General features: G+C 59.7%; 60 protein-coding genes and 1 tRNA gene (1 of these 61 cut by a window edge). 28 read left to right on the forward strand and 33 right to left on the reverse strand.

Going from position 1 to position 55054, the window contains the following annotated elements; translation table 11 throughout:
• Positions 1 to 161: 161 nt before the first annotated feature.
• The 5 genes from WH299_RS14560 to WH299_RS14580 are packed head-to-tail and all read right to left on the reverse strand — an operon-like array spanning position 162 to position 6586.
• Positions 162 to 1400 carry an NAD(P)/FAD-dependent oxidoreductase gene (locus WH299_RS14560; RefSeq protein ID WP_339550617.1) on the reverse strand — a complete coding sequence of 413 codons (1239 nt, stop codon included), beginning with the start codon at positions 1398 to 1400 and terminating at the stop codon, positions 162 to 164.
• Positions 1401 to 1403: 3 nt separating this feature from the next.
• The gene (locus tag WH299_RS14565; RefSeq protein WP_339550618.1) at positions 1404 to 2975 is read right to left on the reverse strand and encodes an aldehyde dehydrogenase (NADP(+)); all 1572 of its coding nucleotides are present in this window, start codon (positions 2973 to 2975) and stop codon (positions 1404 to 1406) included.
• 60 nt (positions 2976 to 3035) lie between these two features.
• Positions 3036 to 3983, reverse strand: coding sequence for a dihydrodipicolinate synthase family protein (locus tag WH299_RS14570; RefSeq protein ID WP_123477591.1), 948 nt, complete (start codon positions 3981 to 3983; stop codon positions 3036 to 3038).
• Positions 3984 to 4025: 42 nt separating this feature from the next.
• Positions 4026 to 4952: a 4-hydroxyproline epimerase gene (locus WH299_RS14575; protein WP_126570336.1), complete on the reverse strand. Its 927-nt coding sequence runs from the start codon at positions 4950 to 4952 to the stop codon at positions 4026 to 4028.
• 14 nt (positions 4953 to 4966) lie between these two features.
• Positions 4967 to 6586 carry an APC family permease gene (locus WH299_RS14580; protein WP_122727185.1) on the reverse strand — a complete coding sequence of 540 codons (1620 nt, stop codon included), beginning with the start codon at positions 6584 to 6586 and terminating at the stop codon, positions 4967 to 4969.
• A 187-nt stretch (positions 6587 to 6773) separates the two neighbouring features.
• Between WH299_RS14580 and WH299_RS14585 the strand changes: the two genes are divergently transcribed.
• The 3 genes from WH299_RS14585 (at position 6774) to treS (ending at position 12763) form a co-directional block, all read left to right on the forward strand.
• Positions 6774 to 7547 (forward strand): AraC family transcriptional regulator, encoded by a 774-nt coding sequence (locus WH299_RS14585; protein ID WP_122727183.1) that lies wholly within the window; start codon positions 6774 to 6776, stop codon positions 7545 to 7547.
• A gap of 82 nt (positions 7548 to 7629) precedes the next feature.
• A complete protein-coding gene (locus tag WH299_RS14590) occupies positions 7630 to 10656 on the forward strand; it encodes a YobI family P-loop NTPase (RefSeq protein ID WP_339550619.1) in 3027 nt (1008 codons plus the stop codon).
• Between the two features lie 43 nt (positions 10657 to 10699).
• A complete protein-coding gene (treS, locus tag WH299_RS14595) occupies positions 10700 to 12763 on the forward strand; it encodes a maltose alpha-D-glucosyltransferase (protein WP_339550620.1) in 2064 nt (687 codons plus the stop codon).
• Between the two features lie 13 nt (positions 12764 to 12776).
• Here treS and ppk2 read toward each other — a convergent pair whose 3' ends face one another.
• Positions 12777 to 13694, reverse strand: a complete 918-nt coding sequence (gene ppk2 / locus WH299_RS14600) for a polyphosphate kinase 2 (RefSeq protein ID WP_028616257.1) — start codon at positions 13692 to 13694, stop codon at positions 12777 to 12779.
• A 185-nt stretch (positions 13695 to 13879) separates the two neighbouring features.
• On the opposite strand from ppk2, the gene pstS reads away from it, so the two are divergent.
• The 6 genes from pstS to WH299_RS14630 all read left to right on the forward strand — a co-directional run bounded on the left by pstS (position 13880) and on the right by WH299_RS14630 (position 18994).
• Positions 13880 to 14908, forward strand: a complete 1029-nt coding sequence (gene pstS / locus WH299_RS14605; protein WP_016978033.1) for a phosphate ABC transporter substrate-binding protein PstS — start codon at positions 13880 to 13882, stop codon at positions 14906 to 14908.
• A gap of 73 nt (positions 14909 to 14981) precedes the next feature.
• Entirely contained in the window at positions 14982 to 15947 is a 966-nt protein-coding gene (pstC, locus tag WH299_RS14610) for a phosphate ABC transporter permease subunit PstC (RefSeq protein ID WP_016978032.1), read from the forward strand.
• Positions 15947 to 16840, forward strand: a complete 894-nt coding sequence (gene pstA / locus WH299_RS14615; RefSeq protein WP_028616256.1) for a phosphate ABC transporter permease PstA — start codon at positions 15947 to 15949, stop codon at positions 16838 to 16840. Before pstC ends, pstA begins: the two co-directional genes overlap by 1 nt.
• A 76-nt stretch (positions 16841 to 16916) precedes the next feature.
• Entirely contained in the window at positions 16917 to 17678 is a 762-nt protein-coding gene (gene pstB / locus WH299_RS14620) for a phosphate ABC transporter ATP-binding protein PstB (protein ID WP_010210300.1), read from the forward strand.
• Between the two features lie 27 nt (positions 17679 to 17705).
• Complete coding sequence (locus WH299_RS14625) at positions 17706 to 18404, forward strand: hypothetical protein (protein ID WP_122727174.1); 699 nt, start codon at positions 17706 to 17708, stop codon at positions 18402 to 18404.
• The gene (locus WH299_RS14630; protein WP_122727172.1) at positions 18404 to 18994 is read left to right on the forward strand and encodes a hypothetical protein; all 591 of its coding nucleotides are present in this window, start codon (positions 18404 to 18406) and stop codon (positions 18992 to 18994) included. Before WH299_RS14625 ends, WH299_RS14630 begins: the two co-directional genes overlap by 1 nt.
• Before the next feature lie 39 nt (positions 18995 to 19033).
• On the opposite strand, the gene WH299_RS14635 is transcribed toward WH299_RS14630, so the two are convergent.
• Positions 19034 to 19639 carry a cysteine hydrolase gene (locus WH299_RS14635; RefSeq protein ID WP_123477577.1) on the reverse strand — a complete coding sequence of 202 codons (606 nt, stop codon included), beginning with the start codon at positions 19637 to 19639 and terminating at the stop codon, positions 19034 to 19036.
• 427 nt (positions 19640 to 20066) lie between these two features.
• Between WH299_RS14635 and WH299_RS14640 the strand changes: the two genes are divergently transcribed.
• The 3 genes from WH299_RS14640 (at position 20067) to WH299_RS14650 (ending at position 21653) form a co-directional block, all read left to right on the forward strand.
• A tRNA-Leu gene (locus WH299_RS14640) sits at positions 20067 to 20153 on the forward strand.
• 287 nt (positions 20154 to 20440) lie between these two features.
• Positions 20441 to 20797, forward strand: coding sequence for a hypothetical protein (locus WH299_RS14645; RefSeq protein WP_122727167.1), 357 nt, complete (start codon positions 20441 to 20443; stop codon positions 20795 to 20797).
• A 184-nt stretch (positions 20798 to 20981) separates the two neighbouring features.
• Positions 20982 to 21653, forward strand: a complete 672-nt coding sequence (locus WH299_RS14650; protein WP_339550621.1) for a DsbA family oxidoreductase — start codon at positions 20982 to 20984, stop codon at positions 21651 to 21653.
• On the opposite strand, the gene WH299_RS14655 is transcribed toward WH299_RS14650, so the two are convergent.
• On the reverse strand, positions 21631 to 21912 hold the full coding sequence (locus tag WH299_RS14655) for a hypothetical protein (RefSeq protein WP_028616250.1): 282 nt from the start codon (positions 21910 to 21912) through the stop codon (positions 21631 to 21633). The two genes, WH299_RS14650 and WH299_RS14655, sit on opposite strands and share 23 nt — an antisense overlap.
• A gap of 196 nt (positions 21913 to 22108) precedes the next feature.
• Here WH299_RS14655 and WH299_RS14660 point away from each other — a divergent pair, with 196 nt between their 5' ends.
• A complete protein-coding gene (locus WH299_RS14660; RefSeq protein WP_122727160.1) occupies positions 22109 to 22582 on the forward strand; it encodes a GFA family protein in 474 nt (157 codons plus the stop codon).
• Here the strand turns inward: WH299_RS14660 and WH299_RS14665 are convergent.
• On the reverse strand, positions 22554 to 23081 hold the full coding sequence (locus tag WH299_RS14665; RefSeq protein ID WP_323623705.1) for a DinB family protein: 528 nt from the start codon (positions 23079 to 23081) through the stop codon (positions 22554 to 22556). The two genes, WH299_RS14660 and WH299_RS14665, sit on opposite strands and share 29 nt — an antisense overlap.
• A 125-nt stretch (positions 23082 to 23206) precedes the next feature.
• On the opposite strand from WH299_RS14665, the gene WH299_RS14670 reads away from it, so the two are divergent.
• Positions 23207 to 23896: a tellurite resistance TerB family protein gene (locus WH299_RS14670; protein ID WP_339550622.1), complete on the forward strand. Its 690-nt coding sequence runs from the start codon at positions 23207 to 23209 to the stop codon at positions 23894 to 23896.
• On the opposite strand, the gene WH299_RS14675 is transcribed toward WH299_RS14670, so the two are convergent.
• The 9 genes from WH299_RS14675 to WH299_RS14715 form a co-directional block, all read right to left on the reverse strand.
• The gene (locus WH299_RS14675) at positions 23893 to 24714 is read right to left on the reverse strand and encodes a hypothetical protein (RefSeq protein ID WP_339550623.1); all 822 of its coding nucleotides are present in this window, start codon (positions 24712 to 24714) and stop codon (positions 23893 to 23895) included. The genes WH299_RS14670 and WH299_RS14675 overlap by 4 nt on opposite strands.
• 18 nt (positions 24715 to 24732) lie before the next feature.
• A complete protein-coding gene (locus tag WH299_RS14680) occupies positions 24733 to 25080 on the reverse strand; it encodes a DUF2493 domain-containing protein (protein ID WP_339550625.1) in 348 nt (115 codons plus the stop codon).
• Between the two features lie 65 nt (positions 25081 to 25145).
• Positions 25146 to 27860: a magnesium-translocating P-type ATPase gene (mgtA, locus tag WH299_RS14685; protein ID WP_028616244.1), complete on the reverse strand. Its 2715-nt coding sequence runs from the start codon at positions 27858 to 27860 to the stop codon at positions 25146 to 25148.
• Positions 27861 to 28095: 235 nt separating this feature from the next.
• Complete coding sequence (locus tag WH299_RS14690; RefSeq protein ID WP_339550627.1) at positions 28096 to 28389, reverse strand: hypothetical protein; 294 nt, start codon at positions 28387 to 28389, stop codon at positions 28096 to 28098.
• A 318-nt stretch (positions 28390 to 28707) separates the two neighbouring features.
• Positions 28708 to 29319: a LysE family transporter gene (locus WH299_RS14695; protein ID WP_323623701.1), complete on the reverse strand. Its 612-nt coding sequence runs from the start codon at positions 29317 to 29319 to the stop codon at positions 28708 to 28710.
• A gap of 48 nt (positions 29320 to 29367) precedes the next feature.
• Positions 29368 to 30054 carry an arsenical resistance protein ArsH gene (arsH, locus tag WH299_RS14700; RefSeq protein ID WP_339550628.1) on the reverse strand — a complete coding sequence of 229 codons (687 nt, stop codon included), beginning with the start codon at positions 30052 to 30054 and terminating at the stop codon, positions 29368 to 29370.
• An 11-nt stretch (positions 30055 to 30065) separates the two neighbouring features.
• The gene (locus WH299_RS14705; RefSeq protein ID WP_323623699.1) at positions 30066 to 30536 is read right to left on the reverse strand and encodes an arsenate reductase ArsC; all 471 of its coding nucleotides are present in this window, start codon (positions 30534 to 30536) and stop codon (positions 30066 to 30068) included.
• 14 nt (positions 30537 to 30550) lie between these two features.
• Positions 30551 to 31834 carry an arsenic transporter gene (locus WH299_RS14710; RefSeq protein ID WP_323623698.1) on the reverse strand — a complete coding sequence of 428 codons (1284 nt, stop codon included), beginning with the start codon at positions 31832 to 31834 and terminating at the stop codon, positions 30551 to 30553.
• A 19-nt stretch (positions 31835 to 31853) separates the two neighbouring features.
• Positions 31854 to 32210 carry a metalloregulator ArsR/SmtB family transcription factor gene (locus WH299_RS14715; RefSeq protein ID WP_033902961.1) on the reverse strand — a complete coding sequence of 119 codons (357 nt, stop codon included), beginning with the start codon at positions 32208 to 32210 and terminating at the stop codon, positions 31854 to 31856.
• A gap of 177 nt (positions 32211 to 32387) precedes the next feature.
• Between WH299_RS14715 and WH299_RS14720 the strand changes: the two genes are divergently transcribed.
• The 4 genes from WH299_RS14720 to WH299_RS14735 all read left to right on the forward strand — a co-directional run bounded on the left by WH299_RS14720 (position 32388) and on the right by WH299_RS14735 (position 34204).
• On the forward strand, positions 32388 to 32603 hold the full coding sequence (locus WH299_RS14720) for a hypothetical protein (protein ID WP_005788169.1): 216 nt from the start codon (positions 32388 to 32390) through the stop codon (positions 32601 to 32603).
• 71 nt (positions 32604 to 32674) lie between these two features.
• Complete coding sequence (locus WH299_RS14725; protein WP_028616235.1) at positions 32675 to 33370, forward strand: AzlC family ABC transporter permease; 696 nt, start codon at positions 32675 to 32677, stop codon at positions 33368 to 33370.
• Positions 33367 to 33678, forward strand: a complete 312-nt coding sequence (locus WH299_RS14730; RefSeq protein WP_028616234.1) for an AzlD domain-containing protein — start codon at positions 33367 to 33369, stop codon at positions 33676 to 33678. The genes WH299_RS14725 and WH299_RS14730 overlap by 4 nt, the downstream gene beginning before the upstream one ends.
• A 172-nt stretch (positions 33679 to 33850) precedes the next feature.
• Positions 33851 to 34204, forward strand: coding sequence for a hypothetical protein (locus WH299_RS14735; RefSeq protein ID WP_028616233.1), 354 nt, complete (start codon positions 33851 to 33853; stop codon positions 34202 to 34204).
• A gap of 146 nt (positions 34205 to 34350) precedes the next feature.
• Here WH299_RS14735 and WH299_RS14740 read toward each other — a convergent pair whose 3' ends face one another.
• From WH299_RS14740 to WH299_RS14775, 8 genes are all read right to left on the reverse strand, one after another.
• Positions 34351 to 35055, reverse strand: coding sequence for a YoaK family protein (locus tag WH299_RS14740; RefSeq protein WP_126570317.1), 705 nt, complete (start codon positions 35053 to 35055; stop codon positions 34351 to 34353).
• Between the two features lie 69 nt (positions 35056 to 35124).
• Positions 35125 to 36747 (reverse strand): ATP-binding cassette domain-containing protein, encoded by a 1623-nt coding sequence (locus tag WH299_RS14745; protein ID WP_339550631.1) that lies wholly within the window; start codon positions 36745 to 36747, stop codon positions 35125 to 35127.
• Positions 36748 to 36871: 124 nt separating this feature from the next.
• Positions 36872 to 37909 carry a DNA topoisomerase IB gene (locus WH299_RS14750; protein WP_126570315.1) on the reverse strand — a complete coding sequence of 346 codons (1038 nt, stop codon included), beginning with the start codon at positions 37907 to 37909 and terminating at the stop codon, positions 36872 to 36874.
• Between the two features lie 78 nt (positions 37910 to 37987).
• Positions 37988 to 39067: a molybdenum ABC transporter ATP-binding protein gene (gene modC, locus WH299_RS14755; RefSeq protein ID WP_126570314.1), complete on the reverse strand. Its 1080-nt coding sequence runs from the start codon at positions 39065 to 39067 to the stop codon at positions 37988 to 37990.
• A gap of 5 nt (positions 39068 to 39072) precedes the next feature.
• A complete protein-coding gene (gene modB, locus WH299_RS14760) occupies positions 39073 to 39753 on the reverse strand; it encodes a molybdate ABC transporter permease subunit (RefSeq protein ID WP_123477556.1) in 681 nt (226 codons plus the stop codon).
• Complete coding sequence (modA, locus tag WH299_RS14765; RefSeq protein WP_339497737.1) at positions 39754 to 40512, reverse strand: molybdate ABC transporter substrate-binding protein; 759 nt, start codon at positions 40510 to 40512, stop codon at positions 39754 to 39756. It abuts the gene before it with no gap.
• Between the two features lie 113 nt (positions 40513 to 40625).
• Positions 40626 to 41687 (reverse strand): NAD(P)H-dependent flavin oxidoreductase, encoded by a 1062-nt coding sequence (locus WH299_RS14770; RefSeq protein ID WP_028616227.1) that lies wholly within the window; start codon positions 41685 to 41687, stop codon positions 40626 to 40628.
• A 109-nt stretch (positions 41688 to 41796) separates the two neighbouring features.
• Positions 41797 to 42675 carry an alpha/beta fold hydrolase gene (locus tag WH299_RS14775; protein WP_339550633.1) on the reverse strand — a complete coding sequence of 293 codons (879 nt, stop codon included), beginning with the start codon at positions 42673 to 42675 and terminating at the stop codon, positions 41797 to 41799.
• Positions 42676 to 42848: 173 nt separating this feature from the next.
• Here WH299_RS14775 and WH299_RS14780 point away from each other — a divergent pair, with 173 nt between their 5' ends.
• On the forward strand, positions 42849 to 43427 hold the full coding sequence (locus WH299_RS14780; RefSeq protein WP_123477550.1) for a CGNR zinc finger domain-containing protein: 579 nt from the start codon (positions 42849 to 42851) through the stop codon (positions 43425 to 43427).
• On the opposite strand, the gene ada is transcribed toward WH299_RS14780, so the two are convergent.
• The 4 genes from ada to WH299_RS14800 all read right to left on the reverse strand — a co-directional run bounded on the left by ada (position 43424) and on the right by WH299_RS14800 (position 45711).
• The gene (gene ada / locus WH299_RS14785) at positions 43424 to 44470 is read right to left on the reverse strand and encodes a bifunctional DNA-binding transcriptional regulator/O6-methylguanine-DNA methyltransferase Ada (protein WP_122727136.1); all 1047 of its coding nucleotides are present in this window, start codon (positions 44468 to 44470) and stop codon (positions 43424 to 43426) included. The genes WH299_RS14780 and ada overlap by 4 nt on opposite strands.
• Before the next feature lie 75 nt (positions 44471 to 44545).
• Positions 44546 to 45211, reverse strand: a complete 666-nt coding sequence (gene alkB / locus WH299_RS14790) for a DNA oxidative demethylase AlkB (RefSeq protein ID WP_339550636.1) — start codon at positions 45209 to 45211, stop codon at positions 44546 to 44548.
• Positions 45212 to 45215: 4 nt separating this feature from the next.
• Positions 45216 to 45383 carry a hypothetical protein gene (locus WH299_RS14795; protein ID WP_016974793.1) on the reverse strand — a complete coding sequence of 56 codons (168 nt, stop codon included), beginning with the start codon at positions 45381 to 45383 and terminating at the stop codon, positions 45216 to 45218.
• A 25-nt stretch (positions 45384 to 45408) separates the two neighbouring features.
• Complete coding sequence (locus WH299_RS14800) at positions 45409 to 45711, reverse strand: DUF1883 domain-containing protein (RefSeq protein WP_003191319.1); 303 nt, start codon at positions 45709 to 45711, stop codon at positions 45409 to 45411.
• Between the two features lie 214 nt (positions 45712 to 45925).
• Here WH299_RS14800 and WH299_RS14805 point away from each other — a divergent pair, with 214 nt between their 5' ends.
• The 4 genes from WH299_RS14805 to WH299_RS14820 all read left to right on the forward strand — a co-directional run bounded on the left by WH299_RS14805 (position 45926) and on the right by WH299_RS14820 (position 48321).
• On the forward strand, positions 45926 to 46279 hold the full coding sequence (locus tag WH299_RS14805) for a hypothetical protein (protein ID WP_028616222.1): 354 nt from the start codon (positions 45926 to 45928) through the stop codon (positions 46277 to 46279).
• Between the two features lie 176 nt (positions 46280 to 46455).
• On the forward strand, positions 46456 to 47103 hold the full coding sequence (locus tag WH299_RS14810) for a c-type cytochrome (RefSeq protein WP_126570310.1): 648 nt from the start codon (positions 46456 to 46458) through the stop codon (positions 47101 to 47103).
• Positions 47104 to 47165: 62 nt separating this feature from the next.
• Entirely contained in the window at positions 47166 to 48014 is an 849-nt protein-coding gene (locus tag WH299_RS14815) for a c-type cytochrome (protein ID WP_445262711.1), read from the forward strand.
• A gap of 76 nt (positions 48015 to 48090) precedes the next feature.
• Positions 48091 to 48321: a hypothetical protein gene (locus WH299_RS14820; protein WP_068933096.1), complete on the forward strand. Its 231-nt coding sequence runs from the start codon at positions 48091 to 48093 to the stop codon at positions 48319 to 48321.
• A gap of 9 nt (positions 48322 to 48330) precedes the next feature.
• Here the strand turns inward: WH299_RS14820 and WH299_RS14825 are convergent, their stop codons facing one another.
• Positions 48331 to 48612, reverse strand: a complete 282-nt coding sequence (locus tag WH299_RS14825; RefSeq protein ID WP_016974790.1) for a hypothetical protein — start codon at positions 48610 to 48612, stop codon at positions 48331 to 48333.
• A gap of 142 nt (positions 48613 to 48754) precedes the next feature.
• Positions 48755 to 48940: a hypothetical protein gene (locus WH299_RS14830; protein ID WP_028616218.1), complete on the reverse strand. Its 186-nt coding sequence runs from the start codon at positions 48938 to 48940 to the stop codon at positions 48755 to 48757.
• Positions 48941 to 49250: 310 nt separating this feature from the next.
• Between WH299_RS14830 and galU the strand changes: the two genes are divergently transcribed.
• Together galU and gorA are read left to right on the forward strand one after the other, a co-directional pair.
• Complete coding sequence (gene galU, locus WH299_RS14835) at positions 49251 to 50090, forward strand: UTP--glucose-1-phosphate uridylyltransferase GalU (RefSeq protein WP_003173830.1); 840 nt, start codon at positions 49251 to 49253, stop codon at positions 50088 to 50090.
• A 105-nt stretch (positions 50091 to 50195) separates the two neighbouring features.
• On the forward strand, positions 50196 to 51554 hold the full coding sequence (gene gorA / locus WH299_RS14840) for a glutathione-disulfide reductase (protein ID WP_339550639.1): 1359 nt from the start codon (positions 50196 to 50198) through the stop codon (positions 51552 to 51554).
• On the opposite strand, the gene WH299_RS14845 is transcribed toward gorA, so the two are convergent.
• A complete protein-coding gene (locus WH299_RS14845; RefSeq protein WP_126570309.1) occupies positions 51555 to 52562 on the reverse strand; it encodes a DNA-binding protein in 1008 nt (335 codons plus the stop codon).
• Positions 52563 to 52732: 170 nt separating this feature from the next.
• Here WH299_RS14845 and WH299_RS14850 point away from each other — a divergent pair, with 170 nt between their 5' ends.
• From WH299_RS14850 to ahpF, 3 genes are all read left to right on the forward strand, one after another.
• A complete protein-coding gene (locus tag WH299_RS14850) occupies positions 52733 to 53659 on the forward strand; it encodes a site-specific integrase (protein ID WP_339550640.1) in 927 nt (308 codons plus the stop codon).
• Positions 53660 to 53803: 144 nt separating this feature from the next.
• Positions 53804 to 54367 (forward strand): alkyl hydroperoxide reductase subunit C, encoded by a 564-nt coding sequence (ahpC, locus tag WH299_RS14855; RefSeq protein ID WP_003173835.1) that lies wholly within the window; start codon positions 53804 to 53806, stop codon positions 54365 to 54367.
• A gap of 127 nt (positions 54368 to 54494) precedes the next feature.
• Positions 54495 to 55054, forward strand: the 5' portion of a protein-coding gene (gene ahpF / locus WH299_RS14860; RefSeq protein WP_339550641.1) for an alkyl hydroperoxide reductase subunit F. It continues 1006 nt past the right edge of the window; 560 of the gene's 1566 nt are visible here — the first part of the coding sequence; its start codon is at positions 54495 to 54497; the stop codon falls past the right edge of the window.

Raw genomic sequence — 55054 nt, forward strand, 5'->3', positions numbered from 1 at the left:
GGGGTTTTCATGTGTGGTGTGGGGTTGCGTCGGTCCGCGCGGCGGGGGGCGGGGGCGCGCCCCCACTACAGGCACCGCAGTTCTTCAGTCGGACATCGGCCGTCTGGGTTTAGGGCTGCTTCGCAGCCCAGCGCAGGGCAAGCCTGCTCACTACAGAGAGTTCAGAATCGGTCCAGGCGATAGGGGGCCACTGACGGTGCCTGGCCCACTCTCGCCAACTCCCCAACCCACTCCGCCGTCACCGCCGCCTGCGTCAGCCCTAAATGCTGATGCCCAAACGCAAGCAGCACCTTCCCGTCACACACTCGGTCAATCACTGGCAGTGAGTCTGGCAACGACGGCCGAAACCCCATCCACGGGGTTGCACCTTCTGCACTCAAGTCCTCGCGAAACAACCCCTTGCTCAACCGATGCAGTTGCCAGGCACGCTCCATATTCGCAGGGCGATCCAGGCCGGCGAATTCCACCGTGCCGGCCAGGCGCAAGCCGTCGGTCATGGGCGTCATGATGAATTTGCGCTCCAGGGAGGTGACCGCAAACGGCAGACGGTGGTGTTCATGGGGCAGCATCAGGTGGTAGCCGCGCTCGGTGTCCAGCGGGACTTTTTTGCCGGTCAGGGCGGCGGTCAGTTTGGCCGAATGGGCGCCGCAGGCGATCAGGACCTGACGCGCGCTCAGCAGCCCCTGGTCAGTGGAGAGTGAGATGCCCTGTGCGTCGACGCGGCCATCCAGCACCTGGCGGTTAAGAAACTGCACGCCGCTAGCCCTGGCTGTCCGCACCAGTTCGCAGACCACGTGGTAAGGATTAAGAAAGTGCCCGGTGCCGGGAAAAAACAGCCCGCCCTGAATGTTGTCGCTCAACTGCGGTGCAGCCCCGCGTATGGCATCGCCGGACCAGAACGCCACCGGCACCTGCTGCCGTTGCATGCGCTGCTGCAAGGCATTGAGGGCTTCCCGTGAATCCGCCCGTTCAAACACCAGCAGCGAGCCATCCTCACGCAGCAACTCCGAGCGCCCTATGCTGTGCAGCAGGCGCTGCCAGGCGCCCAGGCTGCCTTCATTGAGCGCGCGGATACCCGCGACCGTGCGTTGATAATTCGCCGGACGCAGGTTCAGCAGCAAACGCACGAACCAGGGCAGGGCGTGCGGCAGGTATTTCCAATCCAGGCGCAGCGGGCCCATGGGGTCCAGCAGCATGCCGGGCAAACGTTTGAGGATCGATAGGTCGGCGATGGGAAACACTTGCTCGGTCGCCAGGTGCCCGGCGTTGCCGTACGACGCGCCCATACCGGGTTCCTGCTGGTCGACCACCAGTACTTGGCGCCCCTGACGCGCCAGTTGCAGGGCACAGGCGACGCCGATGATGCCGGCGCCGACCACGATGATATCCGGATCGGACATGGCCTACGCCTCCCTCTGGCCATCGAGCAAGCGCCGCAGCAGCAAAGGGTTGCCGTGCTGGAGCGCGGCAGGCAACAGTGCATCGGGGAAGTCTTGATAACACACGGGGCGCAAAAACCGTTGGATCGCCGCCGTGCCCACCGACGTGCTGCGCGAATCCGATGTGGCGGGAAAGGGCCCACCATGAACCATGGCATCACAGACTTCCACACCCGTCGGCCAGCCGTTGACCAGCAGGCGACCGGCCTTGCGCTCAAGCACCGGCAGCAGGGCTTTGGCGCTTGGCAGATCGTCGTCATCCATCTGCAGGGTGGCGGTCAGTTGGCCTTCCAGGTGTTCGGAAACCTGGTGCATCTCCTCGCCGTTGGCACATACGACGATCAATGAAGCGGCGCCGAAGACTTCGGCTTGCAGGTGTTCATTCGCTAAAAACGCTTGAGCCTGAGTCACGAACAAGTGGGCCTGGCCTCTGTTGGGGCCTTCTGCTGGCAACCCTTTTGCCGCCACCTTGGCGTGTTCTGTCAGTACGGCCACGCCAGAGTCGAAGGCGCTGAAAATACCGGGGGTCAGCATGGTCTGCGCTGCACAGTTGCGCAGCATGTCACTCGCCGTGCTGATGAAGCGATCCAGCGCAGGCCCCTGGACCGCGATCACCAACCCAGGGTTGGTGCAAAACTGCCCGGCGCCTTGGGTCAGCGACGCCACGAAGCCTTTTGCCAACGCTTCGCCGCGCGCGCCCAATGCGGCTGGGAACAGGTACACCGGGTTGATTGAGCTCATTTCCGCATACACCGGAATTGGCTCTGCCCGTGCCTGCGCCGCCTGGGTCAACGCCACGCCACCGCTGCGCGAGCCGGTAAAGCCAACTGCCTTGATGCGCGGATCGGTGACCAACGCAATCCCCACCTCGCGACCTGAACCGTACAGCAACGAAAACACGCCCTCGGGCAAACCACAGGCCTGAACGGCTTGCGCCACCGCCCGGCCCACCAGTTCACTGGTGCCTGGATGCGCGCCATGGGCCTTGACCACCACCGGGCAACCGGCGGCCAGCGCGGAGGCGGTATCGCCACCCGCCACGGAAAACGCCAGGGGGAAGTTGCTCGCACCAAACACGGCCACCGGGCCCAGCGCGATATGGCGCTGGCGCAGGTCTGGGCGAGGCAGCGGCTGTCGTTTCGGCTGTGCAGGGTCCACTCGTACATCCAACCATTCCCCGGCGCGTACGGTGCGGGCGAAGGTGCGCAGTTGGCCGCAAGTACGCCCGCGTTCGCCTTGAATGCGTGCGTGGGGCAGGCCGGTTTCTGCGACGGCACGTTCGATCAGCTCATCACCCAGGGCTTCGATTTGCGCGGCGATGGTCTCAAGGAGTGTGGCTCGGACCTCCAGCGAGGTTTCGCGGTACCCATCAAACGCTGCCCACGCCAGAGCGCACGCCTGGGCCACTTGTTCGCCGTCGCCGCCCGGATAGGCCGGTTCCAGGGGGGTGTCGGTCGCGGGATTGATCGCCCGGATCGCCTCGCGATTGCCGGTAGTGGCGTGCTGACCGATCAGCATTTTGCCCGTCAGAGTCATGGGATCGTCCTGGTAGAAAAGAGGTTGGCCGCTGCGAGAACCGCAGCGGCGCGCAAGGGGTCAGGCGACGTTCTGTTCCGCCGACCAGTTGGCGTACCACTGGCGGAACAGCGCGTACTGGTTTTCGGCGTAACGACGTTGCGCGTCGCTGAGCGCGTCGGTTTCATTGAAGTGCAGGGCGTAGCCTTTATCACCATTGAGCACCATCAAATGCTTGTAATACAGCACCAGGTCGCAGCCCTCATCGAAGGACGACAGCACCGCCAGCGCGGCTTCCAGTTCTCGGGCCTGGCGACGGGCCTTGGCATCGCCCTTGGCGGCTTTTTTGCTCAAGGCCACCAATTGCAACACTTCCCGAGGCAGCGCGTTGCCGATGCCGGTAATGGCGCCGGTGGCGTTGCAGTTGACGAAGCCGTGCACCACCTGGGTGTCCACGCCGACCATCAAGGTCACGTTATCGTCCTGGGAGGTGATGTGTTCGGCGGCGTAGCGCAGGTCGGCACCGCCGCCAAACTCCTTGAAGCCGATCAGGTTCGGGTGTTCGCGGCGCAGTTCGAAGAACAGGTCGGCGCGGGTGGCGAACCCGTAGTAGGGGCTGTTGTAGATCACCGCCGGCAGATTCGGCGCGGCCTTGAGGATGGCCGAGAAGTGCGCCTTTTGCGCGGTGGCCGACGCTCCACGGGACAGCACGCGCGGAATCACCATCAGGCCGTGGGCGCCGACCTTGGCCGCATGGGCGGCATGGGCCACGGCTTCGCGGCTGTTGACTGCACCGGTGCCAACGATGGTTGGCACACCGGCTGCCACCAGGCGTGCCACGCCTTCCTGGCGTTCGGCCTCGGTGAGCAACGGCCAGTCGCCCATGGAGCCGCAGTACACCACGGCACTCATGCCGATATCGATCAACTCGCGGCCCTTGGCGACCAGGGCGTCGAAGTCCGGCTTGCGCTCGGCGGTGCACGGGGTCATCAGGGCGGGGATGCAGCCGGTGAAGATGTTGTCGCTCATTGTTCTAACTCCTTGGAACGTTCAGTACAAACAGGGAAGGGCTCAGATGCCCCAGGCAAAAGGGTCGCGCTCGTCGATCAGCAAGGTGCTGTCGGCGGTCATGTAGGCGCTGCCCGTGATGAAGGGGCGGATGTGCTCGCCGTCCCATTCATAGCGGCCTTCGAATTGGCTGCCGGTGATGCTGGCTTGGGTCCAGGTTTCACCTGGCTTGAGTTTTTCATCGGCGGCCAGGCAGGCCAGCTTGGCGCTGGTGCCGGTGCCGCAGGGCGAGCGGTCGTAGGCTTTACCGGGGCACATGACAAAGTTGCGGCTGTCGGCAAGGTCGTCATCGGCGAACAACTCGATGTGGTCGATCAGTGCACCGTCTACACCGTGAATGCCTTGCTCTTCCAAGGCCTTGAGCATCGCCCAGGTGTAGTCGGTAAGCGCATCCACGTTGTCCATCTGCAAGCGTTGGCCATGGTCCGACACCAGGAAAAACCAGTTGCCGCCCCAGGCGATATCGCCGTAGGCCACGCCGTGTCCCGGCACTTCCACCGGCACCTGCTGGCGCAGGCGATAGGAGGGCACGTTGCGCAGGGTTACGCTGCCGTCTTCGTGCAGCGTGGCCGCCACCGGGCCAACGGGCGTGTCGATCGTGTGCACGCCGGGCTGGATACGCCCCAGGTGGTGCAGCGACGCAACCAGGCCGATGGTGCCGTGGCCGCACATGCCGAGGTAACCGGCGTTGTTGAAGAAGATCACACCACAGATCGCGCCTGGCGTAACGGGCTCGCAATACAGCGCGCCCACCAGTACGTCATTGCCACGCGGCTCCAGTAGGCAGGCGCGGCGCCATTGATCATGCTCAGTGCGCAGGCTGTGCAGTTGATCGGCAATCGTGGCGCCGTTCAGCGCCGGGAAACCGCTCATGACCAGGCGCGTCGGTTCGCCGCCGGTGTGGGAGTCGATCACATGCAGTCGCTTCATAAAAGGCTCCTGAATCAGTAAGTCGCGGGTGTCAGCGGCGCGTGAGGTTCGTCGACCGCTTCGCTTTCATCGGCTTCGTGTTCCAGCCGCACCAGGTGAGCCGGCACGCCAGTGGCTGCGCCCCAGTAGTAAATGCCGAGTGCGCAAGCGGCGACGACAATCGTGTCGAGCGGGTGGCTGATCACGCCGATGCCGCCAAAACTGCCGAGTTTGGACAGCAGGATGGTCACCGCGTAGAAGCCGATCAGCCAGGCAGACGAGCGCACTTGCTGCTTGAGGTTGATGTGTGCGGTCGGCACCCAGCGTGCGCACAGCAGGTACACCACGAACATCAGGATCTGCAGGCCGAGCAGCCAGGACACCGTGCCCCAGCCAGACCAGTACACAATCAGCGCGGCGATGATGAACGACAGCGGGCCCAGCACCGCCATGCCCTTGACCCGGAACGGCCGCGCCATCTGCGGGGCATTGCGACGCAGCGCGGCGACAGTAACCGGGGCCACGGCGTAGCTGAGGATCAGCGCCGCAGACACCACATTGATCAGTGCTTCCCAGGACGGAAACGGCAGGGTCCAGAACACCGACAAGCCAAAGGTCAGCCACAGCGCGGGCCGTGGAATGCCGGACTTCTCATCGATACGCGTGAAAATCTTGAAGAACGTGCCGGTCTGCGCCCAGCCATACACCACGCGAGGTGTGGCGTTCATGTAGATATTGCCGCAGCCACTGGGTGAGATCACGGCGTCGGCCACCACCAGATAGGCCAACCAGCCCACGCCCAGCGCCAGGGCGATATCCCGATATGGCAGCGCCAGTTCCTTGCTGATCCCGGCCCAGCCATTGGCAAGCATTTCCGTGGGCACGCCACCGAGGAAGGCGGTTTGCAGCAGCACGTAGATCGCGGTCGACAACAACACCGAAAGGATCAAGGCAATTGGAATCGTGCGTTGCGGGTTCTTCACTTCACTGGCCACCGAGATGATCGGCGTCAGCCCCAGGTAGGCAAAAATCACCCCGCCGGCCGACACCGCCATCTCGATGCCCGACAGCCCAAACGGCGCGAAACCCTGCACCTGGAAGTTCGCCGGTTTGAAGAAGGTGAACAGCACGCCAATCACCAACAGCGGCACGATGAACTTGAATACGCTGACCAGGTTATTGGCGATGGCGAAGGTCTTCACGCTGCGGTAATTAAGCACGAAGAACAGGCAGAGCAGGGCGAATTGCACCAGCCAACCCAGGGTGGTCGGGTCGCTGGAACCGGCCTTGGTCAGCTCCGGAAACCACGCCGCCGCGTACTGCCGCGAGGCGACCACTTCGATGGCCACCAGGCTGGAAAACGCGATCAGGGTAATGAAGCCCATCAAGTAGCCCAACAGCGGGCCATGGGAGTAGACCGGGTAGCGCACCACGCCGCCGGCACGCGGCAATGCGGCGCCCAGTTCGCAGTACACGATGCCCAGCAGCAGTACTGCGAAACCACCGATGAGCCAGGAAATAATGCCCGCCGGGCCTGCGATTGCGGATACGTGGCTGGCTGCGAACAACCAGCCCGAACCAAAGATGGCACCCAACCCGATAAAGGTCAGGTCCATCAGGGAAAGCTGTTTCTTGAACTTGCCTTGAGCTGACATAGCGTCGCCTTCTTGTGAGTTATTGGATAGGCATGCAGTGGCCATACAGTGAACTCATGAACGGCGGCGCGATTGATGTTTTTTGCTGGCATCGATGACGAATTCAGCACAGTTTGGGTGGCTCGACAGGGCGCCGGGCATCGGGCAATCTGCTACCCGTCCAGGCCAACAATGGGGATCAATCGTCATGATGCAGAGCGCGTTTGCGACCCTTTGCCAAGGGAGCAACCCCCAAGACATCGAACAGTTATTGGACATTGTCGCGCAGCTATTGCCGATGCTGGACGTGATCCCCAATGCAGCGATTTTCATCAAGGACACCCAGGCCCGCTATGTGCTCGCCAACCGTACCCTGGTGCAGCGCTGCGGCCTCAAGAAGCTGCAACCGCTGCTGGGCAAGACCAGTGCCGAAGTCTTTCCTGCGCAATTGGGGCCGGGCTACACCGAGCAGGACCGGCGCGTGCTGGAGCAGGGCTTTGTGCTGGAAGATCAGCTGGAACTGCACCTGTACGGCACCCGCGAACCCGGCTGGTGTTTGACCCACAAGTGGCCGCTGTACAACCATTCGGGCGCGATCATTGGCCTGGCCGGTATCTCGGTCGACCTGCAAACCGCCAGCGAAAGCCACCCGGCGTACCAGCGCCTGGCCGCCGTGGACGCGCACATCCGCGCGCACTTCAACCGTCGTGTGCCCTTGGGTGAATTGACACGGATCGCAGGGATTTCGGTGGCGCAGTTGGAGCGCTACTGCAAGCGCGTGTTCCACCTCACGCCACGGCAGATGATCCAGAAAGTGCGGCTGGAGCATGCGCACCGGCTGTTGCACACCGACCTACCGATCACCGAAGTGGCGTTGCAGTGCGGGTATACCGACCACAGCGCGTTTACCCGCCAGTTCAAGGCGTCGACGGGGTTTACCCCGAGGCAGTATCGGCAGGCGACGGGGGGCGCGGGCGAGTAATTCATCTAACGGATTGCTGTTTGGGGATAGGTTCTTTGCCTTCAAGGAGCCGGGCGGGACTGCTGGGTGGCGATCAGCTATCATGGCGCGCATTCGCACCGCACCGTTAATTGCAAAACAGGATGACTCAGTGACTCAAGGACTAGTGTGCAGGTTAAAACGCAGTTTCAACGCCTTTCTCAAAACCTGGAACGCCGATAAGGCCATTCCCAAGAATTCCGGGGCTTTTGAACCACTGACGCCTGCGTTGCTTGAGGGCAGTCAAGCGGATCGCTATGAGAGTGTGTTTCTGCACGCGCTGCAAAATGAGCAGGTTCGTAATATTGCGCTAACGGGTGGCTATGGTGCAGGTAAGAGTAGTGTTATCAGGACCTTTTTTGATCGCCACCCCGCGTACAAACATGTTCTGATTTCACTGGCGACCTTTACTAAGGAAAGTCCAGCCGGGTGCGAAACAGATCCCGATCTTATGTCGCGTATTGAAGAGACAATCGTCCAGCAACTGTTGTATGCCGTCCCTGCGAAAAAACTGCCGAAAACGCGATTGAAGCGCATCGTACAAGCCTCCAATTCCAGCATTGCGCTGCACACGGTGTTCTTTGCATTGCTGATTGTCAGCGTTCTGCGAATGTATCTGCCCTCCGTCAACATGCTCCCGAAAATCGACCCCGCTTGGCTTGTTCCAGCACTCATGCGGTTACCCGATTGGATCGCTCTGGCGGTTGCAGGTGCGTCGAGCCTGTACATTCTTCATTCTGTGCTGATGTACCTCTCGCTCTTCAGCATTGATGGCCTGACGCTGAAAGGCGGAAAGCTCGAAGCGACTCATCATGGGTCCGTACTGCATAAGCACGTCGACGAAATCATCTACTGTTTTGAGCGCAGCGATATCGATGTAGTGGTTATTGAGGATCTCGACCGGTTTGGTATTCAGGATGTGTTTTTTCGGTTGCGCGAAATCAACTTCACAATCAGGCAGTCCCCGCAAATCAAGCGTCCCGTGTATTTCATCTATGCCATCCGCGATGAATTGTTCTCAGTGGGTGAGAAGACCAAGTTCTTCGACCTGGTCATACCCGTGATTCCCGTCGTCAGCTCGGAGAACTCCGGGGAAAAGATGATGGACTTGTTGGGGGCAGAGCGCTTTAAACCTGTGATCGGGCGTCTTGATCGCGAGTTGATCGAGACTGTGTGCGAGTACATTGATGAGATGAGGCTGATCAAGAATATCGTCAATGAGTTTGACATTTTCTCCAGCCTGCTCGGCGACCGTGGCGTGGTTCTTGACGCAAACAAGCTGTTTGCGATGGTGGTCGTGCGCAACTTGTACCCGGAAGCTTTTGCCGAACTGATCAAGCGCAGTGGGGATATCTATTCGATATTCACCGCGTTTCCTACGTGGCGAGCTGAGCAGGTACGTAGTATCGAATTCGATATCCGTTACTTCCAGGACCGCAACGCGGACATGGCACCAGAGTTTCTAGAGCGGGAAATCGAACCGCTCAGAACTAAGCATGTACGGGCCAAGCGAATGACGTTCAAAGTTGCAGCAAGGCAAGCGTACGGCGATGTTCTAGCCCAGAAGCTGACTGGACTCGAAGCCGTGATAGATATGATGCGGAGCGGTTTTTTTGATACTGATTACCACGATTACCTGAGCTTCTTTTATGAAGGGGCTCTGACGCAAGATGACAAGAACCTTATCCTGGCCTTACGGCGAGGCGAGTCTCCGCAGGTTATGACCGTCGTCAACGACCCTGCGAGGGTGCTTGGCAAACTTGAACATGATTCCCTGGAAGAAGGGCGCGGCTTGATCTCAGGATTGGTTGAATACCTGTGCAGCCAAAGCAGCGCTTCGGATGAAGGGCCCCACGCTGGAAAACTGGCTACGATCCTCAACGCGGCGCCTCAATACATGGACCGCTTTGCCGAGATGGCCGATTCACTTTTGCTGAGCACGCATGCACCCGCCTTAATTCAGGCTATCTACGAGACAACTCCCATGATGTTGGAGCAGCTGGTGATATCTATGCCGAGCGGGCCAAGACAGGCTTTGCTTTGCATCATTTTCAGCAGCTTGAGCCCCGATCAGGTCGCAGCATTGGGGGAGGGCGGCAGGGGCATTCTGCACAGTGTTCAAGAACTGCCGGACGTTACCGATTTAGTCCCACTGCTTGCACAGAGCGAAGGTGCCTGGAAATGGTTGCATGAACAACCTGTTCTGTTTCATAACCTCAGCGATACAACCCGCTCAGATGACCTCAAGCAGTTAGTGAGTCTGGGGTTTGTCGAACCTCGACTGGATATGCTTCGCCTGATTTTTTCAACGTTTGAAACAGCGTCAGGCAATAACGAACTGATCACCTACCGCCGGCTATTGGCCCTGGAGTTGGACGGTATGGAAAAGCTGTTGGTTCACGCCCCGCATACGCTTATCGAGGAATTGCTCAGCCAAAGCGAAGTGTTGGATGAGTCCGCTGAGTCCCTGGCAAAGTTGCTCACCGCAGCGGTGGACAAGCCAGATCAGGTTGCCTCATTGCTTGAACACACAGTGTGTCCATTGACGGCACTGGAAGGCACGCCCGAAGCTATCTGGTCGCTTTTATTAAATGCTGAAAGGATCAGTGGCAAATCGCAGGCAGCCTGGACGTATTTTCGAGCTATCCCTCTGTTCAGCCCTCGCCAGAGTATTTTCGCACTGCCCAAGGTTGGGTACAGCAATAAGCCCGAAAGGGCGGTTTTGAGCACGTTCATTGAGCGTAACGCAGAGGCCTTGGCCGACACGCTCTGGACGCTTCATCCCGAGCACAATCACGAACTACAACTATATCTGCTTCAGGACCCGGTACTACGCAATGACACGCTCAAGCTGTTGCTGTCTACCACCACCCTGAAATCGATTGATATCTTGAGTGACGTCCCCGACGTGCGCTGGGGGATGCTTGTTGCTTCCACCTTCCTGCCCTACACGGAGGAAATCAGTAGCATTGTCCAAAATAACGCCAGCCAACCTGAGGCTGAGCGTTTTGAGCAACGTAAGCTTGAATTCGATGCAACGAATCGCGCCACTACGCCTCATATGACTACGACCGGTGTTACCGATACCTGATACCTCCGCGTCGGGCTCATTCACGACAACAGGTAACAGGCATATGACCGCGGCTGAAAACAACCATGTGAACTGGCTGGTGGAACAATCGATGCTGCACGCGGCACGCCAGCGCGCCAAGCTCTATTCGGGCCAGGGCCGGTTGTGGCAACAGCCATACGCGCAGACCCGGCCCCGTGATGCTTCGGCCCTGTCGTCGGTGTGGTTTACCGCGTACCCGGCGTCGATCGTGACCCGCGAGGGCGGTACGGTGCTGGAGGCTTTGGGGGATGAGGGGCTGTGGCATGCGTTGTCGAAGATCGGCATCCAGGGTATCCACAATGGCCCGCTGAAGAAGTCCGGCGGCCTGAAGGGCACGCAGCACACGCCAACCATCGATGGTAATTTCGACCGCATCAGTTTCGAGATCGACCCGCAGTTGGGCACCGAGGCGCAGTTGCAAGCGTTGACGCGCATGGCGGCGGCACACAATGCGGTGATCATCGACGATGTGATCCCGTCCCACACCGGCAAGGGCGCGGATTTCCGCCTGGCCGAGATGGCCTACGAGGACTATCCCGGCCTGTACCACATGGTAGAAATCCGCGAGGAGGACTGGGCGCTGTTGCCCGACGTCGCTGAAGGCCGTGACGCGCAGAACCTCAGCCCCGCCCAGGTCGATGCGTTGCGTGACAAACACTACATCGTCGGTCAGTTGCAGCGGGTGATCTTCTTCGAACCCGGCGTCAAGGAAACCGACTGGAGCGCGACGGACGTAGTGCTGGGCGTGGACGGCAAGCCGCGTCGCTGGGTGTACCTGCATTACTTCAAGGAAGGCCAGCCTTCGCTGAACTGGCTGGACCCGACTTTTGCCGCACAGCAGATGATCATCGGTGATGCGCTGCACGCCATCGACGTGATGGGCGCGAAGATCCTGCGCCTGGACGCCAATGGTTTTCTCGGTGTGGAGCGCAAGCTGGACGGCACGGCCTGGTCCGAGAGCCATCCACTGTCGATCACCGGCAACCAGTTGCTCGGCGGTGCGATTCGCAAGGCCGGCGGTTTCAGTTTTCAGGAGTTGAACCTCACCGTGGACGACATTGCCTCGATGTCCCATGGCGGTGCCGACCTGTCCTATGACTTCATCACCCGCCCTGCGTACCAGCACGCGCTGCTGATGGGCGATGCCGAGTTCCTGCGCCTGATGCTGCGCGAAATGCACCGCCAGGGCATCGACCCAGGCTCGCTGATCCATGCGTTGCAGAACCACGATGAGCTGACGCTGGAGTTGGTGCATTTCTGGACCCTGCACGCCCATGACACGTTCCTGTACCAGGGGCAGACCTTCCCCGGCAATATCCTGCGTGAGCATATTCGCGAACAGATGTACGAGCGTCTGGCCGGTGAGCACGCGCCGTATAACCTCAAGTTCGTGACCAATGGCGTGTCGTGCACCACCGCGAGCATTATCACGGCGGCGCTGGGCATTCGAGATCTGGAGGCGATCACCGCTGCGGATATCCAGCAGATCCGCCAGATCCATTTACTGTTGGTGATGTACAACGCGATGCAGCCGGGCGTGTTTGCCTTGTCGGGCTGGGACTTGGTGGGCGCGCTGCCGCTGGCGGCTGAAGAGGTCGAGCACTTGATGCAGGATGGCGATACCCGCTGGATTCATCGCGGGGCTTATGACCTGGTGGACCTGAATCCGGATGCGGAGCTTTCGGCGGGCCATATGCCGCGTTCGAAAAGCCTTTATGGCAGCTTGAACAGCCAGTTGCAGGATCCTGAGTCCTTCGCCTCGCAACTGCAGAAAATCCTCGCTGTGCGCCGTGCCTACGACATCGCCGCCAGCCGCCAAATTTTAGTGCCGGAGGTTGAAAACTCGGCGTTGCTGGTGATGGTCCATGAATTACCGGCCGGCAAAGGCACGCAAATTACCGCGCTGAACTTCGGTGCTACACCCATCACCGAAACCCTGCATTTGCCGGATATCGCTGCCGGGATGGTGGTGGACATCATCAACGAGAGAGTGGAGGGCGACCTGACGGCGGAGGGTGAATTCACCATCACCCTGGATGCGTACGAAGGGTTGGCACTGCGGGTGGTCAGCAGTTCACCACTGTGACCACCCCCCAAGCTCAATAGAGCTGGGGCACGATCAATTCCGGCGGGGTTGGGTTGCGCGAGTAATCCTCCTGCCGCACGCGCTGCGGCAGTTCGATCACCGGTAGCTCGACTTCCTCATACGGCATCTGCCCAAGCAAATGGTGGATGCAGTTGAGCCGGGCTTTTTTCTTGTCATCGGCCTGTACCACCCACCACGGCGCTTCGGCGATGTGGGTGCGCTCGAGCATGATTTCCTTGGCTTTGGTATAGGCTTCCCAACGCCGACGTGACTCCAGGTCCATGGGGCTGAGCTTCCATTGCTTGAGCGGATCGTGGATGCGGCTGAGAAAGCGCAGATGCTGTTCCTGGTCGGAAATGGAAAACCAGTACTTGATCAGCTGGATACCGGAGCGGGCGAGCATGCGCTCGAACTCGGGCACGGTGCGGAAGAATTCTTCGTACTGGTCCGCGTTGCAAAACCCCATGACCTGCTCGACGCCAGCGCGGTTGTACCAGCTACGGTCGAACAGCACGATTTCGCCGGCGGCTGGCAGGTGCGAAACGTAGCGCTGGAAGTACCACTGGGTCTGCTCGCGGTCATTCGGCGCGGGCAGGGCCGCGACTCGGCAGACCCTTGGGTTCAGGCGTTGAGTGATGCGCTTGATCACGCCTCCTTTACCGGCGGCATCGCGCCCTTCGAACAGGATCACCACTTTGTGACCGGTCTTGACCACCCAGCTCTGCAATTTCACCAGTTCGCCTTGCAGGCGGAACAGTTCGCTGAAATAAATCCTGCGCGCGGCTTTCTCGGCGCTTTCACCGACGTGCTCGTCAAACAGCGCGTTGAGGTCGTGCCCGTCTTCGGATAACTCCAGTTCCAGCTCTTCGTCACTGTGATCCAGCAATTCACGATGGATGCGCTGCATCAAGGCATCTTCTATTGAGGACATGGGCGGAACTCGCGTGGTGGGGGATGGCAAAGTCTTAGTCGCATTTTGTTACTAACCAATGACATCAAATGCCGTGATTGCGGTGGGAGAGGGGGACAACCAGGCGTTTTGCCACTCCACGTTCATAAAACCGTAACAAGAATGTTGCAGAGTTCCCGGGCCCGAAATCACAAGGATTTTCCTTAATGAAACGTCTGATGAAGTCTGCTGCACTCGCCGTTGCGGTTTCTCTCAGTGCCACCTCGGTGTTTGCTGCCGAGAGCATCCGCCTCACCGGTTCCGGTGCGAGTTTCCCAGCCCCGATCTACCTCACCTGGTTCAAGGATTTCAGCAAGAAAACCGAGGGTGTCACCGTTGATTACCAATCCAAAGGTAGCGGTGCGGGCGTACAGGACTTCCTGAACAAAACCGTCGACTTCGCCGCCAGCGACTCGGCCATGAAAGACGAAGACATCGCCAAGGTTGCCGAAGGCGCGCAACTGCTGCCGATGACTGCCGGTGAAATCGTGTTGGCGTTCAATCTGCCGGGCAATCCTAAAGAGCTCAAATTGCCACGCGATGTGTACTCCAACATCTTCCTGGGCAAGATCACCAAGTGGAACGATCCGAAGATCGCTGCCGCCAACCCAGGGCTGAAACTGCCAGACATGCCGATCACCGTAGTCGTACGTGCAGACTCCAGCGGCACCACCGCTGTGTTCACCAAGCACTTGGCTGCGATCAACCCTGAGTTCCAGAAAGACCTTGGCGAAGGCAACACCGTCAACTGGCCTGCCAGCGACAAGTTCATCAAATCGCCGAAGAACGATGGTGTGACCGCCACTGTGCGTCAGACCCCAGGCGCGATCGGCTACATCGAATACGGCTTCGCCAAACTGGCCAAGGTTGACTTTGCCCAGCTGCAGAACAAGGCCGGCAAATATGTGGTACCGAACGCCGAAAGCGGCGCCGAAGCCCTGGCTGCGGTGAAAATGCCGGAAAGCCTGGTGGCCTGGCTGCCGGACCCGGATGGCGCCAAGTCCTACCCGATCACTTCCTACACCTGGATGATCTTCCGCAAGGACAACGGCAACCCAGCCAAAGCCAAAGCCATGCGTGAAATGGTCGAGTACAGCCTGACCGAAGGTCAGAAAATCGCCGATTCGATGGGCTACATCCCACTGCCTCCATCGGTTGTCGATCAAGTTCGCAAAGCTTCCGCCAACATCCAGTAAGGCCGCCAGGCCGCTCCCGGCATGGGCTGTCAGCCATGCCGGTAGCGTTCCCCCCTTGTTCCGGAATTAGCCAATGAACACACCTTTTGTCGTACCGGTTAACCCGGATTCTGCGTGCCAGCCACCCTCTACGAAGGATTTCCTGGTTGACCGCACCTTCCGTGCACTTGCACGCATAGGCGTAGTGCTGGTGCTGGCGCTGGTTTTCGCGCTGGTCTTCGAAGTAGGACGCAAGGCACTTCCCGGCATGGAAAAGCACGGTTTTGATGTGCTGTTCGGCAGTGTCTGGGACGTTAACCAAGGCAAGTACGGCATTCTGCCAGCTATTTGGGGCACGCTTTACAGCGCCCTTATCGCGTTGTTGATCGCAGGTTTTTTCGGCGTCAGCATGGCGATTTTTCTCACCCAGGATTTCCTGCCGGCAAAACTCGCGGCGGTGTTTCGCACCATCGTTGAACTGCTCGCAGCCATCCCCAGCGTGGTCTACGGCCTCTGGGGCATTTATGTGGTGATCCCGGCCATCCGCCCGCTGACTGCGTGGCTGAACACTGAACTGGGCTGGATCCCGTTTTTCGGCACATCCCTGAGCGGACCGGGCCTGCTGCCGGCGGCACTGGTGCTGGCCATCATGATTCTGCCGACCATTGCCGCTGTTTCCCAGGATGCTCTCACCGGTGTGCCGATGAAAACCAAGCAGGCCGCCTACGGCATGGGCACCACCCACTGGGAAGCGATTCTCAAGGTGATGGTGCCATCCGCCGCGACCGGCATCTTCGGTTCCCTCGTGCTAGGCCTCGGTCGCGCCCTGGGTGAAACCATGGCCCTGGCCATGCTGGTGGGCAACGCGAACAACATCTCGCTTTCGCTGTTTGCACCGGCCAACACCCTGGCGGCCTTGTTGGCGCTGAACTTCCCCGAAGCCGGCCCGAATGAAATTGAAGTGTTGATGTACGCCGCACTGGTCCTGATGTTTATCACGCTGCTGGTGAACATCATCGGTTCGATGATCATGGTCTACGCCCAGCGGGGTACCAAATAATGACTGATCTCTCTACGCCTATCACCGCCATGCCTAGCCTGCAGCGTCGGTTCGAAGGTCGCGCATTGCGCAGCCTGGTGTTGACCACGCTGGTGTGGCTCGGTGCGCTGCTGGCCAGCGTGCCGCTGATTTCCGTGCTCTACATGCTGATCACCCGTGGCGGCGCACGCCTGAGCCTGGAAGTGTTCACTGAACTGCCACCCACCGGCTTCGAGACCGGCGGTGGCTTCGGTAATGCCATGGCCGGTACGTTCGTGATGGTCGGTATCGCTGCCGCCATCGCCGTGCCGGTCGGCATCCTGGCCGCCATCTTCCTTGCGGAACTGGGCCCGGACAGCAAACTGGCGAACGCCTCACGCTTTGCCGCCAAGATGCTCACCGGCTTGCCATCGATCCTGGCGGGTGTGTTCGCCTACGCCTTGGTGGTGATGACCACTGGAACCTACTCGGCGCCGGCCGGTGGTGTGGCGCTGGCGGTGCTGATGCTGCCAATCGTGGTGCTGACGGCTGAAGAGTCGATGAAGATGGTGCCCAAGATCATGAAGGACGCGGCGTACGGCATGGGCTGCACCCGCTCGCAGGTGATCTGGAAAATCGTCTTGCCCACCGGCATGCCCGCGATCCTGACCGGCGTGATGCTCGCTGTAGCACGTGCCGCCGGCGAAACCGCACCTCTGTTGTTTACCGCGCTGTTCAGTAACTACTGGATCTACCACGACGGCAGCCTGGCGGTCATGAATCCGACGGCGTCCCTTGCCGTGTTGATTTACAACTTCTCCGGCATGCCTTTCGACAACCAGCTCGAGCTCGCATGGGCGGCCTCGTTGGTGCTGGTAATGATCGTGCTGGTCGTGAATATCGTGAGCCGTATTTTCGGCAAGCCCAAGTACTAAGAACGGGAGCACCTGAATTTTGAACGTCTCAACTGCGCAAAAAGCCGCTCCGTTTGTCACCCAGGCACCTGTGGTCATGGACTGCAAGCTGGACAAGATTTTCTACGGCAACTTCATGGCGGTGCGTGATAGCCATGTGCCAATCGAAAAAAACAAGATCACCGGCTTCATCGGCCCGTCCGGCTGCGGCAAGTCGACTGTGCTGCGCAGCCTCAACCGCATGAACGACCTGGTGAAAGGCTTCCGTTTCGAAGGCCACGTGCATTTCCTCGGCCAGGACGTGTACGGCAAGGGCGTGGATCCGGTAGTCGTACGCCGTTACATCGGCATGGTGTTCCAGCAGCCGAACCCGTTTTCGATGAGCATTTTTGACAACGTGGCCTTTGGCCTGCGCCTGAATCGCTATAAGGGCGACCTGGGCGACCGCGTCAAGCACGCGCTGCAAGGCGCGGCGTTGTGGGATGAGGTCAAGGACAAGCTCAAGGTCAGCGGCCTCTCGCTGTCCGGCGGCCAGCAACAACGCCTGTGCATCGCCCGCGCCATCGCGACCGAGCCGGAAGTGCTGCTGTTGGACGAACCTTGCTCGGCGCTCGACCCTATCGCCACGCGCCGTGTCGAAGAGCTGATGGTCGAGTTGAAAAAGGACTACACCATCGCGCTGGTCACCCACAACATGCAGCAGGCGATCCGTGTGGCCGACACCACGGCGTTTTTCTCGGTGGACATCTCCCAGGGCACCCGTACCGGTTATCTGGTGGAAATGGGCCCGACCGCGCAGATTTTTGAAAACCCGCGTGAGCAAATGACCGGGGACTACATCAGCGGCAAGTTCAGCTGACCCATGCACCGGTTTTCAGGAATACCAATGCCTGCAACACATCGTCTTGATCTGGCGGCGATCGAACGCGCACTGCGTGAGGTCCAGGCCCGTTTTGCCCAGCTCAGCCGGGACTTCACCGAGCCACGCGACCCGCTGACAGACGAAGTGCTGCAGAATGTGCTTGAAGGTTATGCCCTGATTGACGACTATGTTGCGCGCGGTGTCGACCTGTTCGATCTCCAGCAACTGAACCTGATGCTGGAGATCAATGCCACGGTGCTCTGTGGCAAAGACCCGGTACGCCGGCAGGAATACGCGCAGCACCTGGCGGCGACCGAAGTGCACTTTTTCAACAATGTCGAAGGTGGCATCAAGGATCTGTACAACTGGTATTGCAAGCACCATAACGAATCCGTATGGAAGCGAGCAGCCGGTGTCTACGTGCGGGTCCTGAGCAAGCCGCAGTTATTCATTGAAGGCAATCACCGCAGTGGGTCGCTGATCGTCAGTTACCTGCTGATGCGCGAGGGGTTGCCACCGTTTGTGCTGACCCTGGACAACGCCGAGGGTTATTTCAACCCGTCCTCGGTGATACGCAACTCCGCCAAGCATGGCGTCCTGGCCTTGTATGAATTGCCCAAGATCAAGAAAAAATACGCAGCGTTCCTGGAAGATAACGCCCCAGACCCAACCGAGTTTTTCCTGAGCGACACACCAGCGCCCACCCACCCAGGGGGCCATTGATGGGAAGGTACCCAGTGCTCGACACGATCAAGCGTGTGTTCAAGCGTCAGCGAATCCGTATTTCGTTCGACATCGACGACACACTGGCCTGCCAGCTCCACCACAGTGCGACCGAACACAGCCGCTTGCCGGCGTGCGTGCACCGTTGGTTGGGTGAGCCCCTGCGCAGCGGAACGCGCTCTTTGACCCGTGAACTGCGTCGCCAGGGCTGCAGTGTCTGGGTCTACACCTCGTCCGGCCGCACGCCGTCCTACATCCGCCGTTGGTTGTTGCTGTACGGCATCCATGTCGACGGCGTGGTCAACAGCGTGCGACATAACCAGGCCCTGACCGAACGCGGGCTGACGAGCACACCGTCAAAATTCCCTCCGGCCTTCGATATCGATTTGCATGTTGATGATTCCGAAGGCGTTCAGCTTGAAGGCTTCGACCACGGGTTTCGCGTGGTGGTCGTGGACCCGCAAGATGAGCAGTGGGCGCAGCGTGTGTTGGAGGCTGTTGCACAGGTCCAGGCGCAGCTGGCTCGCCAACAGCCGCAGAGGCACAAGGTGCCGGTACCGGTTTATCCAGGGCTGACATTGAACGGATGAAACAAGAAGGGCGACTGATTGATCAGTCGCCCCTCTTGTTTACTGGGTGTTCAACGCCCCAAGAAACTCAGTATGCCGCAACACCTTTGAGAACATCGACAGCGTGAAGTTTTCGGCCGCTTTTTGCTGTTCGTCGGTGAACGTCGCTGTGCAGTCGGCCAGCGTCACCACGTTATAACCCTTCTCATAACCTGATCGAACCGTGCCTTCGACGCAGCAGTTGGTCAGGAATCCCGCCACCACCAGGTTCTGGATGCCATTGTTGCGCAGCACCAAGTCCAAACCCGTGGTTGCAAAGCCATCCAGCCCGCGCTTGCCTTCCACAAGGATATCCCCGGGCTCATGGCTGATCGCCTCGGTCATCTCGGCGCCCCAACTGCCGGAAAGGAAAGCTGCGCCGTCGGCAACGCCCTTCAAGATTCCATAGTCACGCGTCGTCAGTTCCGGGTAGCCCTCAGCGAACTGGATCGGCAGGTGAATGATCTTCACGCCCAGCGCGCGTGCCTGTTGCACGGTCGTCGCGGTGTTGGCCAGCATGTCGGACTGGTGCATCACGTCTTTGACGGCGTCATGAAACACGCCACCTGCGGTGGTGAAGTCGTTTTGGAACTCAATCAGGACAAGTGCGGTGGCGTTTGGATTCATGATGAGGCTCCGAGAGGTGTCACTGGATTTGAGCCTTCAGAGTATATTCACTGAATCAACCCCCACAAGGACAGTGCAATGACCCGCTATTTCAATCATCCAGAGAGTGGCCAGGTCGAAGTGCCTGACCCGGCGCTGGCACTCAAGAAATCAGCGCCAGCGGCGGAGTCTGTCGTCGAGTAGTTACGGGGACGCACGCTTCACCTGCTTCCTGGCGCGTGGTGTCCATTGCGTTGGGAGGGCGCCACGATAGCGGGTCAGGTGACGCACGTAGTTGGATGATATTGCGGTTTTTACTCCAGATGCTTACCTAGCTCACTGATCTACCAAGCTTTTTTACCGACTTGCTGACGCAAGAAAGCTGCCCCGCGACCTTGCGTCGAAGCGACTGGATCTATATATTCCCAACCCTGCAACACGCGCTGCCGCCCGAATGGCGAAACTGGTAGACGCATGGGACTTAAAATCCCCCGCTCGTAAGGGCGTCCCGGTTCGATTCCGGGTTCGGGCACCATCATTTGGTTTCACGACCTCCCAGGACGTCGCTGAAGCCCGCAAAGAACCTGCCTAGTGCAGGTTTTTTTGTGCCCAGGTTTTTAGCCGGATGTACTCCAGCCCCTCGCTGAGCCCACCAAAACGCTGACGAGTCTTTTTGAACAGGTACTTAGCTGTGATTTCAAGATTTAGTCAAAGCGCGTACGAAATAACACTCAAGAAATCAGGACGTTTCTGACGCTGACAGTGCTTCCACAGGGCCGCTGTCGCGGTATTAACTTGGGCACCTTTATTGAGGGTCTGCTCATGTCTGAAGATTTGCTTAAATCGTTCTCTACAGAGGTCATGCAAACTGGGCCGGAGTCGACGCTGCCTTGTAACTTGAGCGACCAGTGGCTTGAGGTTTTATCCGCGCAGTTGGAGGATTTTTTCGAGAATGATTCGGATGAGTGCCTTTCACTCCCCATGATGGCGGTACTTCATATCCTGTTCGCGAAAAATAAAGGGGAGGCGATCTCGGAAACTCACGACAGGCTTTTTGATCATCTTTGCAACTATCGGATAGAGCTGGGGTTGGAAGAGATCAGACGGAAAACGGATGTGGGTGTAGAGCCCGCCAGTTTGGAGGCCATCCTCACGAATCGCACAGTGACCTTTGAGTGATAGGTCGATTGATTACTTCGAAGTACAAATGATGTGCTCCGCCTCGCATTTATTCACCCAGCACAACCTCCTAGAGTTCATCCCATTCGCCGCCCCGTCATTTCGGCAGGGTGTGAACTGGAGAACGTCTGATGCCCTGTGTAAATAGAACTGAATCGCGCAATAACCTGGTGGAGTCCACATCGTGACGCGTCCTGTCAGTATCGACTTCGTGTCGGATGTGATGTGCCCTTGGTGTGCACTCGGCGCTGTAGCGTTGCAGCAGGCGATCGCTAACCTTGCGGACGAAGTTGCGGTGGAGCTGACGTTCAAACCCTTTGAGCTGAACCCGGATATGCCGCCCGAGGGCGAAAATGCTGTCGAACACATGATGCGGAAATATGGCCGTACCGAAGCCGAAGTTGCCGCGCGCAATGACGTGGTGATCGCCCGTGGCAATGCCTTGGGCTTCACGTTCGACTTGGCGAGGCGTACTCATTTCTACAACTCTTTCGACGCCCACCGGCTGTTGCTCTGGGCGTTAGTTGACGGTCGCCAAGTGGCGTTGAAGCACCTTCTGTTCAAGGCGCATTTCAGCGATGGGGAGAACATCAGCAGCCGCGACACCTTGGTACGTCTTGCCGGTGACGCCGGGCTCTCCACGGTACGCGCTCAAGGAGTGCTGGACAGCGGGGAGTTCGCCGTTGAAGTCCGCGAGCTTGAAGACTTTTATTTCAGGCGCGGTGTCAGTTCTGTCCCGGCCATGGTACTGAATGGGCGTCACCTGGTGGCTGGCTCACAATCCGTCGAGGAATACGAACAAGCCATCAGGCAAATAGCAGGTGGCGCACTGATTACACGAACGGCTGACCACTGAACCCGCGTGGCAAACGCTGCAAACCTGGCAGGTCGGTAAGGCGCTGCGTCCACGCGCTGCGCCAGTCAACGTGGGTCTGAGTCTTGGCTTTTCGATTGGCACGGCGAGCGGCGTTGCGCTGGGTCCGACGCGCTTCTTTATAGGCATCGGTATTGCGGCAGGTACGGCATTTGACCCGGTTCAGCTCGGTGCTGGAAGGGAGGTTGGTGCCGTGGTGGCCACAGGCCAAGTGACCTGCAACCTTGAAGTGAATGACCATGTAAGCGTCTCCTTCTTGGGGGTACGCACATCGGTAGACCCACGATGCGCGCGGGGAGGGCGGGGTTTTGAAAAACCTCGACACCTAGGGTTACGACCCCAACAACCAGACAGCGTTCGGTTTTGGCTATAGGCCTGTTCAAGCCTGGCACCTGAGGCTAACCTGCCACGCTACCCATCAGAATAAGGAAGCAATGATGAGCGTCGATTCCCTGCCATACGAGGGCAGTTGCCGTTGTGAGCGTGTGCGCTTCAGCGTGAGTGCCGCCCCGGTGATCACCATGGCCTGCCATTGCACCGGCTGCCAGAAGATGTCTGCCAGCGCGTTCTCACTGAGCGCGCTGATTCCCGCCAGCGGCTTCACGGTGACCCAGGGTTGCCCGGTGATCGGCGGTATGCAGGGCGTGGATCGCCATTATTTCTGTCCCCATTGCATGAGCTGGCTGTTCACTCGGCCCCACGGCATCGATGAGTTCGTCAACGTGCGCGCCGCCCTGCTGGATAACGCCAGCGGTTACGTGCCGTTCATGGAGACCTGGACCCGCGAGAAGCTGCCGTGGGCCTCCACCCCAGCGGTGGAAAGCTTTGCTCAGTTGCCCGAGCCTCAGGAATTTCCGCGCTTGATGCAGGCCTACGCCGAGTTCAGTCGATCAACGCCAGCAAATCAGTAGTGCCCACATCCAACCCCGCCTGGGTCAGCAAGGTCGTGGCCTGGCCCCGGTGGTGGGTCTGGTGATTGAAGAAGTGCACCAACAGGCTGAAGAAGTTTTTATCGGCGTTCACGCCGCGCATGTTGCTGTAATGCAGGCGATGGTCCAGGTCGATCTCCTGCACGGTGTGGCTCCAATCGACAATGAGATGATCCAGCCAGCTGCGATGGGCTGCCAGCTCGCGTATATCCGCGAAGGCCAATTGTTTGAGATCGGCAGGGGCAGAAACTGCATTCAGCGGAGCCAATGCTGCGTAGCCTGCTGGATGCTGCGCAAAACGCTTGAGCCAGACGGTATCGCCCAGCGCCAAGTGGTTCAGCGTACCGAGGATCGAGCCGAAAAACGCCTGTCGATCCCTCGCCAACTCCGCGTCCGTCAGTGTCAGGGCCGCGTCATAGAGCTTGCGGTTCATCCACTGGTTGTAATTTGCCATCAGTGCGATGTGCTCAGTCCGGTTCACTTGGGTTTTCTCTGGAAGTCGCGATAGCGTCATGATAGGCCGTACCCGCCCGGTGGTCATGGTGTTCCGGCAAGGCCGGGCTATGGTTGATAGACGCCAACGCTGCGCCCTCGGAGGGTGACACCATGAACACCAGTGATTTACTTGAACAACTCTTGCGCGCCAGGCAAGGCGGTAGTGCGTCATCCGGCGGACTGGGTGGGCTCCTCGGTGGGTTATTGAAAGGCACCAGTACGGGCAATGCATCAACCGGTGGCGGCCTGGGTGATTTATTGGGCGGTCTGGGTGGCATGTTGGGTGGCACCACGGGCACTCGTCCCGCGCAAGGGCGTTCCGGTGGGATGAACTACGCCGCGCTGGCCTCCCTCGGAATGGCAGCATTCCAGGCTTATCAAGCCTGGCAACGCCAGCAGGCCACTGCGCCGCAACAAGCCTTGCAGACGGTGGACCAGCTTGACGGTCCCGCAGCAGAAGCCCACAGCCACGCGGTATTGCGTGCCTTGATCGCCGCCGCCAAAGCCGATGGCCGCACTGATGACAAAGAAAAGCAGCTGATTTCCAGTGAGCTGGGCCGCCATACCGACGACCCGCAACTGCAACAGTGGCTCGACGCCGAAGTCGCCAAGCCTCTGGATGCCACGGATTTTGCCGAGTTCGCCAGTGACCCGGCCATGGCGGCCGAGGTGTACCTGGCCAGTGTGATGCTGGTGGACGACCAGCAGGACGCCGAGCGCAACTACCTCGATGAGCTGGCGGGGCAGTTGCAAATCGACCCACAATTGCAACTGCAGCTGGAACAACAAGCCAAGGCCTAGAACCGTAATGTGGCCCCGGTGGTGAGCCATTGCGCGCGCTCACCGATCAGGCTGCGCCCGACCACCAGGTCCACGTCGACAAATTCGCCGACGTGAAACCTGGGCCCGGCCTGCCATGCCTGGTCGCCGCCATCCTGGCCGTAACGCTCGGCGATCAGCGTCAATGAATGCGCCACCTGGTACTCAAGGCCAGTGCCCCAGGTCAGGCGGTGTTTTTGGTCGCCGTCGTTGTAGGCGTGGGACCAACCGGCATTCAGGTTCAACCGCAATGGCTCCAGCGGCTGCCATGTCAACGGGATATTGAAGTCGGCGCCATCAAAGCCATGTCGGCGGTCGTGTGCAAAATGCGCACCGGCTGACACGGCCATTTCCAGCCCCAGATCTTCCCGCGACCATACTTGCGCCTTGAGCTGTGGGTTCACTTGGGTTTCGCCCTTGTCTGCGCTGGTAGCGCGGGACAGGGCTGCGCCCCATTGCACCGTAGGCAGCGCGGCAAAGGTGCAGGCAGGCGACAGCGTTTCAGTGTGAGTGCTGCCATCGTGGCGGTTGGCAGTGTGCCAGGCGTCGACATTGCATTCGCCCGGCGCATTGATCGCGCCGTCATCGACCACGTAAGAACCACCGGCCGCATTGGCCTTGGACAGCAAAGCAATCGTCAACAGGATGCCCAGGGTCAGTCCGATAAAGATCAGGTTGCGCTGCAACGCGCGACGCTTGGCCGGCGGTAGCAGCAACAGAGTATGACGCGCACCTCGGTAGTGACGCGCACGGTATTTGGCGAACCCGTCCTGGCGGGGTAGCGTGTGTTTTTTGTGCATGATGCACCTCGCATGAATTCAGCTTTCTACGGTCAGCACCGAAATGCCGCTGGCTTTGGCTTGGCAGACCAGCTCGGAAGTGTCGTCACCACCGGGAAGGGCGATGACCACGTCCGGGCGGCTGTCGGTCAGCATGAAATGGTTGCGCTGGCGTTCCGCCTGCTTGCCGTGGCGTTGCCAATTGGGCGGGTAGCGCACCACGTCGATGCTCAGTTCCCGTGCCCAGTCCTCGACGTCGCTGCCGAGGAATTGGTTGCCGCCGTGGATCAATACCTGCACCGGGCGCAGGCGGTGGTAAGCGTCCAGCACTTGGCGGGACATTTTGGTGTCGGCGTAATGACGACCTGCACAGATCAAGACGCGCATAAGGTGATTCCTTGTGTTGCACGGTGGCGGCCGGGCGACCGCCACCGTTTAAACGGCGGGGGAGATCAGTACCACTGCTTGAAGCGGCGGATGTAGATCGTCTTCATCAGTTGGGCCACGCAGCAGTAGCTGAGCAGGGTGCCCACCAGCCATGGGAAGTACGCCAGTGGCAACGGTTGCAGGCCTACCAGGGTGCCCAATGGCGAGAACGGCACGTAGATCCCCAGCACGATCACCACACAGGTCATCATCAACACCGGCCAGGCGGCGGTGCTCTGGAAGAATGGGATCTTGCGGGTCCGTAGCATGTGCACGACCAGGGTTTGCGAGAGCAGCCCCTCGATGAACCAGCCGGACTGGAACAGGGTCTGCATTTCCACACTGTTGGCGGCGAACACGTACCACATCAGTGCAAAGGTGGTGATGTCGAAGATCGACGAGGTCGGCCCGATCCAGATCATGAACCGGCCGATGTTCTTCGCATCCCACTTACGCGGCTTGGCCAGGTACTCCTTGTCCATCTTGTCCCACGGCAAGGCGAGCTGGGAGATGTCGTACATCAGGTTCTGCAACAGCAGGTGGATCGACAGCATCGGCAGGAACGGAATGAACGCACTGGCCACCAGCACCGAGAACACGTTGCCGAAGTTGGAGCTGGCCGTCATGTTCAGGTACTTCATGATGTTGCCGAAGGTTTCGCGGCCCTTGAGCACGCCTTCTTCCAGCACCATCAGGCTCTTTTCCAGCAGGATGATGTCGGCCGATTCCTTGGCGATATCGGTGGCCGTATCGACCGAGATACCCACGTCGGCATCGCGCAGTGCCGGTGCATCGTTGATTCCATCACCGAGGAAACCCACGGTGTGGCCGTTGGCTTGCAGCGCCTTGAGCACGCGGGACTTCTGCAGCGGTGTCAGCTTGGCGAACACGGTGCGTTCTTCCACGCGGCGCAGCAGCGTGGCGTCGTCCATGGCTTCAATTTCAGCTCCCAGCAGCGGCTGGCCTGGATCGAGACCGACCTGGCGGCAGATCTTGCTGGTGACCACGGCGTTGTCGCCGGTCAACACCTTGATTGCTACGCCGATCTGTTGCAGTGCCGCAATCGCAGGGCCGGCTGTTTCCTTCGGTGGATCAAGGAAGGTCAGGAAGCCCTGGATCACCAGGTTGCGCTCGTCAGCGGTGGTGTACTGCTGGCGTGCCATCGATTTAGGAATGTGGCGGGTGGCGACCACCAGCACACGGAACCCGTCTTCGTTGTAGTCGTTGGCAATCGCCAGCAGTTCTTCACGGCGACGCTCGTCCAGCGGCACGGCGGCGCCCGCTTCCATGACATGGGTGGAAATGCTCAGCATCTCTTCCACGGCACCTTTGCACACCAGCAGTTGGTCGTCGGCAGCATCCTTGACCACGATCGACAGGCGACGGCGCACGAAGTCGAAGGGCAACTCATCGACCTTGCTGTAGGCGAACGGCACCTTGAACTTCGGGTTCTGCTCCGAGAATTCCACGACCGCCTGGTCCATCAGGTTCTTCATGCCGCTCTGGTGATGGCTGTTGAGCCAGGCCAGGGACAGTACGGCATCATCACGCTGGCCAAAGGCGTTGACGTGGTGTTCGAGGATGATCTTGTCCTGGGTCAGCGTGCCGGTCTTGTCGGTGCACAGCACGTCCATCGAGCCGAAGTTCTGGATCGCGTTGAGGCGCTTGACCACCACTTTGCGCTTGGCCATGGCGGTGGCGCCCTTGGCCAGGTTGGCGCTGACGATCATCGGCAGCATTTCCGGGGTGAGGCCGACGGCCACCGCCAGGGCGAACAGGAACGCATCGCCCCAGTCGCCCTTGGAGAAACCGTTGAGCAGGAACACGATCGGCACCATCACCAGCATGAAGCGGATCAGCAACCAACTGACGCTGTTCACCCCGCGATCGAACGCGGTTTGCACTCGGGAACCGACAATCGCTTTGGCCAGGGAGCCAAAGTAAGTGCGCGGCCCGGTGGCGACCACCACGGCTTTTGCACGGCCGCTGACCACGTTGGTGCCCATGAAGCAGATGTTCGGCAGGTCCAGCAGGTTGCCCTGGTCGGCAACCACTGGCCCGGCGGATTTCTGCGTGACGTTACCCAAGGTGTCGTACTTTTCCACCGGCAAGGCTTCGCCGGTGAGCACCGCCTGGCTGATGAACAGGTCGCGGGATTCGATCAGGCGGATGTCCGCCGGGATCATGTCGCCGGCCGATAGCTGCACGATATCGCCGGCCACCAGCTCGCGCATCGGCACTTCGCGCAGGGTGGGTTGCGAACCTACCTGTTCACGGCGCAACACGGTGGCCGTGGTGCGTACCATGGCTTTCAGGGCTTCGGCGGATTTGGCCGAGCGGTGTTCCTGCCAGAAGCGCAGCAGGCTGCTGAGTAGCACCATGGTCATGATGATGATGACTTTGGTTGGGTCAGCGTCTTCGCCTTCCTGCATCGGCAGCCAGCAGTCGGTGAAGAAACTGATACCGGCCAGGGTCAGCAACACATAGATAAAGGGGTTATTCAGTGCCTGCAGGAACTGGACGATGGCGTGAGGCGGCTTGTCGTGGGCAACTTCGTTGTAGCCTTCGCGTTGCAGGCGAGCGGAGGCGTCCAGTTCGGTCAAACCGTCCTGGGTGGCACGTACGTTCGCCAGGGTGGCCGACAGGCCGTTGTGGGCTTCGCGGGCGGCACGCATCGACAGTTTGGTGTCGGCGTCGGTGCCATTCTTTTTGTGCAGAGGCGGGTTTTTTACGGCGCTCATTGTCTGTACTCCTGTCGCCAATTTTCGACAAAACATACCCGGTACTTACCTGAATACAGGCGAGCGAAAGCATGCCGAGTCGCTAACTTCGCGATCGGTTTAAATAAGGTGTTCACATAACTTCTATATTGCCCGCTAACAGCGCGTTAGTTAACTAGCGCGCAGCGGGCTACTACTGGACGTGTTCATAAAGAACTCCAGAACAGGGATCAGGAAGTTGCTGTTTCCAGCCGGGTCAGGCGGCGCGAGCGCTCACATAAAGACCGAGCATCAAGCTGGCCTGTGCCAGGCTGGAAACCTTGGGTCTCTGCGGGTCTTGAGGGTCGGCGTGATCCCAGTGCTGCACCAGTTGGCCGCTTTCCGGGCAGATACGCCAATGCGCCAGCGGGTAGGCCGGGCGCACTTGAGGGGAGGGTGCAGCAAACGCTGAGCGGGTAGGCGAAAAACCTACTGGCTCACGGCACAGCTTGGCGCGCAGGGCGGCCGATAGTGTGCGTACATCAGGCAAAACAAGGGCTTGGAAGGTCATAACACACCTCGGGACCGGACGAGCGACCGGCGAGGCAGTTACGGTGGAGCATCGAGCTCTAGCGCAGCTTACCGGACCGGGGTGGCGAGTCCTGTCATATTCTGGGTTTGGCGCCCGATGCCCGCGTAAGCGGTGCTCGGACAGCGACTAGATACTGTGTCCATTGGCTTCTTTTGTGAGGTTTAAAAAAGGCCCCAGTTGCGGGCACGGGCAATCTACTCAGAAGGCTAAAAAATGTCAACGCATGATTAATTAAATTGTCCGGCGTTCAGAGTTCATTCAGACAAGAGGCACTCGGAAGTTAGCGGATATATAACTTCATATACCCTGTGCGGCCAGAACTGCCAGATAGATCAATACCACGCCACAGGTGCCATAACTGATACGTTGCCACAACGGTGACGCGTTCTGGCGCAACAAATTGACCAGCCCCGCGATTAGAAAGCACGACAGCACCGACGCCAACATGAACCCGGCAAAGAACATCAGCGTCTGCCCGTGGCTGGGCGTGGTGCCGACGATGCCTGACAGCGCGCTGCCCAACGCGCCCCAGTAAACAATGTTTTTCGGGTTGGCCAGGGAGATCGCCGCCCCGGTGGCCAGTGCGTTTTGCCGAGTGCTGGCGGGTGCATCGTCTGACTCAGGTAGCTTCCAGGCGTCGATCAGGCTGCGAATGCCGAGCCAAGCCAGGTACAACGCACACACCACCGTCAACGGCACGCGCACGGCATCATGCTGGATCAGCAAAGCGATGCCGGTCAGGCCGATTATCGCCCACACTGCATCGCCCACCAGTGAACCGAACTGCACCAGCAGGGCCGGCGTGAAGCCATGCAGCAAGCCACGGCGCAGGGTCTCCGCCAGTACTGCGCCGGGGGATAGACAAAACACGAAACCGAATACCAGCGCGTAAAAGAAGATCGTCAGCATGCCCGCGTCCTTTCAGGAAAGTGCGAGAGCATACGCTGGCAGGCGGGCTCAGATCGACCGTTGATTGACGCGGTGCGAGAGTTCGTCGGCGCTTTCCTTGCGCTCCGAATAGCGGTCAACCAGGTCCGGGCGATCGCGCAGCAGCAGGGTGAACTTCACCAGTTCCTCCATCACATCGACCACGCGGTCGTACAGGGCGGAGGGCTTCATGCGGTCCTGATCGTCGAACTCCATGAACGCCTTGGGCACCGAGGATTGATTGGGGATGGTGAACATGCGCATCCAGCGCCCCAGGACGCGCAACTGGTTAACCGTGTTGAACGACTGCGAGCCGCCGGACACTTGCATCACCGCCAGGGTTTTGCCTTGGGTTGGGCGCACCGCGCCAAGGGCCAGCGGCACCCAGTCGAGCTGCGCCTTGAACACCGCTGACATCGAACCGTGGCGCTCGGGCGAGCACCACACCTGGCCTTCGGACCACTGCATCAGTTCCAGCAGTTCTTGGACTTTGGGGTGCTCACGCGGCGCATCGTCGGGCAGTGGCAAACCGCTGGGGTTGAAGATGCGCGTTTGCGCACCGAAGTACTGCAACAGGCGTGCGGCTTCTTCCACCAGCAGGCGGCTGAAGGAGCGTTCGCGGGTCGAGCCGTAGAGCAGCAGGATGCGCGGTGGTGGGGCCAAGCCGTCCGGTTTTGATGGGATCAGCGACAGGTCCAGGTTGGGCAGGGTGGTCATAGCGCCTCCGATTACAGCTCGGCAATTCGAGCGAGTTCTGCCTTGAGTTCAGTTGGGCTGAGCTCGGCAAACGGCAGGATGAAAAACGCTCGACAGCGAGTGGCAATGGTCTTCAGCGTGGCGTCGAATGCCGCCTGTACGCGTGCATCGTCACCCTGCACATCCGAAGGGTCTTCCAACCCCCAGTGCGCCTTCACAGACGGCCCGAAATACACCGGGCAAGCTTCGCCGGCCGCCTTGTCGCACACGGTAATCACCACGTCTGGCGGGCTGCCTTCGAACGCGTCGTTGCCTTTGCTGTACAGGCCTTCGGTGCTGATGCCGGCGGCCTGCAACGTGCTCAGGCTGCGCGGCAGGACCTGGCCCTTGGGAAAGCTGCCGGAGCTGATCGCCTCGAAACCTTCTGGCGCCAAGTGGTTGAACATCGCTTCGGACAAGATGCTGCGGCAGCTGTTGGCGGTACACATGAACAGGACTTTCATGGAGCGATCTCCTTTTAGAAACTCAGTCGCAAGGCGAGGGCGGCGAGGGTGATCAACAGCACCGGCAAGGTCAGCACAATGCCGACCTTGAAGTAGTAGCCCCAGGTGATGGTGATGCCCTTGCGTGCCAGGATATGCAGCCACAGCAAGGTGGCGAGGCTGCCGATGGGGGTGATTTTCGGGCCCAGGTCGCTGCCGATCACGTTGGCGTAGATCATCGCGTCCTTGACCACACCCACGGCATGGCTGGACTCGATGGACAGCGCGCCGATCAACACCGTCGGCAGGTTGTTCATTGCCGAGGACAGCAACGCCGTCAGCACGCCGGTGCCCATGGCTGCGCCCCACACGCCGTAAGTGGCGAAGGTATCGAGCCAGGTCGCCAGGTAGGTGGTGAGGCCGGCGTTACGCAAGCCGTAGACCACCAGGTACATGCCGAGGGAAAAGATCACGATCTGCCACGGCGCTTCTTTCAGCACTTTACGCGTGGAGATTTTGTGGCCCTTGGCGGCGATCACCAGCAGGAGCACGGCGCACACGGCGGAAATCGCGCTGATCGGAATGCCCAGCGGTTCCAGGGCAAAGCAGCCTACCAACAGGATGCCCAGCACCCACCAACCGGCACGGAAGGTGGCGCGGTCGTGGATGGCGCTGGCGGGGTCTTCGAGGTCGGCGGGGTCGTAGGTCTGCGGAATATCACGGCGGAAGAACCACAGCAGCACCGCCAGCGTGGCCGCGACGCTGACGAAGTTCACCGGCACCATCACGGCGGCGTATTCGTTAAAGCCGATCTTGAAGTAATCCGCCGAGACGATATTCACCAGGTTCGACACCACCAGCGGCAGGCTTGCCGTGTCGGCGATAAAGCCCGCGCCCATGACGAACGCCAAGGTAGCCGCCGGAGAAAAGCGCAGCGCCAGCAGCATCGACATCACGATCGGCGTCAGGATCAGTGCCGCGCCGTCGTTGGCGAACAGCGCCGAGACCAAGGCGCCGAGCAACACCATATAGGCAAACAAACGTCGGCCGCGTCCACGTCCCCAGCGTGCGACATGCAGCGCAGTCCAGGCAAAAAAGCCGGCTTCGTCCAGTAGCAGGCTGATGATGATCAGCGCGACAAAGGTCCCGGTGGCATTCCAGATGATGTGCCACACCACGGGAATGTCAGCCAGGCTGATCACGCCGCAGGCGAGGGCCAGGATCGCGCCCATCGTGGCGCTCCAGCCAACGCCCAAACCTTTGGGCTGCCAGATGACCAGGACGATGGTGAAGATGAAAATGGCAATTGCGACAAGCATGAATAAAGGCTCCGATGGCTCAGCAGCAGGTGCTGGCCCGTTGTGGTCTGTCGCCCATTGCATCCAGACGCTGCGCGTCGCTGTGCAACCATGGCTGGTTGGCTTGCAAGGTGGTGTGCAGCACCTGCGTCACCCACTCGGGCAGCGCAGGATTGATGCGGTAGTAGATCCATTGACCCTGACGACGGTCCTGCAGCAACCCGCAACTGCGCAGTTGCGCCAGGTGCCGGGAGATTTTCGGCTGGCTGTCATCCAAGGCATGGATCAGTTCGCACACGCAAAGTTCGCCTTCACGTAGGATCAGTAATGTCAGGCGTGCGCGGGTGGCATCGGCCAGGCATTTGAAGAGGGTGGGCGGGGAGAGGGAGTCCGACATGGCGAAGGTCTTTGTATATATGGTTATCCGAATATACGTATTTCCATATGTATCAGTCAAACCCTGTTTCAATTGATATGGATCAAATGCCGTGAAATCCACCACAAGTGTTTGAAATTAAAATGAAACACGAATGTCCTAAAGTGCCTGCCCATTGCTGATGAAGGAAGACTCCGCGTGACCCGTGCTACTCGTAACCTGCGCAAGACCCTGGATTCCGTCGCGGAAAATAATGAAACCGCCGCGTTCGACCTGATGCGCGCCGTCGAAAAACTCGGCGATGAAGTGCTGCGCCAGCGCCTGCTCAATACCATTCACCGGCTCAATCAGGATGCCTATGAGTTGCGCGAAGCGCGTGATTCGGTGGAGCAGGTGTCGGTCCGGCTCGCCTGAGCAAGATCGTTCAAGACAAGCCCATTGTTGTGCTGGCATGCTTGTCGACTGTCTGTCGATGAGCCGTTTCCATGCCTACCGCCTTACCGCATTACGCCTTCGCTCGCGGCGCCATTGCCGTTATTCCCTTGTCCCTGGCCTGCGCGCCTTGGGGACTGCTGGCCGGTTCCATGGCCATCGATGCGCAATTCAGTCCGCTGGAAGCCCAGGGGTTGTCCGCCATCGTGTTTGCCGGTGCGGCGCAACTGGTCGCCATCGGCATGGTCAAGAGTGGCGCCAGCCTGATTTCCATCGTACTGACCACCTTGCTGCTGACCTCCCAGCATTTGCTCTACGGCATGCACCTGCGTCCGATTTTGTCGCCGCTCAAGACCCGCTGGCGCATGAGCCTGGGCTTTCTGCTCACCGATGAATTTTTCGCACTGGTCAGCCACTACGACCGTGAGACCTTCAACCGCTGGTATGCGCTGGGTGTGGGGCTGACGTTCTATATCGCCTGGAACCTGTTCACTCTGGCCGGCATCGTGCTCGGCAAGAGCATCCCCGGTCTTGACCAACTGGGCCTGGAGTTTTCCATCGCCGCCACCTTTATCGCGCTGATCACGCCGGTGGTGCGTGACGTCCCCACTGTGGTCTGCGTGGCGGTGTCACTGGTGTTTTCGGTGTGGCTGAGTTTCCTGCATTGGGAATCGGCGGTGGTGGTGTCCGGCGTGCTGGGCATGAGCGCGGGTTATGCCTGCAAGCGACTAGGAGTAGGGCAGCAATGATCTACATCATGATCGTGGCGATGGGCCTGGTGGTCTTTTTCAACCGTTACCTGTTTATCGAGCCGCGCCTGCCGGTGCGCCTCAACCGGGGGGCGCGGGAATTTCTCGGGTTTGCAGTGCCGGGCATGCTCACGGCGATTTGCGGGCCGATCATTTTCCTGGCGGATCATCATCTGAACCTGAGCCCGGCCAACCCTTACCTGTTGGCGGGTATCAGCGCGGTGGGGCTGATGTACTGGACGCGCAATGTGCTGGTCACCGTGTTGCTGAGCATGGCGTTGTTCTACCTGTTCCGCTGGTTGCTCTAAAACCCAGGCGAAAAAAAGCCCGCGGGAGGGCGGGCCGAAGGAAGACTTCTAAAAATGAGCGTGGCCAATATAGGCCGCGCCTTCTCCCTTTACAGTGAAACAAAGTTTATGCAGCCGTCAGTCCGGCACGCGGCAATGGTACAGTCGCGTTTTTTTCCGACGGAGCAATGGCATGCACAAGGTGGTAATTGGCGCACTGGTACTGGCGGCCCTGGCCGGTTGCGCGGGTTCGAAGATGAAAGAAGCGCGCGCAGGCACGCCCTACAAGACCCTGGCGTCGGACAAGGCCACCCTGGTCGTTGCCGAATGCGTGCAGTTTGGCTGGCAGGACGAAAGCGTGTTCGGCGTTGATGCCGGCGGCTTCAAGGAACCGATCGAGGCGGGCGGTTACACCGTGTACACCACCGCTGGCGATTACTTTGTTGATGTGCAGAGCGCGGGTGCCGGTTCTTCCATCAAGTACTACGCCGCAGAAGACAACATGCCCGCCAAGCGTCGTTTGGCCGCACTCGCGACCTGCCTGTAATCCATTGCCTTAGACGATTTAGGAAATGCCTGGCACGACAGCCGCCGGGCATTAGCTTATGATTCACCCGCTCGCCCGACATGATGGCTCTTTACCAGTACACGGACGTCGAGGCCTAAACGTCCGGCGAGCATCCCTTCCTTTCTTCAGCGCGGCATGTAGCCCAAGTGCCAGCGACGGGGAATCTTCAGTGACACCACCCCCAGCAACCCCGCCAACACGCCGCTGACCATCAGCGCTTTCAAGCCCATCTGCTGCTCCAGCAGTGCGCCAATCACCGCCCCCACGAACATGCCTGCCCACGGAATCAACTGCACGCGCCAGCCACTGCGCCGCTCTCCGAGCAACCAGCGCCCGAGCCCACGACCAAAACGCGAAAGCGCGCCGGTGACATAAGTCAGCCCCACCGGCAAACCGTTGACCTCTTCCACAGCGGCATTAAGCATGCCCATCGCGATGATCGCCGCCAGCAGCGCGGGCAGCGTATCCGCGAAAGGCAGCCATGCCGCGCCGCACAACAACGCCGCAATACACAGCAGCAACGGCAAGGCGTGGCGACGGCTCATTCGACTGACCACCACCCCCAAGGCGTTGCCGACCACAAATGTCGCGACCAGCAACAACAGCCGTCCGGTCAGCCCAAGATCCCCTGCGCTGATCGCCACCGCCAGGCGCGTGGTGTTGCCGCTCATGAACGAAACGAAATCGCCGCTCGCCATGAAGCCGATGGCGTCGGTCATGCCCGCCAGTACCGACAGACTGGCCACTAGCATCAGCCCGACCCGGCCACGCCAGCGTTGCCGGTGGGCGAGTGCAGCATTGGCGTAAGGCTTGCGGGGCGAAGGCAGCATAGGGCCGGGTTCCTCGGTGAGATTATCCGGCCACTACCGTAGGACGCTTTCAGCGCGCGTGCAATGACCTCAGACAGCTTCCAACGACCAACCTGTGTGGTGCCAATCCAGGAAATGGGTGGGCTTGATCGATTGAATGAACGCCGCGTCATGGGAGACCACCAGCATTGCCCCGTTGAAACCTTGCAGCGCCTGCTCGAAAGCCATCACCGACTCCAGGTCCAAGTGGTTGGTCGGTTCGTCCAGTAACAGCAGTTGCGCCGGCACTTCGCGCCATAAGGCAATTGCCATCGCGGCCTTCAAGCGTTCGCCACCGCTGAGTTGCCCGGTGGGTTGGGTGACGCGCAAGGCATCCAGTTGCAGCAAGGCCAGGCGTGTACGCAATTCGGCTTCGGCCAGGGGGGTGTCGAGCAGGTTGAGTTGTTCGACGATGGAGCGCTGATCGTCCAGCAGCGCAAGGTGCTGATCAATGTAGGCGCAGGGCAGATGCACCTTGCATTCACCCGCGACGACCTGCCATTTACCGGCCAGTACCTTCAGCAACGTGGACTTGCCGCAGCCGTTCGGCCCACGTACGGCAACGCGCACCGGACCTGCGAGATGCACATTCAGACAGGTCGACGGCAGCCACGGCAACTGTGCGTCCACCAACGACAACACCTGCCTCCCGTTGGGCACCGCTGATGCGGGCAATGCCAACAGCGTCGGCGTTTCTTCTTCTACCCGTTCATAAGCCTGGCGCACCTGGGTATCCAGTTCGTGTTTATGTTGCCAATGCGCGCTGCGCACGGTGCTGACGATTTCCGTGGCGGCGCCTTTCCAGCGCGCCTTGGTGAAACGGTCGACGTTGGCGGTTTCCGCATGCTTGCGTGAGCGCGCGGCGTTGCGTTGCAGGCTGTCGTGGTCCTTTTGCAGGCGCCGCCGTTCGCGGCTGCGCTCCAGGCGTGCATGGTCCAGCGCGGCGATGGCGGCCTGTTGTTCGGCATCACGCTGCAGGCGATAGGCATCGTAGTTGCCGCCATAGACGTTTACGCCCAGGGGCGACAGTTCAATGATGCGCGCCATGACGTTGAGCAATTGCCGATCATGGCTGACCACCACCAGGCCACCACGCCAAGCGCTGAGCACACGAAGCAGCCAGGCGCGGCCTTCGCTGTCGAGGTGGTTGGTGGGTTCATCGAGCACCAGCAGCGGCGGCGCGGCCAGCAGCGCGCCGATGATAGCGACCCTGGCCAACTGGCCGCCGCTGAGTTGGTCGGCCGGGGTATCAGAAGCCAGCTGCGACAGCCCCGCGCCGTCCAAGGCACTGCGCAAGCGTTCGGCCAGGTCCCAGCGGTCGTCGATCAATTCCAGGTCTTCGACCTGTGCGGCGCCTCGGGTCATGCGTTCAAGGGCGGCCAATATCTCTGCGGTGCCGGTGAGATCGGCGACCGTTTCCCCTGGCGCAACCGCGATGCTCTGCGCAACGTAGATCACTCGGCCTGGGCCATTCAGCGAGCCAGAGGAGGGCGCCAGCAACCCAGCGATCAAGCGGGCGAGAATGCTTTTACCTCGACCATTGCGCCCCACAATGCCGGTAGGTGTGTGATCGATGGACAGGGTCAAGTCATCCAGCAGGGTTTCGCCATTGGCGAACTGGAAGCTCAGGTGTTGCAGGGAAACAAGGACGGGCAGCCGGTTGACGTCAGTCATCAGCACCTCCAAAAAAATGTCGGACAGGCCAACAAGCGCGCCAGGCGGCTCGTTGCAGATACATTTTGGAAGGCTTAGTGGTTCACGTCGGCGGTCGTCCTGCGGATCAGAAGGGAGGCAAAGCCTAACCCGTCTTGGCTTGTTTCGGCAAGTCCGCCGCCAATTGCTCAAGAAACATCGCCAAGGCCACTTCTTCGGCCTTGAGCCCTTTGCGCAGGCGCGGCTTGGGCAACTTGGAGAGTTCGCCGAGGCTGAAATGCTCCAGCACGGCAGGGTGGATGTAACACTTGCGGCACACCGCCGGGGTGTTACCCAGCTGCTTGGCGACATCCTTGACCATCGACACAACATGCCTTTTGGCATCGGATTCGGGCTGCCACTCCAGTTCCCGCAATACGGCCAACGCCATGGCGGTACCGGCCCAGGTGCGGTAATCCTTGGCGGTGAAGTCGGCGCCGGTGAGTTTGTGCAGGTAATCATTCACGTCTTGGGAGCTGACGGTGTGCCGCTCGCCATCCTCATCCAGGTACTGGAACAGGTTCTGGCCCGGCAATTCCAGGCAGCGTTTGACCACTGTCGCGAGTCGCCGGTCCTTAACGCTGATTTGGTGCTCGACACCGCTCTTGCCGCGAAACTGGAACTTGATTTCGCTGCCTTTTACATCCACATGACGGGTGCGCAGGGTGGTCAGCCCATAGGACTTGTTGTCGCGGGCATACTGGGTATTACCGACGCGGATCAGCGTAGCGTCCAGCAGCGTCACCACGGTGGCCAGCACCTTTTCGCGGGTAAATCCGGGCTCGGCTATTTGCGCTTCGAGCTGTTTGCGCAATTTCGGCAGTGCACTGCCGAATTCCTGCAGCCGCGAATACTTGTCCGTGTCCCGCACTTCGCGCCAACGCGCGTGATAGCGATACTGTTTGCGCCCGCGTGCATCGCGGCCGGTAGCTTGCAGATGGCCGCGCGGGTCGGCGCAGATCCACACATCGGTGTAGGCCGGCGGGACGGCAAGGGCGTTGAGGCGCTTGATCTCGTCGGCATCCGTGATGCGTTCGCCCTTGGGGTCGAAATACTGGAACTTGCCGCGCAGCGTCTTGCGGCGGATGCCGGGCTGGGTGTCGTCAACGTAATGCAGGTCGCGGGGCAGCGCAGAGTCGGACATGGGGCGGGTTCCTTGGCAACAAATCAGGCCGGTATGTCTGATGGACCGCAGCGGTGTGCGGTCGTGCCAAAAGGTTGCTTACGCCAACACCGCGACGGCCTTGATCTGTGCCCAGAGTCTCTGGCCGGGCTGCAGTTGCAGTTGGTCGCGGGAGAAACGCGTGATGCGCGCCAGCAACGGCGTGCCACCCGCGTCCAGGCGCACCAGCACATGCGCGCTGTTGTCTGCCGAAATCTCTTGCGTGACCGTAACCGGCAGGCGGTTGAGGATGCTGCTGTGTTCCTCCGCTTGCAGGCTGAGGCTCACATCCCGCGCCTGCACCTTGATACGCAACGCTTTGCCCACCGCCAACGGCGCATGGGCTACACGCATGTGCAAGGCGCTGGCGGGCAGTTGCAGGGTGAGCAACTGATAGTGATCGTCATAGGCACTGACCGCGCCGTTGATCACCACGCCGGCATCGTCGCCCAGCGCCAGGGGCAGGTCGAGCCGCGCCAGGGTTTCGCCGATGGGGCCGCTGGCCAGGGCCTTGCCGTCGCTGAGCAAGACGATGTGATCGGCCAGGCGCGCCACTTCATCCTGGGCATGGCTGACATACAGCACCGGGATATCCAGTTCATCGTGCAGGCGTTCGAGGTACGGCAGGATCTCGCTTTTGCGCTGGCTATCGAGGGCGGCCAGGGGTTCGTCCATCAACAACAGACTGGGGCTGGTGAGCAAGGCGCGGGCGATGCCGATGCGCTGGCGCTCACCGCCGGAAAGGTGCTGGGGATGGCGGTCGAGCAGGTGGCCGATGCCCAGCAACTCGGTGGCATGGGCCATATCCACACGGCGCTGCTGACGGGGAATGCGCTTGAGGCCGAACTCCAGGTTGGCCCGCACCGACAGATGAGGGAACAGGCTGGCCTCCTGAAACACGTAGCCCAGGCCGCGTTTATGGGGCGGTACGAACAATCCGTTGCGGCTGTCTTGCCAGACTTCATCATTGATCTGGACAAAGCCGTCTTCGGCGCGCTCCAGCCCGGCGATACAGCGCAGGCAGGTGGTCTTGCCGGAACCGGAATGCCCGTACAGCGCCGTCACACCGCGACCGGGCAAGTGCAGGTCGACCTCCAGGGCAAAACCCGAATACTTGAGTTGCAGACGTACATCAATCATCGACATCAACTCCAGCCCAGCTTGGTTTTACGGCTGGAATACAGCGCCAGCAACACCAGGAACGCGAACACCACCATGGAGCCGGCCAGCCAATGGGCCTGGGCATATTCCATGGCTTCCACATGGTCGTAGATCTGCACGGACACCACCCGGGTCTTGTCCGGGATATTGCCGCCGATCATCAGCACCACGCCGAACTCACCCACGGTGTGCGCAAAACCCAGGATGGAGGCGGTGATAAACCCTGGCCGCGCCAGGGGCAAAATGACGGTGAAGAACGTGTCCCAAGGATTGGCACGCAAGGTTGCGGCCACTTCCAGCGGGCGTGTGCCGATGGCGGAGAAGGCGTTTTGCAACGGCTGCACCACAAACGGCATCGAATAGATCACCGAGCCAATGACCAACCCGGCGAAGCTGAAGGTGAGGGTGCCCAGGCCCAGCCATTGGGTGAACTGGCCGAAGTAGCCATTGGGCCCCATGGTCAACAGCAGGTAAAAACCGATCACCGTCGGTGGCAACACCAATGGCAGAGCGACGATGGCGCCAATGGGGCCGCGCCACCAGGATCGGGTGCGCGACAACCACAGGGCTATCGGAGTGCCGATGATCAACAGGATCACGGTAGTCAGTGACGCCAGTTTGATGGTCAACCAGATGGCGGAAAAATCGGCACTCGATAACGGCATTTACTTGGCCAGCTCGTAACCATAGGACTTGATGACAGCAGCGGCCTTAGGCCCCTTGAGGTAGTCGACCAGCGCCTTGGCAGCGGCGCTGTCCTTGCCCTTGTTGAGGATCACCGCGTCTTGTTTGATCGGGTCATGCATGGCGGCGGGAACGATCCACGCCGAACCGCTGGTGACTTTGCCGTCTTTATAGATCTGCGACAAGGCCACGAAGCCCAGCTCAGCGTTGCCGGTGGACACGAACTGGTAGGCCTGGGTGATGTTCTGGCCTTCGACGATCTTGTCTTTGACCTTCTCGGTCAAACCTTCCTTGGCCAGCACTTGGGTGGCGGCGAGGCCGTAAGGCGCGGCTTTCGGGTTGGCGATCGACAGGTGCTTGAACGCGTTTTTCTTCAGCACCTCGCCTTTGGCGTCGACATAACCTTCCTTGGCCGACCACAGCGCCAGGGTGCCGACGGCGTAGGTGAAGCGCGAGCCTTTGACGGTGTCGCCTTCGGTTTCAAGTTTTTGCGGCGTGGTGTCGTCGGCGCTCAGGAAGACTTCGAACGGCGCACCATTCTTGATCTGGGTGTAGAACTGGCCGGTGGCACCGTAGGCTGCGACCAGTTTGTGGCCGGTGTCTTTTTCGAAGTCGGCGGCAATCGCCTGGATCGGTGCGGTGAAGTTGGCGGCGACGGCCACCTGGACTTCATCGGCATGGGCCGAACCGAAGGCGAGGGCAGCGACCAGGCTGGCCAGGCGTGCGGCGTGAATCTTCATGAAGCAGCTCCTTTGAGGGTGTACGGCTTGTTATAGGTAGAAGGCTTAACCGCTATGTATGGGAATATATAGCGGTTGGCCATTGCCGGTACAGTGCAAAGTTGCCACAGGTTCTACGGGTTGAGTTTGGCCAAGGCCTGCTCCGCCAGTTCGCGCGTCAGGTCATAGGTGGTGGTGTCTTTGCCCAGGCGCAGCGCCTGGCCGGACCATAAATTGCTGAAGCCCGCTTCATCCTTGGCCTTGAGCGGGATCAATGCGCCGCCGGAGGTCGGGAATGCCGGGGCGGCTGGGTTGATTGCACCCAACTCCCGCATCACCCGGTTGACAATGCCCCGTGCCGGACGACCGGTAAACAGGTTGGTCAGCGCGGTTTCGCTGGCCTGGGCATGGCGCAATGCGTGGTGGTGCGAAGGCGTGACATTGGCTTCAGGCGTAAACAGGTAAGCCGTGCCGATCTGTACCGCCGAGGCGCCCAGGGCAAAGGCCGCGACAATCCCGCGTGCATCGCCGATCCCGCCGGCGGCAATCACCGGCACGCTGACGGCGTCGACCACTTGCGGCAGCAAGGCGAACAGGCCGATCTGGGTATTGAGGTCATCGCTGAGAAACAAGCCACGATGCCCGCCAGCTTCACTGCCCATGGCGATGATCGCATCGCAGCCGTGCTGCTCCAGCCAGATTGCTTCTTCCACGGTGGTGGCCGAGGACAGCACTTTCGCCCCCGTGGCTTTTACCCGATCCAACAGGGCTTTTTCTGGCAGGCCGAAGTGAAAACTGACGACTTCGGGACGGAATTCCTCGATGACTTGGCAAGCCGCTTCATTAAACGGTTCGCGGTTGGACACGGGCGTCGGCGCCTCAAAATCGGCACCCAATTCACGGTAGTAGGGTTCCAGCAAGTCCTTCCAGCGCCGATCACGCGCTGCGTCGGGGGCTGGAGGCTGGTGGCAGAAGAAGTTGACGTTGATCGGGCGTGGGCTGGCCTCACGGATGGCGGCCAGCGCTTCGCGCAGTTGCGCGAGACTCAGTGCGGCCGCCGGCAATGAGCCCAGCGCGCCAGCTCTATTGGCCTCAATGACCATGGCCGTGGTGGTGCCCACGGCCATGGGCGCCTGGATGATCGGCAGTTCGATCCCCAGCAGGTCGATAATGCGGGTGTCTGGCCAGGTGCTCATGGGATGTCTCTCCAGCGTTAGTGAGGCTTTGCCCTGTTTTAACAGGGCCCATGACACCCGGCCACTCTGTTTTATTCACTGGACGAACGGCACGTTCCGTGATGCGCCATTAGTTGATGGCGTTTCCCAGCACCGCGTGAATCCGCTCGGCGATATGGGCCGCATGGGTTTCCAGGGCGAAGTGGCCAGTGTCGAGCAGTTCCACCACGGCGTTCGGGTTGTCGGTTTGATAGGCGTGTGCACCCGGCGGGATGAAGAACGGATCGTTCTGGCCCCAGATCACCAGTGTTGGCACTTGCTTGGCCTTGAAGAAGGCCTGGAACGCCGGGTACAGCGTCAGGTTGTTGCGGTAGTCGAGGAACAGGTCCAGCTGGATCTCGTCGTTGCCGGGTCGCTGCATGAGCAGTACGTCGAGCATGTAGGACTCTGGTGCCACCAACTCGGGTTGATTCACGCCGTGCAGGTACTGGTAGCGCGTGCCTTCCAGGCTGATCACCGCGTTGCGGATCACCTCGCGGTTGGCCTGGCTTGGTTCGGCCCAGTAGGCGCGAATCGGTGCCCAGGCGTCCCCCAGACCTTCCAGGTAGGCGTTACCGTTTTGCGAAACCAGCGCGCTGACCCGTTCCGGGTACGCCACTGCCAGGCGTAGACCTACCGGTGCGCCATAGTCGAAGACGTACAGCGCGTAACGCGTCAATTCCAGCGCATCGACAAAATGTCCGACGGTGATCGCCAGGTTATCGAAGCTGTAGTGGTAGTCGCGCTCGGCAGGCACTTCGGTAAAGCCGAAACCCGGCAAATCCGGCGCGATCACCCGAAAGCGCGTGGCGAGTAAGGGGATCAGATCGCGGTACATGTGCGACGAACTGGGGAAACCGTGCAGCAGCAAGATGACCGGCGCCGAGGGGTCGCCGGCTTCGCGGTAGGACATGCGTACGCCGTCGGCATCGACATGGCGGTAGTGAACGACGGAGGTTGGAAGGGTCATGATGAAGTCACCTTTGTAACTTGATTGGATTGATATACGGGTTACCTTCTTCAAAAGCTGCGCTGAAAAAAGTAACCTGTCAAACTATTTATAACGGTTTCAAATTTGTGTCGTGTAACTATCCGCGTGACTAGATAGCGGTTACTATGTCTGCGCCCTGAAGAGGAATGACCATGACTATCCCAGCCTCCCTTGAACCTTATGTACTCGCCGACGACCCGGTGCTGGACATGCTCAACACGCGCGCCAATGTCGACGCCCAACCGCATGACTTCTGGCAGTCCGATGCCGACGTCGAGCGTTGGCTGGTGCGCCTGGGGTGGGTTGAGGAGGGGCAGGTGCCTGTGTTTGAAGCGGGCGCATTGCTCCGGGTGGGCCGTGAGCTGCGCGAGGTGATCCGTGTGTTGCTGGAAGCGCGCAAGGAAGGAGCGCAGGGCGATCCCGCCGCACTGAATGGCTTTTTGCGCAAGGCCGTCAGCCATCCGCAGTTGGCTTGGCCGGCGTCGGGTGAGTTACGCGTTGAGCGTCAGCGCAAGCTGCAAACCCCGGAGCAATTTCTCTCGATGATTGCTGAAGCCGCAGCGCGTTTGCTGGTGGACGGGGATTTCAACCTGATCCGCACCTGCGAACATCCCGAATGCGTGTTGTGGTTCTACGATCGCACCAAGGCCCATAAGCGCCGTTGGTGCAGCATGGCGCTGTGTGGCAACCGGCATAAAGTCGCCGAGTTTCGCAAGCGCAAGCTGGGTTAAGCCTTGCGCTCGCGCTCCAGCAACTGCTGCTTACGTTCCACGCCCCAACGATAGCCCGACAGGTCGCCATTGCTGCGCACCACACGGTGGCAGGGAATCGCAACCGCGAGGCTGTTCGCGCCACACGCTTGAGCCACCGCGCGGAACGATTTCGGCGCGCCAATCCGCTCTGCGATCTGCGCGTAACTGGCCGTGCTCCCCGTTGGAATTTCGCGCAAGGCTTGCCACACCCGTTCCTGAAATGCCGTGCCGCGCAGATCCAGGGGCAGGTCCAGGCCGAGCGCAGGTGCTTCGATAAACCCCACGACCTGTGCCACCAACTGCTCGAAGCGCTGGTCGGCGCCTACCAGTTCGGCTTTGGGAAACTGATCCTGCAGATCGCGCACCAATTGGCCGGGATCGTCCCCCAGCAGAATCGCGCAGACGCCACGGGCGCTCTGCGCCACCAGGATCGCCCCCAATGAACACTGCCCGACAGCGAACAAGATCGCCGTGTTAGTGCCGCCAGCTTTGTAGTCGCTGGGTTTCATGCCGAGGAGCTGGTCGGCCGATTCATAAAAGCGGCTATTGGAATTGAAGCCGGCGTCATACAACGCGTCCGTTACCGAGTGCGAGCTTTTGAGCCCATCGCGTACCTTGCGCGAACGGTGCGCGGTGGCATAGCCCTTAGGCGTCAGGCCGGTGACGGTTTTGAACACGCGGTGAAAGTGGAAAGGGCTCAGGTTGGCCTGGGCGGCCAGCGCACTCAGGCTGGGCGGCGTCTCGGCTTGTTCGATATGTCGGCAGGCTTGAGCCACCAATTGCGCGTGGTGCGCAACCAGCAGAGTCTGGTCTCCCGCTGCACGTTTGCTGGCGCGATAACCGGCGGCTTCGGCCTGCACCGGGGTGTCGAAGAACTCGATGTTTTCCGGGCGCGGTAAACGTGAGGCGCTGCTGGGGCGGCAGTACACGCCAGTGGTCTTCACACCGTAGACGAACAGCGCATCAGCCTTGGGGTCGCGGGCGAGGATGGCCGCCCAGCGTGGGTCTTGTTCGGTTGTCATGCTTGGCACTCTTGACGGATTCCGTTCAGATTAATCGCGCCGCGCCTACCTGGCACTCTGAAGCTTGCGGTCAAATCAACCGGCAGTGCGAAACGTGAGGTTGATGCGTTGCGGCCCCATGACCGGATGCACACCGTCCTTGATCGGCATCACTCCGTGGAAGCGCAGGCGATCCACGCCGCCCCAGACCACTACGTCGCCATGGAGCAGTGAGACTTTCCGGGTTTTGTCACTGCGTTCGTGTCCACCAAACAGGAAAATCGCCGGCAGGCCAAGCGACACAGATACAACCGGTTCGCTATAGCGGCGTTCGTTTTTGTCCTGGTGCAGGGACATTTTGGCGCCGGGCACATAGCGGTTGATCAGGCAAGCATCAGGGGCAAAGTCGGGAAAACCGGCCTCTGCCGCCGCGTGCACCGCCAATTGACGCAAGACCTCTGGCATCTTCGGCCACGGCTGCTGGCTGCGCGGGTCGAGTGGCGAGTAGCGGTAGCCGGACGTGTCAGTGGTCCAGCCCAGGTCGCCGCAACTGCTCAAAGCCGCCGACATGGTAAAGCCGCCGGGTGTGACCATTTGTCGAAACGGTGATTGAGCCAGCACCCGCCGCAGCTCCGGCAGGAGGCGCTCAATCCAGGGCAGGGCGTAGCCCCTTAATACGTAGGACTGTTCGCCAATTTGCTCACGCCCTGCGGGTTGTTGCAGGGCGTCGTCGGCGAACAGGTCAGCGGTGGGGCCGGGCATCGGCTTACAGCGCCTTGCTCACATTGATGTCGGTGATTTCATCACTGGCATCGTGAATTTTCGCCAGGGCTTGCTTGGCTTCTTCCACGCTGTTGGTCTGCAGTTGGGCGAACTCAAAGCGGCGTTCGCCGTTAAGCTTGTACTTGATCACGTATTTGGTAGTGGTGTTCACGGCTATTTCCTGTGAAGTGTGCGGATCAGCTCAGCTTGGAGCTGGTACGACGCACAATGCGGATCTTGTGGGACAACGCGGGTTTGCGGGTGACGCTGATTGCGCGACGCGTGACTACGTCCAGCGTGATGTTCCAGAACCCGGTGCTCGGCGCAGTGATTTTGGCGGGGAACTTGTCGAAGGCGCCGCCGTGATAGGTGTGACGGCCGCCATTCTTGAAGCTGCGAAAATTCGCATCGCTCATCAGGCGGATATTACAAGTCTGAGAGCATTCGATGACGACAATGTCGCCCTCGTTGAGGTGCTCACGCTGGTGGATGAATTTCATGGGTGGAGACTCCAGAAGGGCTTTTTCTGAAAAATCAGAACGATACGTAGGTTAAGATGGAGTTTATCAGCCCCAGCGTGTTTATTATCGGCCCGTCTTCAACGACGTCGACAATTTAAAACAGTTATTTACCGAGTTATCAGGGATAAATCCTACGTGGGCGGGAGAAAATTACCATCTCCGCTGTCGTAGGGTCTTTATCGGAGGTTTTAGTATGAAATGGAGTGTGTTGGTTCTGGCCCTGGCGATTGGTGGGTGTGCTTCGGTTGCAGATATCAAGCAGACCCCTCCGACCTTGGCAGTGATTTCCGGTAAAAAACCGAAGGAATACGCTGCGTGTGTGGTACAGAAGCTGTCGGCGACTCGCCGGCCACCGCAGATCGAACCGCATAAGGACGGCGGCGTGCAGGTGATTGTGCCGCAGAAATTCTCGGCCGACCCTTCGGCGATCTTCGAGATCGATGAGCGCTCCAGTGGCAGTAGCATCAAGCTTTACGAGAGCATGTCCAATGTGCCGATCCGTCCGGGTGACGTGAAGAAGGCCGGCGAGGACTGCATTTCCGGCTGATCTGGCCTGTTCAACCCAGCGACTTCCAATCCGATATAAAAGCCTGGCCGCGTAAGCGTAAAGCCAGGCTTTTTTTTGCGCTGCGTTTTTGGAGTTGTCGCGACGGGGTCATTCCCCTACCATTTGTAGGCTTATGCCGTAAGAGTCTAAGCATATAACTATAAAATGGAGCCGTGATGATGTCTCTGGAACGAGTACTGATGGGCAGTGCGCTGATGTTGCTATTGGGCAATGCCCACGCGCTGGAGGGGAGGAAGATCTTTGCCGAGGGCGGTTCGCAGCCGGGTGCCATGCCCTGTGTAGCCTGTCATGGTGCCGATGGCGCGGGGATGGCCGCAGCAGGCTTTCCCCGGTTAGCGGGTTTGCCCGCGCCGTATGTGCGTAAACAACTGGAGGATTTCAAAGGTGGCAGCCGTTCAAATCCCGTGATGCAGCCGGTGGCGAACGCCCTCACGGACGCCGAAATCGAGGCGGTCAGCCAGGCGCTGGCGGCAATGCCGGGGCCTGTTCCACAGGCGATCTATCGCGGCGATATGCCGCTCAATGCTGCACAAAAGCTCGCACAACAAGGCGCCTGGGAACGGCAGATTCCGGCCTGTGCCAGTTGCCATGGCCCAGCAGGGACGGGGGTCGGTGACGCATTCCCGCCCCTGGCCGGCCAACCCGCCGCTTACCTGGCAGCGCAATTGACGGCTTGGCAAAATGGCACCCGCCACAATGATCCGAATGACTTGATGGGGCACATCGCTAAGTCCCTCACGGCAGAAGAAGTGCAGGGCGTGGCCCAGTATTTCGCTTCGCTGAAACTGGAGGCCAAGCCATGAGTCCGTTGATATTAGCCTTGGGCCTATTGGCTGTTCCCTCGGCTAACGCCGCCACGATCGCCATGGAAGACCAATCACAGTTGCAACCCGCCAGCCACGCTGCGGCCAGCCAATTCCGGCCGCCTCAAGAAAGCGAACTGCCCGACAATGCTTACGGTAAGCTGGTGAAAGAGGGGTATGCGTTGTTCGTGGATACTCAGCGACTGGCGCCGAAATATGTCGGTAACGGACTCAACTGCAGCAACTGCCACCTGGACCAGGGCCGCCTCGCCAACTCGGCGCCACTGTGGGCTGCGTACCCGATGTACCCGGCCTATCGGAAGAAAAACGACAAGGTCAATACCTTTGCCGAGCGATTGCAGGGCTGTTTCCAGTTCAGTATGAACGGCGGCACACCCCCGGCCGCAGATAGCTCTGAGATCACCGCGCTTTCGGTGTATGCCTACTGGCTGGCGAGCAAGGCACCGCTGGGTGTCGAGTTGCCTGGTCGTGGCTACCCAGACGTTGCGCAACCGGCCAAGGGTTATAAGCTGGCTCAGGGTGCCCAGGTGTACCAGGAGCAGTGCGCGGTCTGCCACGGCGGCGAAGGGCAGGGCCAAAAGGTCGGTGAGCACTATGTGATGCCACCGCTGTGGGGCAAGGATTCCTACAATTGGGGCGCCGGCATGCACCGCATCAATACGGCGGCGTCCTTCATCAAACATAACATGCCGCTGGGCAAGGGCGGCAGCTTGAGCGACCAGCAAGCCTGGGATGTTGCAGCCTATGTCAACAGCCATGAGCGGCCGCAGGATCCGCGATTGGTTGACGGTTCCGTGGAGAAAACCCGGGTCAAGTTCCACGCCAACGATGGCGTCAATCTCTACGGCCAAAACGTAGAAGGCGTGCTGATCGGGCAGGGCATCCGTTAAACTGTTACCCGATCAATGCAAAAATGCCGCGCAAACCCTCGGTTTGTGCGGCATCTGCCTTTTTGGGAAGTCTTTCATGAAGCGTGAACACGTCAGGGCTCGCCAGGCCGAAGGCCAGATATCGGCCACTCACATCATCCAGAACCCGGCCGATCTTGGGGAGTGGATCGTATTCTTCAAGAAAAGCGGCGGCCGCAGTTTTTTCCTGGTGGACGATCAGGATGAAGTCGAGTCGTTCGCGCGCCTGGATGACCTGGTGGAGACCATCCGCAGCCTGGGCATCAAGTTTGCCGACATTCAGTTGTAAGCCTCAAGCTTACTTGCAGACCACCACTACACTACGACTCTTGTAGTTGCCCACGTCCTGCCCCAGGGTCTTGTCGCTTTCCTTGAGCGACGGCGTGCCTTCGGTACCGACGATGCGGTAGCCGGTGCCGGCACACGAGGCATCAGCCTTTTCGTAGCAGCTGGCCCAGGAATTGGCTTCGCCTGAGCAATCGATGGTCAGACCTTGTTCACCGTTTTTCAGGTAGACGTCAGAAGTGGTGGTGCAGCCGGCGAGCGCCAGTACCGCAGTCAGTGCCAGAATCTTGTTCATGTGTGTTCATCATCGAGGGTGTTGGAAGGGCGCTGACACTGTCGTGGGGCGTTTCGGCGAGATTATAGCGAACTGCCATGTACGTACAGACAAACACTAAAAAGCCCCGGTCAAACGGGGCTTTTGCGCAGCGCTTGGACGCTTACTTGCCCTTCGGCCGCTTGCTCGATGCGTGGCCCGCTTCATCCACAAACACTTCAGCTACCGCGATAGCCTGGCTTTCGGTCGGGAATACCCCGGCGACGCTGTCACCGTGGAAGTTGATCAAGTGCCAACCGTCCGCTCGCTGTGTGATCAGGTAGCCGTTCACGCCTTTTGGTTCTGACATCTATCAAGTATCTCGTGGTGTGGTTCAAGGGCCTTATGATAGCGCCAAATGCAGCGATTCAGCGCAAGTTATTCCAGGTCAGTGTTCCGGTTGCAAAAGCGTGCTAAAAAGAGTGCAGCCCTTTGAAACATTGAGGTGCAGCCGTTTTTTGCCGTGGCGGTGGGAGCGCGGTCCATAAGGCCAGCGGAACTTACGCCGAGATTTTTTCTCTATGATGACATCGCAACGCCAGCAGGACCCATTGTAAGGTGACTGCGGCCTGATTAGACTGCGCCGAATTCCGTACGCACAGCCCTTTGTAAGGACTCATATGATCAAGAAATGCTTGTTCCCAGCAGCCGGTTACGGCACTCGCTTCTTGCCAGCGACCAAAGCCATGCCCAAAGAGATGCTGCCGGTGGTGAACAAGCCACTGATTCAGTACGGCGTCGAAGAGGCACTGGATGCCGGCCTGAACGAAATTTCCATCGTCACCGGCCGCGGTAAGCGCGCCCTGGAAGACCACTTCGACATCAGCTATGAGCTGGAAAACCAGATCAAGGGCACCGACAAGGAAAAATACCTGGTCGGCATCCGCAAGCTGCTCGACGAGTGCTCGTTCTCCTACACCCGTCAGACCCAGATGAAAGGCCTCGGCCACGCGATCCTGACCGGTCGCCCGCTGATCGGTGACGAACCGTTCGCCGTGGTGCTGGCGGATGACCTGTGCGTGAACCTGGAAGGCGACGGTGTGTTGACCCAGATGGTCAAGCTCTACCAGAAATACCGCTGCACCATCGTTGCGGTGATGGAAGTGAACCCGACCGAAACCAACAAGTACGGCGTTATCGCCGGCGACGACATTGGGGATGGCTTGATCCGCGTGCGTGACATGGTTGAAAAACCGGCACCGGAAGACGCACCTTCCAACCTGGCGATCATCGGTCGCTACATCCTGACCCCGGATATCTTCAAGCTGATCGAAGAAACCGAGCCAGGCAAAGGCGGCGAAATCCAGATCACCGACGCCCTGTTGAAGCAAGCCAAAGACGGTTGCGTGATTGCCTACAAGTTCAAGGGCCAGCGCTTCGACTGCGGCGGCGCTGAAGGCTACATCGAAGCGACCAACTTCTGCTACGAGCACTTCTACAAGACTGGCAAGGCTTACTGATTCAAGCTGTAAGCGTGCCGGTCCAAAAAAGCCACCTTCGGGTGGCTTTTTCGTTTTTCAGCCCCATGTAAGTCGGTATGCTGATGTCCTGCCGAGGAGAGTGAAATGGCCTACGATTTTGACCTGTATGTGATTGGCGCCGGTTCCGGCGGTGTTCGTGCGGCGCGTTTTGCCGCAGGCTTTGGTGTCAAGGTGGCCGTGGCGGAAAGCCGCTACCTGGGTGGCACTTGCGTCAACGTCGGCTGCGTGCCGAAGAAACTGTTGGTGTACGGCGCACACTTTGCCGAAGATTTTGAGCAGGCCAGTGGATTTGGCTGGTCGCTGGGTGAGGCGAATTTTGATTGGGCCACCCTGATCGCCAACAAAGATCGTGAAATCAACCGCCTGAACGGCATTTACCGCAACCTGCTGGTCAATAGCGGCGTGACCCTGCATGAGGGGCACGCTCGCCTGGTGGATGCGCATCAGGTCGAAATCAACGGCGAGCGCTTTACCGCCAAACACATCCTGATCGCAACGGGTGGCTGGCCGCAGATTCCGGAAATTCCGGGCCGTGAACATGCCATTGGTTCCAATGAAGCGTTTTTCCTCAAAGAGTTGCCCAAGCGTGTATTGGTTGTCGGTGGTGGCTACATTGCCGTCGAGTTCGCGGGGATCTTCCATGGCCTGGGTGCACAGACAACCCTGCTGTATCGCGGTGACTTGTTCCTGCGTGGTTTTGACGGTTCGGTGCGTACGCACCTGAAGGAAGAGCTGACCAAGCGTGGCCTGGACCTGCAATTCAATGCAGACATCGAGCGCATCGACAAGCAAGCGGATGGCAGCCTCAAGGCCACGCTGAAAGATGGTCGCGTGTTGGAAGCGGACTGTGTGTTCTACGCCACTGGCCGCCGTCCGATGCTGGACAACCTTGGCCTGGAGAACACAGGCGTGAAACTCGACAAGCGTGGCTTCGTCGAAGTGGACGATCTGTATCAGACCGCTGAGTCGTCGATCCTGGCCATCGGCGACGTAATCGGGCGCGTGCAGCTGACACCGGTTGCGTTGGCTGAAGGCATGGCCGTGGCGCGTCGCCTGTTCAAGCCTGAGCAATATCGTCCGGTGGATTACGCCATGATTCCGACGGCGGTGTTCAGTCTGCCGAACATTGGTACTGTTGGCCTGACCGAGGAGGAAGCGAAAGAGAAGGGTCATAAGGTGCAGATCTTCGAAAGCCGTTTCCGGCCAATGAAGCTGACCCTGACTGAGTGCCAGGAAAAAACCCTGATGAAGCTAGTGGTCGACGCTGATACCGACCAAGTGCTGGGTTGTCACATGGTCGGTCCGGATGCCGGCGAGATCGTCCAGGGCTTGGCGATCGCGCTCAAGGCGGGCGCGACCAAGCAGCATTTCGATGACACCATCGGTGTGCACCCTACGGCGGCGGAAGAGTTCGTCACCATGCGCACGCCTGTGGCAGGCTGATCAGCTCTCGGGTGTTGCCTCTGGCGCCGTCGCAACGGCGGCTGCCAGGCGCAATGCCTCGATACTGGCCTGGGTTTTGATCAGTTCCAATTCCAGGGTTTTGTTGGATTGTTGATGTTCAGTCAACGCTTCCTGGCGTGACTGGCTCTCCAGCACCGCAACGCGCAGACGCTCCTGAAGCAGGGTGCGCTCGCTGTCAATCAGGCTCACCTGTTCGCTCAGCTTGAGCTGCTGGGCCTGGTCTTTGCGGGATTGTTCCTGCAGCGCCGTCAACTCTTTCGATGTCACTCGATGTTCAATCAGCAGTCGCTCATTGTCGCGGTGCAGTTGGGTGATTTCATCCTGGCGCACCATGGCGCTCTGCTGGGCTTGGCGCAACTCGGCTTGGATCTGTTGCAGTTGCCCTTCGTGACGACGCTGTTCCTGTTCACGCTGCTCCTTGATCGCATTACGGTAATGCTCCAAGGCATCCCTTGCGTGCAGGTGCTTTTCTTCCAGCGAGCGAATCTGTTCGTCCTTATCGTTGATCCGTAATTCGTAATCACTGCACGCCTGGCTCAGCCCGGCGTTACGGGTTTGTTCGGTCTGCAGGCTCGTGCTGGCGGTTTGCAGGGCCGCGCTTTCTTCTGCCAGGGCGGCGGCCTGGATATCAAATTGTTGCTTGAGTTGGCCGTGTGCTTCCTCAAGGGCTTCCAGTTGGGCGAGCAGGGCGGCTTTCTGTTGCTCGAACTGCGCCAGGGCCAGGTCGATAGGCTCCTGGGCTTTCTCCTTCAAGCGTTGCGCCAGGCGCGCTACCAGTTCACCAAGCTCGTCGTCGATGGGCGCCTCGGTGATGGTGGCTCGGCTTTCGCTCTCATCCAGCTCCTTCAGATAGCGATGAATCGTGGTTTTCGAGCCGGTATTGCCCATTTCGATGCGTACGGCATCGATGCTGGGGTTTTCGCCGCGGGCGAGGATCGCCAGGCGTGCCGTTTGAACTACTGCTTTGTTAATGCCGCCGCGAGCCATGGGGTCTCCGTCGATTTCGTAATGTGGTATGTATTATGTATATACATACAATATCACAAATAAAAATTCGTTTAAATTCACAATTTAACAGATGGGATATTGGCGTATTATCCCGTGTCATAAGCATTTAATCCGCAAAAGCAACTGCCAGCAGTACGAATAGGCCTTTCATGAGCGATCTGGATCGTTACCTCAACGCCGCCACACGCGATAACACGCGACGTAGTTATCGTGCGGCCATCGAGCATTTCGAAGTGAGCTGGGGAGGGTTCCTGCCCGCCACCAGCGACAGCGTGGCGCGTTATCTGGTGGCGCATGCCGGAGTCTTGGCGGTCAACACGCTCAAGCTGCGGCTGTCGGCACTGGCGCAGTGGCATACGAGCCAGGGTTTTCCCGACCCGACCAAGGCGCCGGTGGTGCGCAAAGTGCTCAAGGGCATTCGTGCCGTGCACCCGGCGCAGGAGAAGCAAGCCGAGCCTTTGCAACTCAAACACCTTGAGCAGGTGGTGGCTTCTCTTGAGAAGGAGGCGAAAGACGCAGCCCACGACGTGTCTCGGCTACTGCGCGCCAAGCGCGACACTGCATTGATCCTGCTGGGTTTCTGGCGCGGCTTTCGCAGCGATGAGCTGTGTCGGCTCGAGATCGAGCATGTGCAAGCGACGCCTGGTGCCGGGATCAGCCTGTATCTGCCGCGCAGCAAAAGCGACCGCGACAACCTCGGCAAGACTTATCACACACCGGCGCTTTTGCGCCTGTGCCCGGTGCAGGCCTACAGCGAGTGGCTCAGCGCCTCGGCATTGGTGCGTGGCCCGGTGTTTCGCGGCATCGATCGCTGGGGCAACCTGGGGGAGGAGGGGTTGCACCCCAACAGTGTGATCCCGCTGCTGCGCCAGGCGCTGGAGCGCGCCGGCATCCCCGCCGAGCAATACACCAGCCACTCACTGCGTCGGGGCTTTGCCACGTGGGCCCATCGCAGCGGTTGGGGCTTGAAGTCGTTGATGAGTTACGTCGGCTGGAGCGACATGAAATCCGCCATGCGCTATGTTGAAGCGACGCCCTTTCTTGGCATGACTCTGGCGACGCCACCGCTGCTTTGAGATTTCTTCTATTAATACAGTCACCTGATAGGGAAAACCAATCGTCAGCATCAGGTTTGCCAATGAGCCATCGGCCAAGAGAGTGGGTAGGATTCACCTCATCAACTTACTAAGCCCTTCTACAAACCTGACGGAGAGTCAACGATGCCTATCATCAACAGCCAAGTAAAACCGTTCAAAGCTACCGCCTACAAAAACGGCAACTTCGTAGACGTGACCGACGCTGACCTGAAAGGCAAATGGTCCGTGGTGTTCTTCTACCCAGCCGACTTCACCTTCGTTTGCCCAACCGAACTGGAAGACCTGGCCGACAACTACGCCGAATTCCAGAAGCTGGGCGTCGAGATCTACAGCGTTTCCACCGACACCCACTTTGCCCACGCTGCCTGGCACAACACTTCGCCAGCCATCGGCAAAATCCAGTACACCATGATCGGTGACCCAACCCTGACCATCTCCCGCAACTTCGACGTACTGATCGAAGAAGCAGGCCTGGCAGACCGCGGTACTTTCGTGATCAACCCAGAAGGTCAGATCAAGATCGTTGAGCTGAACGACGGCGGTGTTGGTCGTGACGCTTCCGAGCTGCTGCGCAAGATCAAAGCCGCTCAGTACGTCGCTGCCCACCCAGGCGAAGTGTGCCCAGCCAAGTGGAAAGAAGGCGAAGCCACCTTGGCTCCGTCCCTGGACCTGGTCGGCAAGATCTAAGTCTGTGAAGTCTCAAGGGCGGTATTCCGCACTTAAGTAAGCTGCATCCGCCCTCAAAACGCCCGGGCGAGATTCGCTCGGGCGTTTTTTTGTCTGCAATAAACCGAATTAATAGGAAATCGCCCGTATGTTGGACGCCAATCTTAAAGCTCAGTTGAAGTCATACCTGGAACGGGTCACCCAGCCGATCGAGATCGTCGCCTCCCTCGATGACGGCGCGAAATCCCAGGAAATGCTTGCCCTTTTGCAGGATGTTGTCAGCCTCACCACGCTGATTACCCTGAAAACCGATGGTGATGATGCGCGTAAGCCGTCGTTTTCCATCAACCGCCCGGGTGCCGAGATCAGCCTGCGTTTCGCCGGCATCCCCATGGGCCATGAATTCACTTCGTTGGTGCTGGCCCTGCTGCAAGTCGGTGGCCACCCGTCGAAGGCCAGTGTCGAAGTGATTGAACAGATCCGCGCCCTTAAAGGCGAGTTCAGCTTCGAGACTTACTTCTCGCTGTCCTGCCAGAACTGCCCGGATGTGGTCCAAGCGCTGAACCTGATGGCCGTGCTCAACCCGAACATCCGCCACGTTGCCATCGACGGCGCGCTGTTCCAGGCGGAAGTCGACGAGCGCCAGATCATGGCGGTACCGAGCGTTTACTTGAACGGTGTGAACTTCGGCCAAGGCCGCATGGGCCT

It is taken from the genome of Pseudomonas sp. MYb541, assembly GCF_037479595.1.
GTDB lineage: Bacteria > Pseudomonadota > Gammaproteobacteria > Pseudomonadales > Pseudomonadaceae > Aquipseudomonas > Aquipseudomonas canadensis.

Bases quoted from the DNA above. Each gene is read 5' to 3' on its own strand.
- WH299_RS14560 (WP_339550617.1), bottom strand. From the start codon at position 1,400: ATGTCCGATCCGGATATCATCGTGGTCGGCGCCGGCATCATCGGCGTC.
- WH299_RS14565 (WP_339550618.1), bottom strand. From the start codon at position 2,975: ATGACTCTGACGGGCAAAATGCTGATCGGTCAGCACGCCACTACCGGC.
- WH299_RS14570 (WP_123477591.1), bottom strand. From the start codon at position 3,983: ATGAGCGACAACATCTTCACCGGCTGCATCCCCGCCCTGATGACCCCG.
- WH299_RS14575 (WP_126570336.1), bottom strand. From the start codon at position 4,952: ATGAAGCGACTGCATGTGATCGACTCCCACACCGGCGGCGAACCGACG.
- WH299_RS14580 (WP_122727185.1), bottom strand. From the start codon at position 6,586: ATGTCAGCTCAAGGCAAGTTCAAGAAACAGCTTTCCCTGATGGACCTG.
- WH299_RS14585 (WP_122727183.1), top strand. From the start codon at position 6,774: ATGATGCAGAGCGCGTTTGCGACCCTTTGCCAAGGGAGCAACCCCCAA.
- WH299_RS14590 (WP_339550619.1), top strand. From the start codon at position 7,630: ATGGCGCGCATTCGCACCGCACCGTTAATTGCAAAACAGGATGACTCA.
- treS (WP_339550620.1), top strand. From the start codon at position 10,700: ATGACCGCGGCTGAAAACAACCATGTGAACTGGCTGGTGGAACAATCG.
- ppk2 (WP_028616257.1), bottom strand. From the start codon at position 13,694: ATGTCCTCAATAGAAGATGCCTTGATGCAGCGCATCCATCGTGAATTG.
- pstS (WP_016978033.1), top strand. From the start codon at position 13,880: ATGAAACGTCTGATGAAGTCTGCTGCACTCGCCGTTGCGGTTTCTCTC.
- pstC (WP_016978032.1), top strand. From the start codon at position 14,982: ATGAACACACCTTTTGTCGTACCGGTTAACCCGGATTCTGCGTGCCAG.
- pstA (WP_028616256.1), top strand. From the start codon at position 15,947: ATGACTGATCTCTCTACGCCTATCACCGCCATGCCTAGCCTGCAGCGT.
- pstB (WP_010210300.1), top strand. From the start codon at position 16,917: ATGGACTGCAAGCTGGACAAGATTTTCTACGGCAACTTCATGGCGGTG.
- WH299_RS14625 (WP_122727174.1), top strand. From the start codon at position 17,706: ATGCCTGCAACACATCGTCTTGATCTGGCGGCGATCGAACGCGCACTG.
- WH299_RS14630 (WP_122727172.1), top strand. From the start codon at position 18,404: ATGGGAAGGTACCCAGTGCTCGACACGATCAAGCGTGTGTTCAAGCGT.
- WH299_RS14635 (WP_123477577.1), bottom strand. From the start codon at position 19,639: ATGAATCCAAACGCCACCGCACTTGTCCTGATTGAGTTCCAAAACGAC.
- WH299_RS14645 (WP_122727167.1), top strand. From the start codon at position 20,441: ATGTCTGAAGATTTGCTTAAATCGTTCTCTACAGAGGTCATGCAAACT.
- WH299_RS14655 (WP_028616250.1), bottom strand. From the start codon at position 21,912: ATGGTCATTCACTTCAAGGTTGCAGGTCACTTGGCCTGTGGCCACCAC.
- WH299_RS14660 (WP_122727160.1), top strand. From the start codon at position 22,109: ATGAGCGTCGATTCCCTGCCATACGAGGGCAGTTGCCGTTGTGAGCGT.
- WH299_RS14670 (WP_339550622.1), top strand. From the start codon at position 23,207: ATGAACACCAGTGATTTACTTGAACAACTCTTGCGCGCCAGGCAAGGC.
- WH299_RS14675 (WP_339550623.1), bottom strand. From the start codon at position 24,714: ATGCACAAAAAACACACGCTACCCCGCCAGGACGGGTTCGCCAAATAC.
- WH299_RS14680 (WP_339550625.1), bottom strand. From the start codon at position 25,080: ATGCGCGTCTTGATCTGTGCAGGTCGTCATTACGCCGACACCAAAATG.
- mgtA (WP_028616244.1), bottom strand. From the start codon at position 27,860: ATGAGCGCCGTAAAAAACCCGCCTCTGCACAAAAAGAATGGCACCGAC.
- WH299_RS14690 (WP_339550627.1), bottom strand. From the start codon at position 28,389: ATGACCTTCCAAGCCCTTGTTTTGCCTGATGTACGCACACTATCGGCC.
- WH299_RS14695 (WP_323623701.1), bottom strand. From the start codon at position 29,319: ATGCTGACGATCTTCTTTTACGCGCTGGTATTCGGTTTCGTGTTTTGT.
- arsH (WP_339550628.1), bottom strand. From the start codon at position 30,054: ATGACCACCCTGCCCAACCTGGACCTGTCGCTGATCCCATCAAAACCG.
- WH299_RS14705 (WP_323623699.1), bottom strand. From the start codon at position 30,536: ATGAAAGTCCTGTTCATGTGTACCGCCAACAGCTGCCGCAGCATCTTG.
- WH299_RS14710 (WP_323623698.1), bottom strand. From the start codon at position 31,834: ATGCTTGTCGCAATTGCCATTTTCATCTTCACCATCGTCCTGGTCATC.
- WH299_RS14715 (WP_033902961.1), bottom strand. From the start codon at position 32,210: ATGTCGGACTCCCTCTCCCCGCCCACCCTCTTCAAATGCCTGGCCGAT.
- WH299_RS14725 (WP_028616235.1), top strand. From the start codon at position 32,675: ATGCCTACCGCCTTACCGCATTACGCCTTCGCTCGCGGCGCCATTGCC.
- WH299_RS14730 (WP_028616234.1), top strand. From the start codon at position 33,367: ATGATCTACATCATGATCGTGGCGATGGGCCTGGTGGTCTTTTTCAAC.
- WH299_RS14735 (WP_028616233.1), top strand. From the start codon at position 33,851: ATGCACAAGGTGGTAATTGGCGCACTGGTACTGGCGGCCCTGGCCGGT.
- WH299_RS14740 (WP_126570317.1), bottom strand. From the start codon at position 35,055: ATGCTGCCTTCGCCCCGCAAGCCTTACGCCAATGCTGCACTCGCCCAC.
- WH299_RS14745 (WP_339550631.1), bottom strand. From the start codon at position 36,747: ATGACTGACGTCAACCGGCTGCCCGTCCTTGTTTCCCTGCAACACCTG.
- WH299_RS14750 (WP_126570315.1), bottom strand. From the start codon at position 37,909: ATGTCCGACTCTGCGCTGCCCCGCGACCTGCATTACGTTGACGACACC.
- modC (WP_126570314.1), bottom strand. From the start codon at position 39,067: ATGATTGATGTACGTCTGCAACTCAAGTATTCGGGTTTTGCCCTGGAG.
- modB (WP_123477556.1), bottom strand. From the start codon at position 39,753: ATGCCGTTATCGAGTGCCGATTTTTCCGCCATCTGGTTGACCATCAAA.
- modA (WP_339497737.1), bottom strand. From the start codon at position 40,512: ATGAAGATTCACGCCGCACGCCTGGCCAGCCTGGTCGCTGCCCTCGCC.
- WH299_RS14770 (WP_028616227.1), bottom strand. From the start codon at position 41,687: ATGAGCACCTGGCCAGACACCCGCATTATCGACCTGCTGGGGATCGAA.
- WH299_RS14775 (WP_339550633.1), bottom strand. From the start codon at position 42,675: ATGACCCTTCCAACCTCCGTCGTTCACTACCGCCATGTCGATGCCGAC.
- WH299_RS14780 (WP_123477550.1), top strand. From the start codon at position 42,849: ATGACTATCCCAGCCTCCCTTGAACCTTATGTACTCGCCGACGACCCG.
- ada (WP_122727136.1), bottom strand. From the start codon at position 44,470: ATGACAACCGAACAAGACCCACGCTGGGCGGCCATCCTCGCCCGCGAC.
- alkB (WP_339550636.1), bottom strand. From the start codon at position 45,211: ATGCCCGGCCCCACCGCTGACCTGTTCGCCGACGACGCCCTGCAACAA.
- WH299_RS14800 (WP_003191319.1), bottom strand. From the start codon at position 45,711: ATGAAATTCATCCACCAGCGTGAGCACCTCAACGAGGGCGACATTGTC.
- WH299_RS14805 (WP_028616222.1), top strand. From the start codon at position 45,926: ATGAAATGGAGTGTGTTGGTTCTGGCCCTGGCGATTGGTGGGTGTGCT.
- WH299_RS14810 (WP_126570310.1), top strand. From the start codon at position 46,456: ATGATGTCTCTGGAACGAGTACTGATGGGCAGTGCGCTGATGTTGCTA.
- WH299_RS14815 (WP_445262711.1), top strand. From the start codon at position 47,166: ATGGAAGACCAATCACAGTTGCAACCCGCCAGCCACGCTGCGGCCAGC.
- WH299_RS14820 (WP_068933096.1), top strand. From the start codon at position 48,091: ATGAAGCGTGAACACGTCAGGGCTCGCCAGGCCGAAGGCCAGATATCG.
- WH299_RS14825 (WP_016974790.1), bottom strand. From the start codon at position 48,612: ATGAACAAGATTCTGGCACTGACTGCGGTACTGGCGCTCGCCGGCTGC.
- WH299_RS14830 (WP_028616218.1), bottom strand. From the start codon at position 48,940: ATGTCAGAACCAAAAGGCGTGAACGGCTACCTGATCACACAGCGAGCG.
- galU (WP_003173830.1), top strand. From the start codon at position 49,251: ATGATCAAGAAATGCTTGTTCCCAGCAGCCGGTTACGGCACTCGCTTC.
- gorA (WP_339550639.1), top strand. From the start codon at position 50,196: ATGGCCTACGATTTTGACCTGTATGTGATTGGCGCCGGTTCCGGCGGT.
- WH299_RS14845 (WP_126570309.1), bottom strand. From the start codon at position 52,562: ATGGCTCGCGGCGGCATTAACAAAGCAGTAGTTCAAACGGCACGCCTG.
- WH299_RS14850 (WP_339550640.1), top strand. From the start codon at position 52,733: ATGAGCGATCTGGATCGTTACCTCAACGCCGCCACACGCGATAACACG.
- ahpC (WP_003173835.1), top strand. From the start codon at position 53,804: ATGCCTATCATCAACAGCCAAGTAAAACCGTTCAAAGCTACCGCCTAC.